This is a genomic window from Streptomyces sp. NPDC028305 (assembly GCF_055569495.1).
Genome location: NZ_JBVHTN010000005.1, coordinates 950,581 through 992,536, shown reverse-complemented (window position 1 = coordinate 992,536; position 41,956 = coordinate 950,581). Strand labels below are relative to the sequence as shown.

The following is a 41,956-nucleotide window of genomic DNA, read 5'->3' as shown; positions in this document are numbered from 1 at the left end:
GGGCGGGGAGGCGGGGCGGCGCGCGGGCCCGGCACTGGGGCCCCAGGGGCGCGTCGCCCCCGACCGGTGGCCCCGCGCCGCGGGCCGCGGCGCCGCCACCGCCATATCGTCCGCCCGCCGGGCGGATGGCCCGCTAGAGTCGGTCAGATCGAAGGGCAGGCGACAGCAGCCTCCGATCCGGCCGGCCAGGGAGCCAACCGTGCTGATCAACCACGACACCCGGTGCGCGCTCGACGCGGTCGTCGCTCTGGTGAACACCTCGCCCGAGGACGACGGCCCGGACGCCCTCGCGGATGTCGCCACGCTGCGCCGCTTTGTGGCGGACCACGCCATCAGCGACGTCGGCACGCTCGGGGAGCGGGATCTGGAGGCCGCACGCGCGGTGCGCGACCGATTCGCCGAGGTCTTCGCGGCGCCCGACTCCCGGCGCGCCTCCGAGCTGCTCAACACGATGATCGCCGCGGCCGGCACCACCCCCCGGCTCACCGACCACGACGGCTACGACTGGCATGTGCACTACTTCGCCCCAGGGGCGTCGCTGGCCGAGCACCTGGCCGCCGACGGCGGCATGGCGCTGGCGTTTCTCGTGGTGGCGGGCGAGCGGGAACGGCTGCGGCGCTGCGAGGCGCCGGACTGCGGACACGCCTTCGTCGACCTCTCGCGCAACCGCTCACGGCGCTACTGCGACAGCCGCACCTGCGGCAATCGCCTGCATGTGGCGGCCTACCGGGCCCGGCGCCGGGAGGCCGCGGGCTGAGGACGCCCGACCAGGGCCCAGGGCGGCCCTCACCACCGGTAGAGGTCGTGGACGGCGGTGACGAACAGCAGGGTGCCTATGAACGCGAGGAAGAGCATCAGCGGCGGCTGGGAGAGGGCGAAGAGACAGCCACGTGGCTCTTCGCTCGGCGGTGCAGGGGGTCTTTCGAGGGGGGATGGCTCCCCGGGTGTTTGCAGCATCTCGCGCATGATCATGGCGCAGGGGGACCCCACCTGCGACCCGAGAGCTGTATTGATCGTTTGAGCGTCAGATTCCGTGCTTTTTGAGGATGGCCTCGATATCCGAGAAGTCCTCCGTGCCCGAGCTGCCTCCGGACTTGGCCGCGCCCTTGATTCCCCTCGGCCGGCCGCCCGCGACCGGCGCGGGCGCCTGCGCCCCGCCCCGCTCCGCCGCCGCGCGCCGCTCCTTGCGGGTGCCGTCGCCCCGGTGCTCCACCGCCCGGACCACCAGGAACAGCAGCCAGGACAGGCCGAGCACCCCGAAGCCCAGCCAGACGCTCGGCTTGAAGACCAGGTCGGCGATCCAGCCCAGGATGCCCGTCAGCGCCAGGCCCACGGGGAGCAGCGCATAGGCGGCGATCCGGGTCGCGGCCAGGAACCGCTTGCGGTACGCCGTCACAAAGGCGACAGCGAGGCCCGCCGCGGACGCCGCGGCGCAGACCGTGTCAGTCAGCATCGGGGGCCTCCTGCCCGTCGGATACCGGTATTCCATCCTGCACCCTCGCGGCGCCATTCCGGCCATATCGGGGATGAGGATCAGGGACATCTCCGGGAAACGACTCCTCCCCCGGGCCGACGCCCCTCCCCGACCAGTCTCTCCGGCGCAGATTCGGAGGAGTCGGCTCCGGGCTGGAAGACTGACCCCATGAGCGACCCCCAGCCTGCCCGCCCCGCCTCCGGCGAAGCCGCCGAGCACCACAGCCCCGAGCCCGTCGTGCTCGACGTGTGGTGCGAGCTCCAGTGTCCCGACTGCCGCGGTTCGCTGGCGGACCTGAACACGCTGCGCGCCCGCTACGGCGAGGCCCTGGAGATCCGCATACGGCATTTCCCGCTGGAGAAGCACAAGCACGCCCACGCCGCGGCCCAGGCCCTCGAGGAGGCCATCGTGCAGGGCCGGGGCTGGCCGTACGCCGAGGCCGTGCTGGCCCGCGCCGAGGAGCTGGGCGCGCGCGGCGAGGTGGTGCTGGTCGACGTCGCGCGGGAGCTGGGTCTCGACGCCGAGGAGATGGACACCGCGCTGATCGACGGGCGGCACATCCTGATCGTGGACGCGGACCAGGCCGAGGGCAAGGCGATCGGGGTGGCCGGCACCCCCACCTATGTGATCGGCGGCGAGCGGCTGGACGGCGGAAAGAGCCAGGAGGGCCTACGCGAGCGCATCGAGGCGATCGCCGACCGGCTGCTCGCCCGGTGAGCGGGCGCCCGGGGCTCAGAGCAGTTGCTTGAAAAGGTGGTACTCGGTCGGCCGATAGCCGAGCGACTCGTACAGCCGCAGCGCCGCGGTGTTGCCGCCGAAGACATGCAGCCCGATCGTGCGGGCCCCCGCCGCCAAGCCGTCGCGCTCGGCGGCCAGCATGAGGGTGCGGCCGTGGCCGCGCCCGCGGTGCTCCTCGTCGACCTCGACGCCGAAGACATAGCCCTCGAGGGCGCCCTCTGCCTCCACCCCCTCCTCGGGGCGTATCGCCACCCACACGGTGCCCACGTCGGTGCCGTCGTGGGCGAGGACGCGCAGCAGAGTGCCGGGCGTCGCGGGGCCGTCCGGCAGCAGGGTCGCGTAGGCGGTGTCCGCCTTGGCCCGCGCCGCTTCCTCGGCCACCCCCCGCTCCGTCCAGCTGCGGATGTGCTCGGTCCGCTCGTGCTCGAACCAGGCCGGGTACTCCGCCTCCCCCATGGCCCGCACCTCGCTGCCCGGCGGCAGTTCGGGCGCCTCGGACAGCTCCTTGACCATGTTGCGGCTGCGCTCGCCGAAGCCGAGCGCGCCCGCGAGCCCGAGCCCGGTCGTGGCCTGCGCCGGAATGCTCACCTCGGCCTGCGTACAGCCCCAGCCGCGCAGCACCTCCTCGGCGGCCAGCGCGGCGACGGTGCCCCGGCCGCGATGCCGGTCCGGCTCGTCGATGTGCAGCCGCTCGATCCGCCCGACCTCCGGGCCCAGCCGGTCGCCGGTGGCGAGGCGGAGCGTGCCTACGGCGCGGCCGTTGACACAGACCTCGTACGCGCGGGCCCGGCCGCCCGCGTCGGTGTGCTGTTCCGGCCCGGTGGGCCGCAGGGTGGTGGTCACGATGGTGTTCTACCTACCCGACGCACGATCGTCACCAGATTTTCGCGGCGAACCGCCCTCAGGGATCGAGGTCGTCGGCCGCCCGCTCGGTGAAGATCCGCATCGCCTCCGCGGTCACCGGGCCCGGCGCGCCCGGCAGCGGCCGCTCGTCCAGCCGGTGCACGGCCTGGACGTCCCGGGTGGTGGAGGTGAGGAAGATCTCCTCCGCCCGCTCCAGGACGTCGAAGGGCAGATCGGTCTCCTTCGCCCCCACCCAGTCGATCACCAGCTGCCGGGTGATGCCCGCGAGGCAGCCGGAGGCCAGCGGCGGGGTGTGCAGCTCCCCGTCGAGAACCACGAAGACATTGGTGCCGGTGCCCTCGCACAGCCGCCCCACGGTGTTGCCGAACAGCGCCTCGCTCGCGCCGTGCTCCCGCGCCCGGGCGAGCGCCACCACGTTCTCGCCGTACGAGGTGGTCTTCAGGCCCGCCAGCGCCCCGCGTTCGTTGCGGGTCCACGGGACGGTGACCACCGCCGTCGTATCGGGCCGCCGCTCGGTCTCGACGACCGCAACGACCAGCGTGGGTCCCGCCGTGCCCCGGTCGGAGCCGAGCGGTGAGACCCCTCCCGTATAGGTGATCCGCAGCCGCCCCAGCGGCACCGCGTTGGCGTCCAGCACCGCCTCGCAGCCCCGCCGCACCTCGTCCAGGTCCGGGGCCGGCAGCCCCAGGCCGCGGGCCGAGCCGGCCAGCCGGTGCAGATGGCGGGTGAGCGCGAAGGCCCGCCCGTCCACCGCCTTGACCGTCTCGAAGACGCCGTCGCCGACCGTCAGCCCATGGTCGAAAACGGACACCCGCGCGCTGTCCGCCTCACGCAGCGAACCGTCGAGCCAGATGGCGACTGTCATCGTGCGGTGCCTCCCGTCGGCTGATGTGCCCCCGACGCTACCTCGAGCAGCCGGGCGGCCTTGAGTTCGGTTTCGTCCCATTCGCGCTCCGGGTCGGAGCCCCAGGTGATGCCCGCCCCGGTGCCGAAGCGCAGCGCGGGGCCGCCGACCGCCCCGCGGTCGATCCAGAAGGTGCGTATCCCCACCGCCAGCTCGCCGGTGCCGCGGTCGGCGTCGACCCATCCGACACCGCCGCAGTACGGGCCGCGGGGCGCGGTCTCCAGCTCCTCGATGATGCGCAGCGCACTGGACTTGGGCGCCCCGGTGACCGACCCGGGCGGAAACGCCGCCGCGAGCAGCTCCGGCCAGCCCACGCCCTCCGCCAGCTCCCCGCGCACCGTGGAGACGAGGTGCACCAGCCCGGGGTGCGGCTCGACCGAGCAGAGCGCGGGAACCGTCACCGACCCGGGGGCGCAGACCCGCCCCAGGTCGTTGCGGACCAGGTCCACGATCATCACGTTCTCGGCGTGGTCCTTCTCCAGCAGGTCCGTCGCCTCGCGCCCGGTGCCCTTGATCGGGCCGGACTCGACAACCCGCCCGTCCCGCCGTAGAAAGAGCTCGGGCGAGGCCGTGGCGACCTCCACGCCCCGAGCGGGCAGACGGACGGTGCCGGCGTACGGGGCGGGGTTGCCCAGCGCCAGCAGCGCACTCAGTGCGTCCACGTCGGCGCGGTCGGGCTCGGGCAGCGGCGCGGACAGCACCCGGCACAGATTCACCTGGTACACCTCGCCCGTCGCGATGCGCCGCCGGATCCGCCGTACGCCCTCGGTGTACGCCGCGCGGTCCAGCGACGAGGTCCAGTCCGCCGGAGCGGGACCGCGCCAGCGGCCGGGCACCGGGTCCGGCACCGGATCAGGCCTGACGTCCCCGAAGCGCGCGCACACCAGACCGCCCTCGAAGTCCGCGACCACCGCCCAGAAGCCCCTGGAGTCCAGGGCCGCGGGATCGCTCGTCACCTCGCGCAGATCGGTGGCGAGGAGGCCGCCGAAGCGGGCGAGAGGGGGCAGGTCGTACACGGTTGCGAGTGTATGGCGGCCGCCTCGGCGGTGCGGCGGGAGGTCGTTCACGGCGGCACGCTGCGGAAACGGAGGGAGCACGGTACGCAAACGGAATTTGAGCTGGCCCGGGAATCCGCTAGAGTTCAACACGTCGCCGGGACGCGGGAGCGCCCCGGAGAAACGACACCTGCGGACGTGGCTCAGTTGGTAGAGCATCACCTTGCCAAGGTGAGGGTCGCGAGTTCGAATCTCGTCGTCCGCTCGGAGTGGGGGTTTCGGCCCCTGCGTCTGGTGGAGTGGCCGAGAGGCGAGGCAACGGCCTGCAAAGCCGTCTACACGGGTTCAAATCCCGTCTCCACCTCGGACGATTAGCTCAGCGGGAGAGCGCTTCCCTGACACGGAAGAGGTCACTGGTTCAATCCCAGTATCGTCCACTCGGGTCCTCACGGGCCCACCCGCGCGATTAGCTCAGCGGGAGAGCGCTTCCCTGACACGGAAGAGGTCACTGGTTCAATCCCAGTATCGCGCACACCACGGCACCGCGATCTTCATCGCGGTGCCCGGGACGATTAGCTCAGCGGGAGAGCGCTTCCCTGACACGGAAGAGGTCACTGGTTCAATCCCAGTATCGTCCACATGATCGGCCGAGGGCCGGGGCATCGAGCCCCGGCCCTCAGTCGTATGCGCGCTCAGGAAGAGAAGAGCATGTGGCCGAAGCCACGCTTGTGATGACCGTGGTGGCCGTGGTGGCCATGCTGCGGGGCGCCCCAGGCGGGCGCGGCCGGGTACGCCTGAGGGGCGGGCGGGGCCGGCGGGGCCGGCGGAACCTGCCCGCCCCACTGCGACTCGAGCCGGGTCAGCGCCTCCAGCTCCCCGTAGTCCAGAAAGATCCCCCGGCAGCCGCTGCACTGCTCGATCTGGACGCCATTGCGGTTGTACGTGTGCATCGGCGCATGGCACTTGGGACACTGCATGGTCCGCTCAACTCCTCAGCATTCAGACAAAAAGCGCTGCCGGAACAGCCGCCCGGCGGCGTTGACTTCACCCTACGCCGCGGCAAGCCGGGCGATGCGGACACAGGACTCCACCATGGCCTCCTGGGCCTCGTCCAACGGACGCCCCTTGGCGAGCGCCAGCGCCGACATCTGCACGGTCAGGGCGCGTGCGGGCACATCGAGCCGCGCCCACGGGTCCTCTTGGCCGCCCCGCACGGCCGAACCACCCGCCGCGCGGTACGCCTCCAGGAAGCGCGCCCAGTCCTCCGGGGCGAGCAGCCCGGCGGCGTACCAGGCGGCGGGGCGCGCGAGGTCCCACGCGGGATCGCCGAGGCCGAGGTCGTCCACGTCGATCAGCAGCCACCCCGTGGCGCGCCTCACCAACTGGCCCAGGTGGAAATCGCCATGGCACAGCGCGCCCTCCGGGGCCGCACCCTCGCCCCGCGCCCAGCCCGGCAGCGCGGCCCAGGCCCGCAGCACGGCCTCGGCCGCCGCCCCGCCTCCGTCCATCGCGCACAGCCGGGCCACGGCACGGGCGGCCTTGGCAGGCCCGCGCATCGGCGGCAGCGGCCCAGGAGCCACGGCGTGCAGCCGCGCCAGCAGCGCGCCGGCCTCCGCCCACGGGGCGGCCTCCGGCTCCTCCGGTGACACCGGCTCCCCGTACGGCCACACCGTCACCATCCGCCCGCCGGGCAGGACCTCGGGCCCCCGCAGCGGCGGAAGCAGGACGCCCTCACACTGGGCAGCGACCCCCACCCTGACGGCCAGCTCCCCCGGATCCACGCCGGGGGCGTGCGCCTTGGCCACGACCGGACCGCGCCGCACGACGGTGCCGTCGTCCCGGTCCGCCAACACGACGGCCTCATGCCGCGCCTCCCCCCGGCCGACGAGGTCAACCAGCTGCGAGACGATTCCGCTCACGGCTCTCCATCCGGTACGGCGTGGTGACTCTCCCGGATCTTAGGACGGCGGGGGAGCCGCGAACGAGACGGGAGGGGGTGGGGGTGCAGGGGTGGTGCCCTGGACGCTTACGCATATTTGTGGCGCGAAGTTCCGGCCCAGTCAGCGTTTCCGGGCACCGGCGCCGTAAATATGCGGTCCAGGGTGACAGCCCCGGAGGCCCCGCCCCCGGCACCCACCACGCACACCAGGCGCACCACCCACGCACCCGCACGCAAAAATCAGCCCAAACGGCGCGATGCCCGGACAGCTCCCCAGCTGTCCGGGCACTCGTGCCGTCCGCCGCACCCCCGTCCCCACGGGGTTGATGACGGGATGTCCCCGCCCGGGCCGCTCTCCCGGGCCTGGGGCGCTCAGCGCCCCAGCATTCCCGCCACGGACGACGCCTGTGTGACGACGGCTTCCCAGCCGCCGAACGCGATGGCCAGGAGAGTGGCCAGCGGCAGCACCATGGCCGCCGCGACCAGGGGGTGACGCGTGCCGGTCCGCTGTTCGCCGAACACATCCGCCGCGCGGTGCCCGCGCGCCCGGGTGGTCCTCCGTCCAGCGGGATCCACCATCGTCCCTCTCCTGTCACATCTGGGGCGGCGAGCGTCTGACCTCGGGGGACGAGTGCTGCGCCCGCCGCTTGACCACCACATTAGGCGCGGGGAGGGGAGACGGCGTCATGCCTTCGTACCGATGCCGGGCCTCCCGGAGGATGACGTCCTGCGCGGGCGACTACTCCCCTGGGTGGAGACCCGGAGTCAGGACTTGGGGTCTTCCCTGAGAGGGCTCTCCTGGCGCTCTCCGTCGTCGATGCGGGGCACCGGCTGCTCGACCAGCGCCAGCACTCGGTTGGCCATGAAGCGGGCGGTGCGCACCGCCGTGCCGCTCCGGGTGACTTCGCTCACTTCCACCACGCCTCGCCGCACCGCGGTCTCCACCCTGCGGCCCGCCCGAGTCGCCACCACTTCATACGTCCGGGTCGTGTCACCCGCGTCCACGACTATCTCCACACGATCACCCTTCACGGGCTCAATCCCCCTTCTGCGACGGTTCCTTGAGAACTCGCACCGTGGTCCGGAGCGCGGATTGCCGCGTTTCCGCCCCACTTCTCCAAGGATTCCACCTGCCACTGACAATCCATCTGCCGACGCATGCGCGGCCTCGCAGCGCGTCGGGCCGTCAATCCGTAAGCTGTGCACGTCAGACGGCGGCAGCGGATGGGGCCTCCCCTCCAGGGGTACTGGGAAGGGGCCTACCCACCGGAGGTAGGGGACGGACATGGCGATGATGCGGCTCCGGCGCGAGGACCCGCGTGTCGTCGGCTCCTTCCGCCTTCACCGGCGGCTCGGCGCGGGCGGCATGGGGGTCGTCTACCTCGGCTCCGACCGGCGCGGGCAGCGCGTGGCGCTGAAGGTGATCCGGCCGGACCTGGCCGAGGACCGCGAGTTCCGGTCCCGGTTCGCCCGCGAGGTCTCGGCCGCGCGGCGGATCCGCGGCGGCTGCACGGCGCGGCTGGTGGCCGCCGACCTGGAGGCCGACCGGCCGTGGTTCGCCACCCAGTACGTGCCCGGGCCGTCCCTGCACGACAAGGTGAACGAGGACGGCCCGCTGCCCGCCGCCCAGGTCGCCGCCATCGGGTCGGCCCTGGCCGAGGGCCTGTTGGCGGTACACGAGGCGGGTGTGGTGCACCGGGACCTCAAGCCCTCGAACATCCTGCTCTCGCCCAAGGGCCCGCGCATCATCGACTTCGGCATCGCCTGGGCGACGGGGGCCAGCACGCTGACCCACGTCGGCACGGCGGTCGGCTCCCCCGGCTTCCTCGCGCCCGAGCAGGTGCGCGGGGCGACGGTGACCCCCGCGACCGACGTCTTCGCGCTGGGCGCGACGCTCGCGTACTCCTCGATGGCGGACTCCCCCTTCGGGCAGGGGAGTTCCGAGGTGATGCTGTACCGCGTGGTGCACGAGGAGCCGCAGCTGGCCGGGGTGCCGGACGCGCTGGCGCCGCTGCTCCACGCGTGTCTCGCGAAGGATCCCGAGGACCGGCCGAGCACGCTTCAGCTCTCCCTGCGCCTGAAGGAGATCGCAGCGCGGGAGGCCCACGGGCACGGGGGCCCTGGGCACGGGGGGCACGGGCACGGCGGGCAGGGGCACGGGGGGCACGGGCACGGCGGCCTGGGGGCCGGCGCCTCCGACGGGCACCACCCGGGCGGTCACCACGGGGCCCGGCAGCCGTCGGAGCGGCCGAGCGGCCGGCGCCCCGAGGAGTACGCGCGGCAGCGCACGGAGCGGCGCCCGGGTGGCACGCCCGCCCCCACGCCCCGCGCCCAGGCTCCGCGCGCCTCCGCGCCGCGCCCGGGGCCCGGCACGGGGGGCCGTTCCACCGGGTCCACCGGTCGTAACTCCGGCGCCCGCCCGACGCCGGCGCGCCCCTCGGGGCGCAACGGTGCGCGGCCGCCCGTCCGTACGGTCCGTACGCCGCCGAACGGGCGGCGGCCCGCGGGGCCGGACCGGCGGCTGCTGCGGCAGCGGCTGATCGTCTTCGTGGTGGTGACGCTGCTGGTCGCGCTGGGCATCGCCGCCGCGCAGGGGTGCCAGGGGCCGCCCTACGGGCTGGGGGCGCCGACGCCCGCGTCGTCGTTCACGCCGACGTCCACGACGTCGTTCGGCTGACCGTGGGTGGTGCGTGCGCCTGGTGTGCGTGGGTGGTGCGGGGGCGGGGCCTTAAGGGGCTGTCACCCTGGACCGCATATTTACGGCGCCGGTGCCCGGAAGCGTGGGGCGGGGCGGAAATTGGCGCCACACATATGCGTAAGCGTCCAGGGCACCACCCCTGCACCCCCACCCCCTCCCGTCTCGTTCGCGGCTGCCCGCCTCAGCCCTGCGGGCGGCCCGCCGTGACCGCGTAGAAGGCCACCGCCGCCGCGGCGCCCACGTTGAGGGAGTCGACGCCGTGCGCCATGGGGATGCGCACCCATTCGTCCGCGGCCATGAGGGCCTGCGCGGAGAGCCCGTCCCCCTCGGCGCCCAGCATCAGGGCGACGCGCTCGATGCGGTGGGGTGCGGCGTCATCGATGGAGGTGGCCTTCTCGTCGGGCGTGAGGGCAAGGATCTTGAAGCCCGTGTGCCGGACCGCCTCCAGGCCGCGGGGCCAGGTCTCGAGACGGGCGTACGGCACGGAGAAGACGGCGCCCATGGAGACCTTGACCGAGCGGCGGTACAGCGGGTCGGCGCAGTCCGGGGAGAGCAGCACGGCGTCCATGCCGAGCGCCGCGGCGCTGCGGAAGATCGCGCCGATGTTGGTGTGGTCGTTGACGGACTCCATGATCACCACGCGCCGGGCGCCCTGGAGAAGTTGCTCGGCCTCGGGCAGCGGCTTGCGCTGCATGGAGGCGAGGGCGCCGCGGTGGACGTGGTAGCCGGTCACGCGTTCGGCGAGGTCGGGGCTGACGGCGTAGACCGGCGCCGGGACGTCTTCTATGACGTCCCGCATGACGTCGACCCACTTGGCCGACAACAGCATGGAACGCATCTCGTAACCGGCCTGTCTGGCCCGCCGGATGACCTTCTCGCCTTCGGCGATGAACAGGCCCTCGGCGGGCTCGCGCCTGCGCCGTAGCTCCACATCGGTCAGACCCGTGTAGTCGCGCAGCCGCGGGTCGTCGGGGTCATCGACGGTGATGAGATCAGCCACAGGGTGATACTGCCTTGTCCTGGAGGTCGTGCCAATGACGCGGACGTGATGCGTTACCCATGGTTACCCGAGGCGAGGGACACGACATCGCCGATCACGACGACCGCGGGGGGTCGTACTCCCTCGGCCGTGACCCGTTCCGCCACGGTGGCCAGGGTCGCGTCGACGCGCCGCTGGGTGGCGGTGGTGCCCTCCTGGACGACGGCGACCGGGGTGTCCGCGTCGCGGCCGTGCCGGATGAGCGCGGCGGAGATGGGGCCTATCTTTTCGACGGCCATGAGGAGGACGAGGGTGCCGCGGAGCTTCGCCAGCGCGGCCCAGTCCACGAGCGAGCTGGGGTCGTCAGGTGCGACATGCCCGCTGACCACCGTGAACTCATGAGCGACGCCCCGGTGGGTCACCGGGATCCCGGCCGCGGCCGGCACACTGATCGCGCTGGTGACGCCCGGTACGACGGTGCAGGGGATGCCCGCCTCGGCGAGCGCGTGCGCCTCCTCCATGCCGCGCCCGAAGACGAAGGGGTCGCCGCCCTTGAGCCGGACGACCGACTTGCCCGCCTTGGCGTGCTCGATCAGCGCGTTGTTGATCGCCTCCTGGGCCATATAGCGGCCGTACGGGATCTTCGCCGCGTCGATCACCTCGACGTGGGGCGGAAGCTCGTCGAGGAGATCGCGGGGGCCGAGGCGGTCGGCCACGACCACGTCCGCCTCGGCGAGCAGCCGACGGCCGCGCACGGTGATCAGGTCCGGGTCGCCGGGGCCGCCGCCCACCAGCGCGACATGGGGCCCGCGGGCGCGGTGCCGGGGCGCGGCGAGGGTGCCGTCGCGCAGCCCCTCGACGACGGCGTCGCGCACGGCGGCGGAGCGGCGCGGATCGCGGCCGGTGAGCACGGCGACGGTGACACCCTCGCTGCGCCCGGTGGCCGGGGTCCAGGCGGTGGACGCCTCGGCGTCGTCGCTGCGTACGCACCAGATCCGGCGGGCCTCGGCCTCCGCGGAGGCGGCGGCGTTGGCCTCGGGGTCGTCGGTGGTGATCAGGGCGTACCAGGCGCCTTCGAAGTCGCCGTCCCGGTACCCGCGGCGCTCCCAGCGCACCTCGCCGGCCTCGGCCATCGCCTCGACGGAGGCCGTGGCGGACGGGGAGATCAGCACGATGTCCGCGCCCGCCGCGATCAGCGCCGGCAGCCGGCGCTGGGCGACCTGACCGGCCCCGAGGACGACCACCCGGCGCCCGGACAGGCGCAGTCCCACGGGGTATGCAAAGTTCTCGGACATGGCGATGCGGCTCTCCTCGTGCGAATGCGCGGCCGCTGCGGCGCTGGAGCGGCTGATCGACGGTGGGACAGGCCCCCGCGCACACCCTACGTGGCGGGGGCGGACGTCAGCCCTTCTCCGTGACTCCGGCGGAATCGAAGGTCGCCACCTCGTGCATGGCCCGGGCGGCGCTCTGCACCACGGGGAGGGCGAGCAGCGCGCCCGTCCCCTCGCCGAGGCGCAGATCGAGGTCGACCAGCGGCCGCAGTCCCAGTTTGTTCAGCGCGGCCACATGACCGGGCTCGGCGCTGCGGTGCCCGGCGATGCACGCGGCCAGCACCTCGGGGGCGATGGCGCGGGCGATCAGGGCGGCGGCGCCGGCGCTCACCCCGTCCAGGATGACGGGGGTGCGCAGGGACGCGCCGCCCAGGAGCAGTCCGGCCATCGCGGCATGTTCCAGGCCACCGAAGGCCGTCAGGACGCCGATGGGGTCGGCCGGGTCGGGCTGGTGCAGCTCCAGACCGCGCCGTACGACGTCGACCTTGCGGGCGTGCATCTCGTCGTTGATGCCGGTGCCGCGCCCGGTGACCTCGGCCGCGTCCACGCCGGTGTAGACGGAGATCAGGGCGGCCGACACGGTGGTGTTGGCGATGCCCATCTCGCCGGTGAGCAGCACCTTGTTGCCGGCGGCCACGAGGTCGCGCGCCGTCTCGATGCCCACCTCGATGGCGCGCAGCGCCTCCTCGCGGGTCAGCGCGGGGCCGACGGTGAAGTCGCCCGTCCCCGCCCGCACCTTGCGCGGCAGCAGCCCCGGGGTGCTGGGCAGCTCGCCGGCCACGCCCACGTCCACGACGCAGACCTCGGCGCCGACCTGGCTCGCGAAGGCGTTGCAGACCGCCCCGCCGCCCAGGAAGTTGGCGACCATCTGGCCGGTGACCTCCTGCGGCCAGGCGGTGACGCCCTGGGCGTGCACCCCGTGGTCCCCCGCGAAGATCGCAACGGTGGCGGGCTCGGGGATCGGGGGCGGGCACTTCCGGGACAGCCCGCTGAGCTGCGCCGAGATGATCTCGAGCATGCCGAGCGCGCCGGACGGCTTGGTCATGCGCTTCTGCCGCTCCCACGCCTCGCCGAGCGCCTTGGCGTCCAGCGGACGGATGCCCCTGAGGGTCTCCTGGAGCAGATTGGCGGGGTCCTCGCCGGGCAGCGCGCGCCGCCCGTACGTCTCCTCGTGGACGACCCAGGACAGCGGGCGGCGCTTGGACCACCCGGTCTTCATCAGCTCCGGCTCGTCCGGGAACTCGTCCACGTACCCGACGCACAGATACGCCACGATCTCCAAGTGCTCGGGCAGCCCCAGCGCGCGCACCATCTCGCGCTCGTCGAAGAAGCTGACCCAGCCGACGCCGAGCCCCTCGGCGCGCGCGGCCAACCACAGGTTCTCGACGGCGAGCGCGGAGGAATACGGCGCCATCTGCGGCTGGGTGTGCCGGCCGAGGGTGTGGCGGCCGCCGCGGGTCGGGTCGGCGGTCACCACGATGTTCACCGGGGTCTCGAGGATCGCCTCGACCTTGAGCTGCTTGAACTGCTTGGCCCGGCCCTTGGGGAGCGACTTGGCGTATGCGTCGCGCTGGCGCATGGCCAGCTCGTGCATGGTGCGGCGGGTCTCCTCGGACCGGATGACGACAAAGTCCCACGGCTGCGAGTGCCCGACGCTGGGCGCGGTGTGCGCGGCCTCGAGCACGCGCAGCAGCACCTCGTGCGGGATGGGGTCGGAGCGGAAGCCGTTGCGGATGTCGCGGCGGTCGCGGATGACCCGGTGGACGGCGGCCCGCTCGGCCTCGGCGTAGCCCTCGGCCGGGGGGACGGTGGGGGCGTCGGGTGAGGCTGTTTCTGGGGAGGTGGTCTCAGGGTCGGGAGCGACCGCCTCGGGAGCGACGGCTTGGGGGTGTGCGGGTTCGGGGTCGGTTGTTTCGGCGTCGGTAGTTTCGGGGGCAGTGGCCTCGGCGGCGGTGGTTTCGGGCCCGGCTGCGGCGGCTGGTTCGGGCGCGGGCGCCTCGGCAGGCGCCTCGTCGGCGGAAGTCTCGGCGGCGGCCGGGGCGGCGGGCGCGTTGTCGGTGCCGCCTTCGACGGCCGCGGCCTGCGCGGCCTCGGCGGGAGCCGGTGCCGCGGCGGAGGCATCCTCCTGCGGCACGGCGCCCGCGGCCGCTTCGGCTTCGGGTGTTTCATCGACGGCCGAGGTCTCGACGGACGCGTCGGCGACTGCTTGGGCAGCCGGGGCTGCCTCCTGGGACCCGGCCTCCGGCTCCTGCGGTTCGGCCGCGGCGGAGGAGGCGTCGTCAGTCGTCGCCTCGGCGGCATGACCTGCGTCCGGCTCGGCGCCCTCCGACGCGGCAGCGGCCTCGTCAGCGGCAGGCGAGGCGGCATCGTCCCCGCCAGGCGCGGCGACGGCGGCCACGGGTACGGCAGCCGTCGGCGCGCCGTTCGCGTCGTCACCAACGGGCGCGGCGACGGCCGCGTCTTCGGCATCGCCGCCAGGCGCGGCAGCAGCGCCGTCCCCGACCGGCGCATCGACAATCGCGCCCTCGGCCGCGTCACCAGCCGGCGCAGCGGCTGCGGCCGCGGGCTCATCAGCCGACGGCGCGGCAGTCGCGTCCTCCCCAACGGGTGCGGCGACAGCCGCGTCTTCAGCGTCGCCGCCAGGCGCGGCAGCAGCGCCGTCCCCGACCGGCGCATCGACAATCGCGCCCTCGGCCGCGCCACCAGCCGGCGCGGCAGCAGCGGCCGCGGGCTCATCAGCCGACGGCGCGGCAGTCGCGTCCTCCCCAACGGGTGCGGCGACAGCCGCGTCCTCGGCATCGCCGCCAGGCGCGGCAGTCGCGCCGTTCTCAACGGGCGCGTCGGCAACCGCGCCTTCACCTTCGGCGTCCCCGCCGGGCGCGTCGGCCGCAGGCTCATCGGCCGGCAGCGCGGCGTTCGTGACGTCCCCGACCGGCGCGTCGACGACCGCATCCTCGGCCGCGTCACCAGCCGGCGCGGCAGCAGCGACCGCAGACGCAACAGCCGACCGCTCGGCGGCGGGCCCCGCATCAGGTGCGGCTGCCGCGCCATCCCCGACCGGCGCGTCGACGACCGCGCCCTCGGCCGCGTCACCAGCCGGCGCGGCAGCAGCGGCCGCGGGCTCATCAGCCGACGGCGCGGCAGTCGCGTCCTCCCCAACTGGCTCGGCGGCGGGCTCGGCAGCCGATGGCGCGGCAGGAACCCCGTCGTTGTCCTGCGCTTCCGCACCCGGCACGGCAACAGCCTCGGGTTGCTGAGCCGTCGGCGCGGCATCGGCGGACGCGGGCACGTCGGCCGCCGCGGCCACATCAGCCGTTGGCGCGTCAGCCGTTGGCGCGTCAGCCGTCGGCGCGTCAGCCGTCGGCGCGTCAGTGGGCGCCTCGCCCTCAGCCGAGGTCGGCGTGGCTGCGACCGTGCCCTCGGCCGCAGCCGAGTCGCCGGCGGTTGTGTCGTCGGCCGAGGCGCCAGGCGCAGCGCCGGAGGTGTCGGCCTCAGGTACCGCGGTCTCGCCTTCCGCGACCGGGGCATCGGCGACCGCAGCCGCCGTAGCGGCTGCCTGCGCCTCGGCAACGTCACCAGTCGACGGCGGGGCGGCGGGCTCGGCCCCGGCTGGGTCAGCGGCCGGGGCCGTCGGTGCGTCCGTGGCCGCGCTCCCGTTCGACGGGGCGCCAACTGGCGCGGCGGGCGCGCCCTCGGTCGGCGCGGCCACCGCCTCGACGGCCACCGGCGCGGCGCCGGGCACCTCGGGCGCCGCAGCCACCGGCGCGTCGGCGAGTGGCGGCGCGGGCGCTTCGGGGGGCGTCTCCTGAGCCTGTGTCTGCTGGCCCTGCTGGCCCTGGCCCCGGGCCGCTCGACGGCGGCGGCCCTGGGGGGCCTGTGCCGCGGCGGCCCGCGGGGCGTCGGTGGGGGCCGCGGTGGGCTCGGCCGGGGCCTCGTCCTGGGTGGCGGCCCGGCCCCGGGCGGCGCGGCGGCGGGCGGCGCGCCCCTGGGGGGGCTGTGCCGCGGCGGCCTCGTCCGGCGCGGGCGCCGCGCTCGCTTCCTGGGGCTGTGCCGCGGCGGCCTCGTCCGGCGCGGGCGCCGCGCTCGCTTCCTGGGGCTGCTCCGGTTGGCCCTGCGCGGGGTCCTCGGGCGAGGGGGCCTCAGCGACTATGGCGTGGCCCGGGTCCACGGGTACGGGCTGCGGGGCGGGTTCGGCCGGGAGCGCGGTGCCGTCCGCCTGGGCCGGGATGGCGATGGCCGGCCCGGACTGCTCGGCCTGAGGGTGGTTCTGGGCCGGGGTCCCCGCCATGGGGCCCGCGAAGGCCTCGGCGGCGTCGTCCGGGGCGGTGTCCGCGCCGGGGGCGTGCGCCAGGTCCTGCTGGTCCGGGACCGCGTCGGGGTGGACCTGCGCGGGGATGTCGACGGCCGGGTCCATGCCCTGGAACTCGGCCGCCTCGGGGGCGGCGGGCTTGGCGTACTGCCGCGGGTCGAACGGGTCCAGCTCCTCGAGTTCCTCGGCGGGGGCGGCCGCTTCCGTCGTCGGGGCCGCGGCCTGCGGGGGCTGGGCGTCCCAGGGGGCACCGGGGAGCGGTGCGGCGTCGTCGTGGGGCTGCTCGATGTACTGGGGTCCGGCGGCGGGCGGTTCGGCCTGGTGGACGGGCACGGACTGGGTGGGGGTACCGGCCGGGCCGCGGTCGGCGAGGGAGCGCACGATGCCGTTGGACGGGTCGGGCACGGGCGGGCCCATGTGCAGCGGGCGTCGCGGCGTGGTGGGGGCGGCGTGGGCGAGCGGCCTGGGCGACGGGGCGGCCTGGGCGTGGGCCTGGTGGATGGGCGCCGGCTGGGGTTCGGGCGGTACGTCCTCGTACTCGGCCGGGGCCTGGTCATAGCCCTGGGCCGGTCCCGCGTCGTAGCCGCCGCCCGGGACCTGGTCGTAGGCCGCGGCCGGAACCTGGTCGTAGACCAGGCCCGCGTCATAGCCCTCGGCCGGGGCCGGCGCGTAGCCCGCGGTCTCGTACGGGCCGGGCGCGCCGGGCAGATGGGTCATGGGCTGCTGGTACGGGTCCTGGTACTGCGGCTGGTGCTCGCTCCACGCGCCCTGCGCGCCGGGCATGAGGAGGAGGTCGTCCTCCTCGCCGACGGCGTCGTGCGGGTTGAGGAAGGTGTACGCGGACTGCGGCTGTTCGATGAATCCGGCGTCGGCGGGGGGGATGGGGACATCCGCGGGATGCGGCTGCCCGAGTCGTCCGCCCGCGTTCTCCGGCAGCCCCTCGCCCGGGACCTGGCCGGTGTCGGTCATGCGTACCCCTCGCCCATCGCTAGTGCTCCTTCCTACCGCCTACCACCGAGAGCAAGCCTCAGAGGCAAGAACGAGCGCACGCGGTGCGCGGCACGTAGCACGCCCGAGGCATTGCCTACCGCGGCCCATCAAGAGGGGGACGCATTCCGGCCATTGGCCGATAAAGCGCCGAACGCCGGGCAGCGGCACAGGCAGTACAACGATCTGCCAGCCTACCTCGGACGCCGCCCGGAGGCGGTCATAGGGGCGAGGGTCGGGGGAACGTCACAGAGCGAAAATCACAGGTGCAGGCGGTGACCGCAGACCAGGAACGCGACGGCGCGCTCACGTTCGGCCCAGACCCTGGTGTCCAGCTCCACCGACTGGAGAAGGGCGCACTCGACCGCGTAGCCGCCGTCCTCCAGAGCCCGGCAGACGGCTTCCGCCTCGTCCCGTGTCGCGGCATGTGTGACGATCCGCTCGGGGCGGCGGGCGGCGCACGCGGCGATCACGTCGGGGCCTCCGCCGCCGACCCGCACCACGTCGGGCTCGGGGAGGTCTTCGAGCACCTGGGGGGCGGTGCCGTGGACGACCTGGAGCTGGACGCCGTAGCGGCGGGCGAGGGCGGTGGTACGCGCGCAGGCGTCCGGGTCGCGGTCCACGGCGATGACGGCGGCGCCGAATCCGGCCGTCTCGACGGCGGCGGCGCCGCTGCCCGCGCCGATGTCCCAGACCAGGTCGCCGACGCGGGGGCCGAGGCGGGCGAGTTGGGCGGCGCGCAGCTGGGGCGACTCGCTGTCGCCGAGGACGGTCGCGTAGGCGGCGGCGGGCAGCGCCCAGCCGCGTACGGCGCCCGGGTAGCCCGGGTCGCGGCCGGCGAGCCACCCTCCGCCCTGGAGTGCGCCGCGCGCGCCGCCCGGGGCCGGGGCCCCGCGTACAGGGGCCGCGCCGGAGCCGCCGATGACGATGACGACATTGGGGTCGCGCCAGGTGTGGTCGGCGGCCTTGTCGGAGGTGAGCACGGTGACCCGCTCGCGCTGGGTGCCGAGGGCCTCGCAGATGACGAAGGTGCGGTGCACCGGGCCGAGGAGCAGTGCGAGTTCGGCGGGCCCGGCGCCGGGCGAGGTGAGCACGGCGACCTTGGGGTGGGCGCGGCAGACGTTGACGGCGCGGCGCAGATCGCGGCTGTGGGCGACGACGACCTGGGCGTCGTCCCAGGGCATCCCGGCGCGGGCGAAGGCGGCGGCGACGGAGGAGACCGCGGGGACGACCTCGACCTCCAGGCCGTGCTCGGGGGCGCGCAGGGCGCGGACGACGCCGAAGTATCCGGGGTCGCCGTCGGCCAGGACCACGGCGGAACCGCGGTGCTGGGCGATGCGGCGGGCGGCGAGGTCCACGCTGCCGAGCCTGATCCGCTCGGCGCCCGGCGGGACTTCGGGCAGCGCCAGGTGGTGGGCGGCGCCGGCCACGAGGGTGGCCGCGCCGAGGGCGGAGCGGGCCGCGTCCGTGAGCGGGGATCCGTCCCAACCGATCACCGTGACGCGGTCGGCCATCGTCGTGTCTCTCCCAGGTTGTCGCGGGTGGGCGGCGGGTCGCCGCGGAGATCGGGTGTGCCGGTGCGCTCGGCGCGGCGCGGGGGCGCGCTCCACACGGGCCTGGAGAGATTATCCCGCCTGGTCCGTACCTCCTGACGCAGGGCGGGAGGCGCGGGGCGTGGGTGCGGGGCGCGCCGAGGGCCGGGCGCGCCGGGCGTGGTCAGTTCCAGTCGGTGTACGTGGAGTAGTCGCTGAAGCTCTCCACGTCGGTCGGCCCGCCGTGTACGCCCTGGAGGTCTTCGGGCAGCAGGCTCCAGACGATGACGTCGGTGCGCAGGTCGGTCCAACCGCCGTCCTCCGTCTGGGTGCGCGCTATCCAGGCGTTGCGCAGGACGCCCTCGCTGATGCAGCCGATCTTCTGGGCGACCTGCTGGGAGGCGGTGTTGTCGGCGGCGGTGCGCAGTTCGAGCCGCTCGAACTTCTGGTCCTGGAAGAGCCAGCGGGCGACGGCCAGCGCGGATTCGGAGGCGTAGCCCTCGCCGCGCGCCCAGTGGGCGGTGACGTAGGAGATCTCGGTGGCCAGCACGCGCCAGTCGGTGTTGCTCAGGTGCACGATGCCCACGAGGCGCTGGGTGAGGAACTCGGCGACGGCGAAGACGATGCCGCGGCCCGAGGTGCGCTCGGCGGGCGCGATGCGCAGCGCCCATTCGCGGGCGTCGCGGGTGGTGTAGGGGTGGGGCACCGAGGTCCAGGCGGTGACGAGTTCGTCGTTCATCATCTCCGTGAGCGCGGGCACGTCCGCTTCCTCGAAGGGGCGCAGCACCAGCCGTTCCGTACTGATGGAGATGTCCGGGAAGGTGGATGTCATGCGCCGCTCCGTAACCGGGGGTCCAAGGATTCAGGAAGAGCCCAGCATGCAGCATCGCCCGAGAGAAATGCAGCACGGGGTGGCCGAACGGAAGGCTCCGTATCCGATGGTGGCGTTCGGATACGGAGCCTTCACGCGGGCGTCGGCTATCCGCCGGTGACCGGCAGCACCGACCCCTTGTACTTCTCCTGGATGAATTTCCGCACTTCGGGCGAGGTGAGGAGCTTGGCCAGCTTCTTCACCCGCGGGTCGTCCTCATTGCCCTTCTTGGCGGCGAGGACGTTGGCGTATTCGTTTCCCTTCACCGACTCCAGCAGCACCGAGTCCTTCGCCGGGTCGAGTCCGGCGTCGAGCGCGTAATTGCTGTTGATGACCGCCAGGTCGACATCGTCGAGAGAGCGCGGCAACTGGGCCGGTTCCAGCTCCTTGAAGGTGAGCTTCTTCGGGTTGGCGGTGATATCGGCGGGGCTCGCGGTGACCCCCGCGTCCTTCTTCAGCTCGATGAGCCCCTTGGCGGCGAGCAGTTTGAGGGCGCGTCCCTCGTTGGTGGTCTCGTTGGGCACGGCGACGGTCGCCCCGGTCTTGAGGCCGGAGACGTCCTTGACGTGCTTGGAGTAGGCGCCCATGGGTGGCAGATAGATATCCGCCACGGACACCAGGTCGGTGCCCTTGGTTTTGTTGAAGTTCTCCAGGAATGGGACGTTCTGGTACAGGTTGGCGTCCAGCGAGCCTTCCTGGAGGGCGGTGTTCGGCAGGACGTAGTCGGTGAACTCCTTGACCTCGAGCTTGAGGCCTTCCTTGTCCGCCAGGTTCTTCTTGATGTAGTCGAGCACCTCGCCCGCCGGGACGGCGGTGGCCCCGACGACGAGCGTGTCGTCGTCCGAGCCGCCGCCGGAGCCCGCGCCGCACGCGGTCAGCCCGAGGGCGAGTGCGGCGGCGGCGAGAGGGACCGCGAGCTTGCGCATGATGTGGCTTCCTCCGGGGTCACGCAGTCCGGGTCCGTGGTCAGAACGAGGCGATGACGGAGCCGTCGTACTTGTCCTTGATGAACTTCTTCACCTCAGGGGAGGTGAGGAGCTTGGCGAGCTTCTTGACGCGCGGGTCGTCCTCGTTGCCCTTCTTCACGGCGAGGAAGTTGCCGTACGGGTTGTCCTTGGGCGACTCCAGGACGAGGGCGTCCTTGGCGGGCTTGAGGTCGGCCTCGATGGCGTAGTTGCCGTTGATGACCGCGGCGTCCACGTCGTCCAGGGAGCGCGGCAGCTGGGCGGCCTCCAGTTCCTTGAACTTCAGGCCCTTGGGGTTGTCGGCGATGTCCTTGGGGGTGGCCTCGTTGCCGACGCCGCTCTTGAGCTTGATGATGCCGTTCGCGTCCAGGAGCTTGAGCGCGCGGGCCTCGTTGACGGTGTCGTTGGGGATCGCCACGGTCCCGCCGCTCTTGAGGTCGTCGGCCTTCTTCACGCTGTGCGAGTACAGGCCGAGCGGCTCCAGGTGGACCGTGACGACGGGCACGATGTGGGTGCCCTTCTTCTTGTTGAAGTCGTCCAGGAACGGCTGGTTCTGGAAGTAGTTGGCGTCCACCGAGCCGTCTTCGGTCGCCGTGTTCGGCGTGTTGTAGTCGGTGAACTCCTTGACCTCGAGCTTGAGGCCGGCCTTCTCGGCCAGGTTGTCCTTGATGTAGTTCAGGATCTCGGCGTGCGGGACGGGGCTCGCGGCGACGACGAGCGCGCCGTTCTTGTCCGAGCCCGAGTCCGCGCCGCAGGCGGTGAGGCCGAGAGTGAGGGCGCCGGCGGTGAGGGCGATAGCGAGGGTCTTGGTCGTGTTACGCACGAAAAGTGCCTTTCTTTTTGGGCGTACGAAGCCGCTGTGGGTGCGGGACGCTCTGCGGAGAAGGAGTTCGACGAGGGGGATGGGTAAGGAGGGACGGGAGTCGGGGCTCAGGGCGCCTCGGGGGCTTCGGCGACCTTGGCCACCGGGCCGGGCTCCTCCGCCCTCTTCGGGGCGCGCGCCGGCCGCAGCCACGAGGTGGCCGAGGAGCGGCCGCGATGCGACAGTGCGCGGGCCGCGAAGTCACCGGCGAACTGGATGATGGAGATCACCACCGCGAGGATCGCCACGGTGATCCACATCAGCTCGGTCTCGAAGCGCTGGTAGCCGTAGCGGATGGCGAGGTCGCCCAGGCCACCGGCGCCGACCGTGCCGGCCATCGCCGAGTAGCCGATGAGCGCGACGACCGTGGTGGTGGCGCTGGAGATCAGCGAGGGCAGCGCCTCGGGCAGCAGGACCTTGCGTACGACGGTCCAGGTGGAGCCGCCCATGGACTGCACCGCCTCGACCAGCCCGCCGTCCACCTCACGCACCGCGGTCTCCACGAGCCGGGCGAAGAAGGGGATGGCGCCGACGGCCAGCGGCACGATCGCGGCCTCGGGGCCGATGGTGGTGCCCACGACCCAGCGGGTGAAGGAGATCAGCGCGACCATGAGGATGATGAACGGCATGGATCGGGCGATGTTCACGATCTGGCCGACGACCTTGTTCACCACGAGGTTCTGAAGCACCCCGCCGCGGTCGGTGAGCACCAGCAGCACCCCGAGCGGCAGTCCGCCGACGACCGCGATCAGGGCCGACCAGCCGACCATGTAGAGCGTGTCCCAACAGGCCTGCTCCAGCAGGGGCTGCATTTCGGACCAGGTCACTTGGCACCTTCCTTGGTCAGCACGGCGTCGCCCGTCCCCCGGTGCGCCGCCTCTTCCGCTCCGTCGGCCACCTCGACCTGGAGCCCCTGCTCGCGCAGGAACCCGATCGGCACGACGTTCTCCTCGAACGGTCCGGGCAGCTCGATCCGCATCCGGCCGACCTGGCGGCCGCCGACGGTGTCCATGGCGGCGCCGAGGATCGAGATGTCGATGTTGTAGGTGCGCGCCAGCTGGGAGATGACGGGCTGGGTCGCGGCCTCACCGTGGAAGGTGACGTCCACCACGGTCCGGTCGATGCCGGGCAGTTCCCCGCCGACCGGGAAGAGCTGCCGCGCCAGTTCGGAGCCGGGCGTGGCGAGCAGGTCGGCGACCGTGCCGGATTCGACGATCCGCCCGCCGCGCATCAGCGCGGCCGAGTCGCAGATCGTCTTGACGACGTCCATCTCGTGGGTGATGAGCAGCACGGTCAGGCCGAGCTGCCGGTTCAGGTCGCGCAGCAGTTGGAGGATGGAGCGGGTGGTCTCCGGGTCGAGGGCGGACGTGGCCTCGTCCGAGAGCAGCACCTTGGGGTCGCCGGCCAGCGCCCGGGCGATGCCGACGCGCTGCTTCTGGCCGCCGGACAGCTGCGCCGGGTACGCCTTCGCCTTGTCGCTGAGGCCGACCAGGTCCAGCAGTTCGAGGGCCTTGCGGGTGCGCTCCTTGCCGGAGACGCCGAGGATCTCCAGCGGCAGCTCGACGTTGTCCCGGACGGTGCGCGAGGAGAGCAGGTTGAAGTGCTGGAAGACCATCCCGATCCCGGTGCGGGCCTTGCGCAGCGCCGATCCGGCCCCCGGCCCGCGCCCGGCGAGCGCGGTGAGGTCCTGGCCGGCCACGCTGACCGTGCCGGAGGTGGGGCGCTCCAGGAGGTTCACGCAGCGGATGAGGGTGGACTTGCCGGCGCCGCTCTGTCCGACGACGCCGTACACCTCGCCCTCCCGGACATGGAGGTCGACGCCGTCGAGGGCGGTGACCTCGCGGCCGCGTGAGCGGTAGACCTTGGTCAGGCCTGTCGTGGTGATCACAGGGGTTTCCGTCACTGTTGAGTGCACGGCGGATGGTGCCGCCGGGCACGGTTCGTTCATTGCGGAACGCGGCGTGGAGCGCCGGAGGCGCGCGCGAGCGCGGGCGCGGCTTCGGGGTCCGGTGACGCGGGGCGGCGCGGTCCGGTGCACGGCCAGGTAGGGGGCGGCACGGACGCGGCTCGGCTCAGCGGGTCTCGCTTCGGGGCGCGAGGCTCAGGCAGGGGCCCTCAGCGGTCACACATTCGACACATACAACGAGCACCGGGCGTCTGGATCGCCTCGGTCGCGTGGGCGCGGCTGCTCGTCGTGGTCATGGGCGCAAGTAAAGCAGACATACGTACGGGCCAATCAAACGTGTCCGAATAGCGGACCCGGTTGACCAGCCCGTGGACGGCGGCGGTGCGGGTCACTCTCCGGCCGTGATCTCCAGCCCGCCCTCGGTGGCCTGGACGGACACGGCCGACAGGTCCTTGACGACGACATCGGCGAGCAGTTGGTCCGGGTCGGTGGTTGTGGTCAACGCCACGGTCCGCATGCCGGCGGCCCGGCCCGCCGCGAGCCCCGCCGGGGCGTCCTCGAAGACCACACAGCGGGCCGGGTCGAAGCCGAGCTTGTCGGCGGCGAGCAGAAAGGGCTCGGGGTCCGGCTTGCCGCGCGTGATGTCGTCGGCGCTGATCAGCAGGGTCGGGGTGATACCGACCGCGGCCAGCCGGGCCTCCGCCAGCGGGCGTATCGCGGAGGTCACCACGGCCCAGCGGTCCTGGGGAATCCGGCCCAGCAGCTCGAGGGTGCCGGGCAGCGCCACCACCCCGCCGCCGGGCACGTCCTCCAGCTCCAGCTCGTCGATGCGGGCGCGGGCCTCGGGGACGCGGTGCGCGGGAAGCAGATCGCCGATGATGTCGGAGGCGGTGCGGCCGTGCAGCTCGACCCGCGAGAACTCCTCCGCCGGGATTCCGTACTCCCGCGCCCAGCGGCTCCAGCAACGGTGGACCGACTCCAGGGACGAGATGAGGGTTCCGTCGTTGTCGAACAGCAGAGCGTCAGCGGAGATCTTCATATCGGGTCAGCGTACGGGCCCGCACAGGGGCGGGCACAGGGCGCACCCCGCGGCCGATTACCCTCGTCCCATGCTTGCCACCCCCTGTGTGCGCCGCCGCACCGCGCGGAGGTCCCGTTGATCGACGCGCTGACGGTCGCGCTCGGTGTGACCGCCCTCGCACTCGCCGCGTGGTGCGGGTTCGCCACCTACCGCGACCAGCCCACCAAGGACTGGCACTTCATCGGTATGGCCGTGGTGACCCTGCTGGGCCTCGCCCAGCTGGTCATAGGGATCGTGCTGCTGGCGCGCGGGCAGCGTCCCGACGAGTCCGTGGCGATCTTCGTGGCGTATCTGATCGGCTCGGGGCTCGCCGTGCCGATCGCGGCGTTCATGTCGCTGGCGGAGCGGACCCGGTGGGGATCGGCGACGGTGACGGCGGCCGCGGTGGTGCTGGCCGTGCTCGAGGTGCGGCTGTACGACATCTGGGGAGGTACCGGTGGCTGAGTCGACGCCCGATTCCACATCCACCGAGCCCGCCGGGAACCGGCGGACCGAGCTGGGCCAGGGGCCGGGGCGGCTGCTGGTCCTGCTGTACGGGGTGTTCACCGTCGCGGCCGCGTCCCGCTCGATCTACCAGCTGATCGCCCAGTACCACGAGGCCCCGCTCGCGTACGTCCTCTCCGCGGTCTCGGCCGTGGTGTACGCGTTCATCACCGTCTCGCTGGTGCGCGGCGGGGAAGGGGCGCGGAAGGCGGCGATCGTCTGCTGCGCCGCCGAGTTGCTGGGGGTGCTGACCATCGGCACCTGGACGCTCGTGGACCCCTCCGCCTTCCCCGACCAGACGGTGTGGTCGGACTACGGCATGGGCTATCTCTTCATCCCGATCTTTCTGCCGGTCACCGGGCTGTTCTGGCTGCGCAGGGCCCGCCAGGACTGATCCCGGCGGGCCCTGGCCACTCCCTCGGACAACCGGCGTCAGGCGCTGGCCGCGTACGCGGAGGGCGTGGCCTCCTTCTCCAGGGTGACCAGGCTCAGCCGGCGGTTGACCTCCTCGGTGCCCACCTGCGCATAGCCGTACCGCCGGTACAGCCGCAGATTGCCCTCGCTGCGGTGGCCGGTGAACAGCCGGTACCGCTTGGCGGCCCGCTCCTCGGCCAGCCGCTCCTCGATCGCCGCGAGCAGCCTTCCGCCCAGGCCGTGCCGCTGCATCCGCGGGTGCACGATGAGCTTGCCGATGGCGGCGGTGCCCTTGTCGTCGACCATCCCGCGGACCGACCCGACGACCTCCGCGCCGAGCCGGGCCACGAGCACACAGCCCTCGCCCAGTTCGGCGCGGAGGTCGTCGAGGGACTGGGTCAGCGGTTCGATGGAGTAGTCCCCGTAGAGCTCGGCTTCCCGCTGGTAGCACAGGTACTGCAACTTGAGGATCTGCTCGGCGTCATCCGCGGTCGCCGCAGAGATGGTCACGCTCATGCCCATGTGCGCATGCCTCCCCTTGTATCGGTCCGCCGGCCGCGCTGAGGGTAGGGATGCGACCGGGGGTGTTGGCCTGACTGGAGCCGTCGTGAGGATGCACGTCCGCCTCCGAGGCGCCGATTGTCCTAGACCGTCCGATAGTAGGGCCCGCGGCGTCGCGGCCCGATGGCTCTCGCCTGGACGCACCGCGCTCGTCGCACGCAGCGCCGCTGCGCTCTCCTCACGCGGCACGCCCAGACTCGGCCCTCGACCCGCTCCTTCACCCGCGCTCCCTACTACCGGACGGTCTACCGCTCCTTTCCCCAGAGTTCAGGAGCCGCAATCTCCGCCGTGAGCATTCTGCGCAGGCAACCGAGACATCGGGAACGTACCGGGCCAAGGCTGCCCTGTGACATTCCCAACTCCCCCGCGATCTCGCGATACGTCAGGTCGGAGCGGGACAGCAGCGCGCCCAGTAAGAGGGGACAGCGGCCGGGCAGCCGACGCACCGCGGCGCGCAGCGCCCGGCCCGCCTCCGCCCTGAGCACCGCGTGCTCGGCCGACCGGGCGTCGGGGGCGCCGGGCGGGCCGTCGCCCACCGGGTCGTACGGCACCTCCCGCCGGGCCCGGCGCCTGGCCCCGCGCACCTCGGCCCGGACCGCGCCGCGCAGCCAGGCGGCGGGCTCGGGCGGCGGGCCGGCCTCGCGGGTGCGCTCCAGCAGCCGCAGCCACACCGCCTGTTCGAGCTCGGCGGGTTCGATGCCCGCGCCGTAGGCCTCGGCCGCCGCCTCGGCGGCGAGCAGCGGGCGGAGTTTCTCCACAAGGTCCATAACCGGCGGGACGTGGGCGGGTCGGGGCCGGTTTCCGGTGCGCCGCTCTCTCACCCGACCGGGCGGCCGCAGCACGGAAGGTTGACGGCGTCACGGCGGTACCGAGAGGGGTCGCCGGACATGCCACGGCGCGCGGCGGGCCCGCGTGGGCACCGCCGCGCGCCGGGGCGTGCGTTCACCGGCTCTTGCGGAAGTCCTCCGCGGCGAGCAGCGCGGTGTCCGGGTTGTCGGAGAAGATTCCGTCGATGCCCGTCTCGAAGTACTTCTTGAAGGCGCCGAAGGCGTCCCCGTACGCGTTCGGGTCGGTGCCGCGCCGGAAGTCGGCGGGCAGGAAGGAGTTCTCGTTGCGCATGGTGTAGGGGTGCAGCACGAGACCGGCCGCGTGCGCGTCCTTGACCACGCTGGTCGGGGTTCCCAGCTTGCCGTCGGCGGTGCGCGGGATGATCACGGACAGGTCGGGGCCGATGCCCTGGGCGTAGCTCGCGATCCACTTCAGGCCCTCGGGCTTGACCAGGTCCGCGACCGTGCGCGGGTCGTTCGCCTCGATGAAGTCCCAGGGGCGGCTGTTGATGGTGGACAGCAGCACGACCGCCGGGGTGTCGACCAGCTTGCGCAGCCGCTGGATGCTGCTCGGCTCGAAGGACTGGAGGAACAGCGCCGCGTCCTTCTTGTGGCGGCCGTACTTGCGCAGCAGCTTGGCCAGCGGCTCTTCCAGGCCGAGCCCGAGCTTGCGGAAGTAGGTGGGGTGCTTGGTCTCCACGTACAGCCAGATGCGGCGGCCCCGCTTGCGGCCCTCGCGCTCGGCCCACTGGAGCACCTCGTCGAAGGTGGGCACCTCCCAGCGGCCGTCGTAGAGCGTGTTGCGCTGGCGGGTGCCGGGGATGCGCTCCTTGGCGCGCAGGGTCTTCAGCTCGGCGAGCGTGAAGTCCTCGGTGAACCAGCCGGTGAGCGCGGTGCCGTCGACCGTCTTGGTGGTCTTGCGGTCGGCGAACTCCGGATGCGCGGAGACGTCCGTGGTGGCCGTGATGTCGTTCTCGTGGCGGCAGACCAGGTGGCCGTCCTTGGTGGGGACCAGGTCCTGCTCGATGATGTCGGCGCCCATGTCGAGGGCGAGCTGGTACGAGCCCAGGGTGTGCTCGGGCCGGTATCCGCTGGCCCCGCGGTGCCCGATGACGGTGGGCACCGGCAGCCCGTGGCCCTTCCCGGACGCCTCGGCGGCGGTGGCGGTGCCCGCACCGCTCAGCGCCATCGCTCCCGCCCCGAGGGCCGCGGCCCCCAGAATGGCGCGCCGTCCAGGCTGTTGCTCCCGCTCCATGACCACTCCTCGCTGAGGCGTCCGGTACCCGCCAAAACCTGATCAAATGACGGGCCGATCGTAGGGTGATGCGGCTTTCCTACGGGAGACGTTGGACGGAACGCGTGGGAAACGTGGGTCAACAGTGCGTATCAGGTGGGTGAACCCGGTGTGCGCGGGGGTGTGACCGGCGAGTATCGTCTCACCGGCGTAAGACCGTCCGGTAGTAGGGAGCGCGGGAGAAGGAGCGGGTCGAGGGGCAAGCATGGGCGTGCCCCGCGAGGAGAGCGCAGCGGCGCTGCGTGCGACGAGCGGGGTGCGGCCAGGCGCCGCCCATCGGCCCGCGACGCCGCGGGCCCTACTGCCGGACGGTCTGAGTGTGCGGTATCGGGTTGACTCACCCCAGCCCGGTCTCCCGCACCCGAGCGCTTCAGACCATGACCCCGACCGGAGGGCCCGTTGTCCCGATTCACGTTCCTGAAGGCAGTACTCGGTCCGCTGATGCGCCTGATGTTCCGCCCGCAGGTCGAGGGGGCGGAGCGGATCCCCGGATCCGGCCCGGTCATCCTGGCCGGAAACCATCTCACCTTCATCGACTCGATGATCCTGCCGCTCGTCTGTGACCGCCAGGTCGTCTTCATCGGCAAGGACGAGTACGTCACGGGCAAGGGGCTCAAGGGCCGGCTGATGGCCTGGTTCTTCACCGGCGTCGGCATGATCCCGGTGGACCGGGACGGCGGGCACGGTGGCGTGGCCGCGCTGATGACCGGCCGCCGGGTGCTGGAGGAGGGCCGGATGTTCGGCATCTACCCCGAGGGCACCCGCTCCCCCGACGGCCGCCTCTACCGCGGCCGCACCGGCATCGCCCGGCTCACCCTGATGACGGGCGCCCCCGTGGTGCCGTTCGCGATGATCGGTACGGACCGGCTCCAGCCGGGCGGCAAGGGGCTGCCCCGGCCGGGCCGGGTGACGGTCCGCTTCGGCGAGCCGCTGGAGTTCACCCGCTACGAGGGCATGGACCGGGACCGCTTTGTGCTGCGGGCGGTGACCGACGAGGTCATGAGCGAGGTCATGCGGCTGTCCGGCCAGGAGTACGTGGACATGTACGCCACCAAGGCGAAGGCTGCCTGACAGACCTTCTCGGCGAGAGGCCGCCTGGCGATGGCTCAGGCGGCCTCTTCGCGTTCGCCGCGGTGGGTGACGCGGATCTTCGACTGCCGGTGGGGCAGTTCCTCCCAGTCGTCCATGAACCGCGCGGCGAGACCGTGGTCCGCGGCGAGCCGCACCAGGGTGGCCGTGCGGTAGTAGAAGTCCTCGCGCAGCACATGGTGCTCGGGACCCTCGGTGCGGTTGAAGGTGAAGTCGAAGTATCCGCCCGGGGCGAGCACCCGCCCCACATGGGCCAGGCACTCCTCGATGACCTCCCGGGGCGAGTGGGAGAAGACGCTGTGCGCGTGCACCACCGTGAAGTACGCCTCGGGCAGGGCCGCCAGCCGCAGATCGCGCACCAGGCCCAGATGGGGCAGCTTGGCCTGGAGGCCACGGCCCGCCACGACCTCCTGGGCCGCGAGGAGGATGTCGGGCGAGATGTCGATGCCGTGGTAGTGGCCCGCGTCGAGATAGTCGACAAAGCGCCATCCGCCGCGCAGATTGCCGCATCCGATGTCCAGCATCCGGTCCTCGGGCCGCAGCCCGTGCCGCAGGAGGTAGTCGTGCTGCATCTGCCCCAGGGCGAGCCAGCGCTCGTGCGACGCGCTGCCGACGGCCGCCTCGGGGCTGCGGGCGGTGTCGTCCCGCATCACCGCCCGGTAGTAGGCGATGTGGTCGCGGGTGGAGACGCGCAGCCGCAGATCCCGGGCCATCCGCCGGACATAGCGCGGCACCCGCTCGGGATGGCGTACGGCGTACCGGACCTTGTGCAGGGCGCTCGCGCGGTTCTTGGTGCCGGGTGTGGTGGTGCGTACGGGCATCGGGACCTCGCTGTCACGGTTTGCCCCATCCTCTCCGCCGCGGTGTGCCCTCGCCAGCCGCGTGTGGCGTCCGGGCCCCTGCCGCGAAATCGGGTGGTCGCCCCGGTCGGCGCGGCACTAGCCTTCGGCGGATGGCTGCTCCCGCGGATGGCTCCACCGCCCCCGTTCCCGAATTCCTCGCCGTGCGCGGCCGCCGCGTCGCCTGTCTGGACTTCGGCGGTCCTGGCGCCCCGGTGCTGGCCCTCCACGGCCACTTCGGGCGCGGCCGGCTGTACGGGCCGCTGGCCGCGGCCCTCGCGCCCGGCCATCGGGTGATCGCCCCCGATCTGCGGGGGCACGGGCTGACCGGGGGCGGCGGGCCGTTCTCGCTGGACGAGTACGTGGCCGACGCCGCCGCCCTGCTGGGCGCGCTGGGGCTGGGTCCGGTCCCGGTCGTCGCCCACTCCACGGGCGGAGTGATCGCGTACACCCTGGCCGCCCGCCACCCGGAACTGGTGAGCGCGCTCGTCATCGAGGACATCGGCGCCGTGACCGACCGCCCGGTGGTCGGCCATCCCGTGCTCGACGTCTCCGGCTGGCCCACGCGCGCCGCGGACCGGGAGGCGCTGCGCCGGGAGATCGAGTCGCGCGGGATCCCCGAAGCCACGTACTTCCTGGACAGCGCGGAGCCGGACGCCGAGGGCGGCGGCTGGCGGCTGCTGTTCTCGCCGCGCGAGCTGATGGAGTCGCAGCGGGCCATGTGCGGCGACTTCTGGGATCAGTGGCTGGGCTCCTCCTGCCCCGCGCTGCTGCTGCGCGGTGAGCACAGCTCCATGCTCCCGGCCGCCCACGCCCGCGAGATGACGGCCCGTCGGGCGGGGACGGCGCTGCGGGAGTTCGCGGGCTGCGGGCACTGGATCCACGACGACGCGCCGGAGGCGTACGCGGGGGCGGTGCGGGAGTTTCTGGCGGGGCGGTAGGCGAAGCCGCCTCAGGCCCAGGGCAGCTCCGCGCGGTGGTGCCAGTACGTTTCCGGCGACTCGGCCAGAGCCGCCAGAGCCTCCCGCTGTCCCTCGTCCAGCCGCAGGGTCGCGGCCGTCAGGTTGGAGTCGAGCTGGGCGGTCGTCGCCGCGCCCGACAGGACGACGTCCACCCACGGCTGGTGCAGCACCGCCGCGAGGGCGACCGCGTCGGGGCCCGCGCCCGTCTCCCGCGCGACGCGGCGCAGCGCCTCCGGGAGCTGTTCGGGCGCCGCGAGGCGGCCGTTGGCGACGGCCTCCTTGACGATCACCGCGCATCCCGCCTCGTGCGCCTCGGCCAGGGCCGCCCCGGCCGAGGGCTCGAGCAGGTTGTACGTGGACTGGACCGTACGGAACAGCGGCTTCCCGTCCACGGTGACCTCGAGCGCCGCGCGGATCGCCTCGGCCTGGGCGGGTCCGCTGGTCGACAGCCCGATCGTGACGCCCTCGGCCGCGAGCCGGGCCAGCCGGCCGTGCAGCTCGGGGTCGGTGAGGGCGGGGCTGCCGGGGGTGACGGAGTGCACCTGGTAGAGGTCGAGCCGGTCGCCGAGCAGGGCCCGGCTCTCCGCGCTCTGGCGCTCGTACGTCGCGACGCTGTGGTCCTTGACCTCGTGCGTCTCGGCGTCCGTGCGCCAGTCGGCGACGTAGGTGTAGCCCCACTTGCTGCCGATGACCACGTCCCGTACGTCGGGGCGGAGATCCAGCCAGGAGGCGAGGAACTCCTCGGCCCGCCCGTACGAGCGCGCGGCGTCCAGATAGCGCACGCCCCGCGCGTACGCGGCGTCCAGCACCTGGTGGGTGCGGTCGCGCATCGCCTCGACGCTGCGCTCGGCCGGCAGGTCCCGCCGCCGGCCGAGGTTGATGTAGCCGGGACGGCCCACGGCGGCGAGGCCGAGGCCGATCCGGGCCGTGGGGGTGGTGACTTGCGCGAGGCGCGCGAACGCCATGGTCTGTCCGCTCCTTGTGTCGGGTGGCCGAGCCGTCCGGTCAGTGTGCCGTGCGGCGGCGCGCGCCGTCAGGGCCGGGCGTCAGCGCTTGGCGTCGGCCCAGTCGCGCTGCACCGCCAGGTCCGCCTTCACCTCGGCGAGCTGCGCGGCCACCGCGGAGGGGGCCGTGCCGCCGCGGCCGCTGCGGGAGGCGAGCGCGCCGGGCACATTGAGGACGGTGCGGACCTCGGGCGTCAGATGCGGCGAGATCTTCGCGAACTGCTCGTCGGTGAGCTGGTCCAGCTCGATGCCCGCCAGCTCGCACTCCTTGACGCACTCCCCCGCCGTCTCGTGCGCCACCCGGAACGGCACGCCCTGCTTGACCAGCCATTCGGCGATGTCGGTGGCCAGCGAGAACCCGGCCGGGGCCAGCTCCTCCATGCGCTCGCGGTTGACGGTGAGCGTCGCCATCATGCCGGTGAAGGCGGGGAGCAGGACCTCCAGCTGGTCGCAGGAGTCGAAGACCGGCTCCTTGTCCTCCTGGAGATCGCGGTTGTACGCGAGGGGCAGGGCCTTGAGGGTGGCGAGCAGGCCGGTGAGGTTGCCGATCAGCCGGCCGGACTTGCCGCGGGCGAGCTCGGCGATGTCCGGGTTCTTCTTCTGCGGCATGATCGACGAGCCGGTGGAGAAGGCGTCGTGGAGGGTGACGAAGGAGAACTCCTTCGTGTTCCAGATGATGACCTCCTCCGCGATCCGCGAGAGGTCGATGCCGATCATCGCGGTGATGAAGGCGAACTCGGCGACGAAGTCGCGGGAGGCCGTACCGTCGATGGAGTTTGCCGAGGAGCCGCCCTCGAAGCCCAGGTCGGCGGCGACCGCCTGCGGGTCGAGGCCCAGCGAGGAGCCGGCCAGGGCTCCCGATCCATACGGCGAGACGGCCGTGCGCCGGTCCCACTGGCGCAGCCGCTCCGCGTCCCGGGACAGCGCCTGGACATGGGCCAGGACGTGGTGGGCGAAGAGGACGGGCTGGGCGTGCTGGAGGTGGGTGCGGCCGGGCATGGCGACGTCCGGGTGGGCCTCGGCCAGCCCGACCAGCGCGCCCTGGAGGTCGGCGATCAGGCCGCCGATGATCCGGGCGTGGTCGCGCAGATACATCCGGAAGAGCGTGGCCACCTGGTCGTTGCGGGAGCGCCCGGCCCGCAGCTTGCCTCCGAGGTCGGGGCCGAGCCGCTCCAGCAGGCCGCGCTCGAGGGCGGTGTGCACGTCCTCGTCGGCAATCGTGCCGGTGAACTCGCCGGACGCGACATCGGCCTCGAGCTGGTCGAGCCCGGCCAGCATCCGCTCAAGCTCGTCCTCGGTGAGCAGCCCGGCCCGGCGCAGCACCCGGGCGTGGGCGCGGGAGCCGGCGATGTCGTACGGTGCCAGGCGCCAGTCGAAGTGCACGGAGGCGCTGAGCTTCTCCAGTGCCTCGGACGGCCCGTCGGCGAAGCGCCCGCCCCACAGGCGTACGTCACCGTTGTTGCCGTTGCTCACGCTGTTGCTCCTTGAAGGGTGTGGGTGTGCGACCGCCTCCGCGCCGGGGCGAGGAGGCGGCTATGACATGCAGGCTACTGGTGCGCCGGCGTCAGCTCTGCCCGAGATCCCGCCCGGCCGCGATCTTGCTGGACAGGCCGAAGATCTCGATGAAGCCCTTCGACAGCGACTGGTCGAAGGTGTCGCCGGTGTCGTAGGTCGCCAGGTTGAAGTCGTAGAGCGACTGGTCGGACCTGCGGCCGGTGACCACCGCGCGGCCGCCGTGCAGGGTCATCCGGATGTCTCCGGAGACCTGCTCGTTGGCCTCGGCGATGAAGCCGTCCAGGGCCCGCTTGAGCGGGGAGAACCACAGCCCGTCGTAGACGAGCTCGCTCCACCGCTGCTCGACCTGGCGCTTGTAGCGGGCCAGCTCGCGCTCGACGGTGACGTTCTCCAGCTCCTGGTGGGCGGTGATCAGCGCGATGGCGCCGGGGGCCTCGTAGATCTCCCGGGACTTGATGCCGACGAGCCGGTCCTCGACCATGTCGATCCGCCCGACGCCCTGGGCCCCGGCCCGCTCGTTGAGCTGCTGGACGGCCTGGAGGACGGTGACCGGCCGCCCGTCGATGGCGACGGGGACGCCCTTGTCGAAGGTGATGACGATCTCGTCGGCCTCGCGCGGGGTGGCCGGGTTCGAGGTGTACTCGTAGACGTCCTCGATCGGCGCGTTCCAGATGTCCTCCAGGAAGCCGGTCTCCACGGCGCGGCCGAAGACGTTCTGGTCGATGGAGTACGGGGACTTCTTGGTGGTCGCGATCGGCAGCTTCTTCGCCTCGCAGAAGGCGATGGCCTTGTCCCGGGTCATCGCGTAGTCCCGGACCGGGGCGATGCACTTCAGCCCGGGGGCGAGCGAGGAGATCCCGGCCTCGAAGCGGACCTGGTCGTTGCCCTTGCCGGTGCAGCCGTGGGCCACGGTCGTGGCGCCGTGCTTCTTGGCGGCGGCGACCAGGTGCTTCACGATCACGGGCCGGGAGAGCGCCGAGACCAGCGGGTAGCGGTCCATGTACAGCGCGTTGGCCTTGATCGCCGGGAGGCAGTAGCCCTCGGCGAACTCGTCCCTGGCGTCCGCGACCTCCGCCTCGACCGCCCCGCAGGCGAGCGCCCGCTTGCGGATGACGTCCAGGTCCTCGCCGCCCTGGCCGACGTCCACGGCGACGGCGATGACCTCGGCGCCCGTCTCCTCGGCGATCCAGCCGATGGCGACGGAGGTGTCAAGGCCGCCCGAATAGGCGAGTACGACGCGCTCGGTCACGGGGGTCTCCTTTGGATCCATGCACTAGCTAGCATAAGTATGCACTCCTCTGTATGGTCCGTCAACGCGGCAGGCTGTCGGCATGCGGCGCTACGGTGCGGCTATCAGGTGCTCAACAGGGGGGTAGCCGACATGAGCGTGCAAGACGACATCCTCTGGCAGACAGCCGAGCGTGCTGCGGCGCAGTTCGAGGGCTTCAAGATCGAAGCAGTGGGGGGCCAGATCGTCATGACACTGCGAAGCAACATCCAGAGCTGGACCATCCTCCGGGTGCAGAACGCAGCCGAGGCCGCCGGCATCGCCGAGGAGCGGCTCCTGTCCGATGTGCTGATTCAATTGCCAGACGAGCCTCCCCGCGTCCCGGATGTGACGATCCTCGAGGACGGAGCCGAGGAGCCGTACTCTTACGACGATGTACTGGCCGCGGTGGAAATCGTCTCCACAGAGGATGACGACAACGACTACGTGATCAAGCTGAAGCAATACGCCCGATGCGGCATCCCGATCTACTTGATCATCGACCCGTTCCGAGGCCAGTGCACCCTGCTGACCCGCCCCAAGGGCGACACCTACGGCGAGACCGTCACCCTCCATCTGGCGGACGGCAACAAGGTCGACATCCCCACGGACAAGTTCAAGCGCAAGAGCTGACGCCTGATCCAAGCCAGGTGGAGCGACAAGGGCACCGCCGGTTTGACCTGGTCGCGTATCAGCAGCGGCTGGCCGCCAGGCCGCAGCGACGCCCCCCGTACGATCCCGCTCCTCGTGGACCACGGCCACATCGACGACGGCACACGGCAGGTCCATCGCCCGAGCCAGGTCGAGGAGCAGGCCATCGGGGGCTGGCTCAACGAGGATCCCCGGCGCTTCTTCGCGACCTGGAATCCCGGACGGCGGAGATGGATTTGTGGTGAGTATGAGACGGCGACACGCCGTCATTTCGGCGTGTCGCCGTCTCATACTCACCACAAATCAGCGGCATTGGGGCTCGCTCCTTGACGCTCAGGTGTCGATTTCCGCCCAGACCGTCTTACCGGGCCCCCTCGGTCGGTGACTCCCCAGCGGGCGGCGATGGCCGCGACCAGCAGGAGGCCACGGCCGGTTTCCGAGTCGGGCGGGGGTGCGACCGGCGCGGGATCGGTAGACGGTCCGGCCTCGTTGAGGGTGTCGGCGACCTCGATGCGGATCGTGTGCGCGGTGCGGATGAGGCGGACCTCGAAGTCCCTGCCGGGTACGCGGCCGTGCGTGGCGGCATTGGCGGCCAGCTCCGCGACGATCGCGGCGACCGTGTCGGATTCCGCGCTCCGGTAGAGGAAGCCCCACTCGTCGAGCTGGCGGAGGGCGAGAAGCCGGGCAAGGCGGGCGCCCTTGCGGGTGGAGCTGAACCGTTGGGTGAACACGGCGCCGGGGGTCTGAGTCTGCGCCTGAGCTGACATGCGGCTCAAGGTGGCCGTTCCGCGAGGGATGTGACCAGCTCGACCACCCGTACGCTGAGTCAGCGTACGGGCACCCAGAGTGGACAGTACGGGTAACAGGCCGTGACCATGGAGGCATTGGCCAGATAGTCAGGCTCAGAGCGGGTGCACCGGAGGTGGCCGGAGATGGCGGGCAGCGCGGGAACCACAGGCAATAACGAACCGGAGTCTTCGGACAGCCTCAAGGCATTCGGGGCCATCGTCAAGGTCTTCCGAGAACGGGCGGGACTCACCCAGGAGGAACTGGCGCCGCTGCTTCAGTACTCGGTCCAGACACTCGCATCGATCGACCAGGGACGCCGGTTTCCGCAAACGGAGTTCGTCGAGAGGGCGGAAGAGGTGCTGGACGCCTTCGGGGTGCTGCGGGCAGCGGCGCGGCACTTGGCCCGGCGGCCGGGGCTGGCAGCGTGGTTTCGGCAGTGGGCGGGGCTGGAGGAGCAGGCGGTCAGCCTGAACACGTACGAATGCCGGGTGGTCCCTGGACTGTTGCAGACAGAGGCGTATGCGCGGGCCGTCTTTCAGAGCAGGGTGCCACTCCTGGCCGACCAACAGATCGAAGCCCAGCTCACCGCCCGCCAAGAGCGCCAACGTCTGCTCCGGGACAGGCCCAACACTGCGTTCAGCTTCATCGTCGAAGAGGCGCTTTTCCTGCGGCGTACCGGTGGTGCGGAAGTCACCCGGCAGCTCGTCGAACACCTCCTGGAGTGTGCGGAGCTCCGAAATGTCGAAATCCAGATCATGCCGCTGAGGCAGGAAAACCACGCCGGGCTGGAAGGACCCATGCGACTGCTGGAAACCCCGGACCACCAGTGGTTCGGCTACACCGAAGGTCAGCGCAGCGGCCACCTGATCTGTGACCGGAAAGACGTCAGTGTGCTCCAGATGCGGTATGCGAAACTGCGCTCACAGGCTCCCACCCCCGAGGACTCCGTGAGCCTGCTGAAGCAGATCCGAGGAGCGCTATGAACACCAGTGAGCCGGCCTGGTTCAAGAGCAGCTACAGCGGAGGTGATGGTGACGACTGCGTCGAAGTTGCTACCTGCCCTGACACCGTCCACATCCGGGACTCCAAGGACCAGCAAGGCCCCCAGCTCGCCGTCTCCCCCGCCGCCTGGTCCGCCTTCGTCACATACGCCGCGCGCAGCTGACCGTACGACCACAACCCCGCACCTCACACCCATGCTCGGCTGCAGTCCCCCAATGGAACATGGCCGACGGCGCTACGCTGCCGTGCCATGCAGGAGACACGCCTCGACACTGCTCGGATCCGGGCGGCTCGCCGGGTGATCGACCCGATTTTTCTCGACACTCCGCTGTACCCCTGCGAGCCGCTGGAGCCCGCCCTCGGGTGCGCGGTGAGCATCAAGCTCGAAACGGCGAACCCGGTCCGCAGCTTCAAGGGCCGCGGCACCGAGGTAGTCGCGAGCCTGCTCGCCGACAATGACTCGCGAGCCGTGGTGTGCGCCAGCGCGGGCAACCTCGGCCAAGCCCTCGCCTGGTCCGCTCGCGGCCGGGGGCTCGACGTCACCGTTGTGGCATCCCGCTTCGCGACTGCGGCCAAGCTTGACCGCATCCGCGCACTGGACGCCGGGCTGGAACTGGTGGACGGCGACCACGAGATGGCACGCGAGCGGGCCGCGGCCATCGCGCGCCACGACGGCATCCGGCTGCTCGAAGACAGCCTGGACATCGAGACCTGCGAGGGTGCAGCGACCATCGGCCTGGAGCTGGTCGATACGGCGCCATCGTTCGACACCGTCCTGATTGCTCTCGGCGGCGGGGCGCTGGCCACCGGTGTGGGGCATGTGGTGAAGGCCTTGGCGCCCGGCGTCGAGGTGATCTGCGTCCAGCCGCTGGGCGCACCGGCGATGACACACTCGTGGCGCCGGCGGCGCGTCGCCACCACCGACTCGACCAACACCATCGCCGACGGCGTCGCCGGCCGGTGTCCCATCCCGGCCGTCCTGGACGACCTCCTGCTGGTCGCCGACGACGCCGTCCTGGTCCAGGAGGCGTCGATCATCGCCGGTATGCGAATGCTCCTCGACCACGCCGGCCTCGTCGTCGAACCGTCGGCCGCGCTCGGGGTCGCGGCGATCCTCGAAGACCGCGACCGCTTCGCCGGCCGACACGTAGTCACCATCGTGTGCGGCAGCAACGTCGACGTAGACGCCTATCACCGCTGGGTCGGTGCGGCTCCCGTCCACAGGTCTTGACAATTACTCGGCCGTAAGCCACCTGCGGGAAGCGGGTATTCGGCCTCGGGGAACATCGGTACACCGGTTATCGGTGAGAACGATCATGGTGGACCAGCACAGTGATCCACTTTGCCGCTGGGGTTCGGTGAAATGCCTCCAGGGCTGCTCTGGGGCTGGTTACGGTCCGGCTCGTGCCGGTGGAATTTCTGAGTGATGAACAGGCCGAGGCGTACGGGGCGTTCGCCGAGGAGCCGACGGGGCCCGAGCTGGAGCGGTTCTTCTTCCTGGACGACGTGGACCGGGATCCGATCGCCCTGCGGCGGACGAAGCACCATCAGCTCGGGTTCGCGCTCCAGATGTGCACGGTGCGGTACGTCGGTCTGCTCCTGGAGGACCCGCTCGCGGTGCCGTGGCCGGTGGTCGAGCACCTGGCCGTGCACCTTGGCATCGAGGACCCGTCCGCGGTCAAGCAGTACAGCGAACGGCGTCAGACGCTGTACGACCACGCGTGGGAGATCCGGGAGGCCTACGGATACCACCCCTATGGGGACGCTGAGTGGGGCCGGCGCTTCCGTACGTTCCTGCACGGGCGGGCGTGGATGCACGCCGAGGGCCCGAAGGCATTGTTCGACCACGCGGTGGGCTGGCTGCGCCGTCACCGGGTGCTGCTGCCCGGGGTGTCGGTGCTGGCCCGGCAGGTATCGGAGGCGCGGAAGGTCGCGGAGAAGCGGCTGCACGCCACGGTCGCGGGGTCCGCCCGGCGGGCGGACCCCGCGTTACCCGGCGACCTGGTGGCGACGTTGATGACGCCGGAAGGCTCTCGGTTCTCGGAGCTGGAGCGGCTGCGCCGGCCGCCGACGCGGGACGAGGACATCGCCCGGTCCTCCCCGCTCAAGCACCGCAACCTGAACCTGCTCGGCCGCTACAGCTTCACAGCCTCCACCCCGGCCGCCGGCGCCCTGCGCCCGTTGCGCGACCCGGACGCGCCGGAGCTGGACGAGGACGACGACGGGGCCGCACAGAACTGAGGAAGCTGTGCGAGCACCTGGACGTCGAATCGGATCCGTGGGGCGAGTCCAGCGTGGCGCCGGGGGCGCCCGTGGCCGACGAGCGGATGCCGCCCGGTGGGCGGCCTCTGCGGGCATTTAGCGCTGTTTTTGAGCCGGCCATGGCATGACAGCCCGTGGAGTTTCGGTGTTCGCCCAGCCAGGAGCTTCCCCGACGCCCGCGTCGTGGAGCCCACTATCGGCCAACCCGACACAATGTGTAAATGATCTGTCGCTTACTGTAGTCAATCTGGGAGCATGGTGCGGCGCGGCCCGCGTCCGGTGAGGGTCGGCTTCTACCTGTGGGAGTGGCGATGTCTTCACCTGTCGACAACGGGACCTTCACCCGGACTGAGCGGCTGGAGCGGCTGCGCGGCCTGCTGTCGGGGGCGCGGGAGGAGGAGTGCGCGGGGCGCGCTTCGGGCCCGGAGTCGTACGGGCATCTGCTGATGGGGGCGATGCTGCACGGCGCGGACCGCCTGCGGCAGGGTCAGGAGCCGACCGATCTGGAGAGGCTGCTGCTGGACGCGGTGGGCTCGGTGCTCTCCGAGGAGGAGACGAAGGCGTGGGGCGCGGTGTACCGGGAGGTGGCCTCCGGGAGCCGGATGGCGCTGCTGCCGCAGGCGTTCGCCGACCGGCCGGTGGAGTCGGGCTATGCGCTGGAGGATCTGCAGCGGGACCTCCCTGAGATCGTCGCGGAGGCGATGGCGGCGGGGAACACCCAGATCATCGACCCGCGGACGCCGGCCCGGGAGGCCAACGATCCCGCCTTCCTCGCCGCGATGCGGGCGGCGAAACTCGGCATCACCGCCTTCGCCACCCCCAGCGAGCGCCTCCTGCCCGACACGGACGACCTGGCGGGCACGGAGCAGGCGCCCCAGGAGGGCGGAGAAGACCCGGAGGGCCGCTCGGGCCCGCCGTTCCGCGTGCGGATCTTCACGGAGAGCTTCTACGTCCACAAAGCGGTCGGCGACCAGTGGGGCGGAAGGGACGAGATCTTCTGGACGGCGGCCGGCAGCGTCGGCGGCGGCACCAAGCACTCCTTCACCTCGGAGGAGTTCGGAGCCGTCGAAAAGGGCCAAACGCGGGCGTTCTCCGTGAACAACAAGACCCTCTTCGACGGGTACTCCTCCGGCGACTACCTGGGGATCAACGTCACCTGCTGGGAGAAGGACGAAACTCCCAACGAGTGGTGGAGGGCGCTGAACAAGGCGCTGCTCGACGCGATGGAAGCCCTCAACAAAAACCTGGCCTTCGACGACTTCGTCACCGGCCAGCTGCCGGTGTGGCTGGGCATCGCCGTCCAGGTCGCGAACATGTTCATCGACGTCATGATGGAGCTCATCAACATGAGCGACATCTCCTGCCAGCGCGTCATCGGCATGGGCCGCTACGAACTCGCCATGCTCTCCCGCGGCGGCGGCTCCATCTGGAAATTCGACGGCGACGGCCACCACGACCTGCGCCTGGCGTGGGGCGGCAGCCTCATCCCCTTCCACCAGGCCTACCTGAAGTCCTCCATCCGCACGGGCAGCACCTGGAGCGAGCCCGGACACGTTCCCTTCAAGACCATCACCACCCCCGCGCTCGCCGTCCACGACGGCAAGCTCTACATCGCCTACCTGCGCCCCAGCGACCAGGCGGTGATGTGGGCCGCCATGGACAGCGGCGGCAACTGGAGCACGCCCCAGCAGATCGGCGGCGACCAGAGCTGGTACGCACCGGCCATGACCTCGGCCCACGGCAAGCTGTACTACACCCACACCGGCAAGGACTACAAAATCTATGCCCGGACCTTCACCCCCGCCGCCGGGTGGAGCGCGGCGAAGCCCCTCGAGGGAGGGTGGCTGTACGCGCCGGCTCTGACCACGCACAACAGCGATGTCTGGCTGGTCGCCTACGGCCGCGACGAGAACCTGTGGACCTCCGGCAACAACACCGGCGCCGACACCGGCTGGAGGAAGCCGGTCTCGGACAACCTCGGCTGGGAGCTGAACACCTACGTGACCCTGGCCTCCTACCGCGGCTACATGTGGCGGATCGCCACCGGCAAGGCCCGCGAGATCCGTACCAGTAACAGCACGGGCGGCTATTGGAACAGCAAGGGCAACATCCCCGGGTGGGGCTCCACCCACGCCCCCGCCCTGGCCGCCGACGCCAACAACATGACGCTCCTCAGGCGCGGTGACGACGCCGCGCTGTTCTCAGGCGAGTACAACGGCACCTCCTGGCACAGCTCCAGCAAAATCCCCGGAGCCACCGCGAAGGAGACACCCGGCGCCGCCTACTACAACGGCAAGCTCTACGTGATGTACCTGCCCCCCGCCACCTGACAGGGCGGCGGGCGGCCTTCCGCGCTGGTCTTCTTCCCGCCGTCCGGCACCTCTCGTCCTGTTGGATGACGACTTCGAGGACACGGGCTGGGGCTCCCCTGTCGAATTCACGCTGTGGGGCCCGCCCAGGGTGTAGCGCGGCCCCAGCACACCTTGCGAACCCCATCAACTGGGCTTCATCCACGGAGGACCGAAATGTCTAATACTGAACCCGCGGCGGAGAACTCCGGCC

General features: G+C 72.0%; 39 protein-coding genes, 5 tRNA genes and 2 pseudogenes (1 of these 46 cut by a window edge). 19 read left to right on the top strand and 27 right to left on the bottom strand.

Features of this window, described 5'->3' with window-relative positions:
* Positions 1-199 precede the first annotated feature (199 nt).
* Positions 200-757, top strand: coding sequence for a CGNR zinc finger domain-containing protein (locus ACZ4WQ_RS25295; protein WP_311725772.1), 558 nt, complete (start codon positions 200-202; stop codon positions 755-757).
* A gap of 29 nt (positions 758-786) precedes the next feature.
* Here ACZ4WQ_RS25295 and ACZ4WQ_RS25290 read toward each other — a convergent pair whose 3' ends face one another.
* A complete protein-coding gene (locus ACZ4WQ_RS25290; RefSeq protein WP_311725771.1) occupies positions 787-957 on the bottom strand; it encodes a hypothetical protein in 171 nt (56 codons plus the stop codon).
* A 67-nt stretch (positions 958-1,024) separates the two neighbouring features.
* Positions 1,025-1,453, bottom strand: coding sequence for a hypothetical protein (locus ACZ4WQ_RS25285; protein WP_311725770.1), 429 nt, complete (start codon positions 1,451-1,453; stop codon positions 1,025-1,027).
* A gap of 189 nt (positions 1,454-1,642) precedes the next feature.
* Here ACZ4WQ_RS25285 and ACZ4WQ_RS25280 point away from each other — a divergent pair, with 189 nt between their 5' ends.
* Positions 1,643-2,191, top strand: a complete 549-nt coding sequence (locus tag ACZ4WQ_RS25280; protein WP_398375434.1) for a DsbA family protein — start codon at positions 1,643-1,645, stop codon at positions 2,189-2,191.
* 15 nt (positions 2,192-2,206) lie between these two features.
* Here ACZ4WQ_RS25280 and ACZ4WQ_RS25275 read toward each other — a convergent pair whose 3' ends face one another.
* From ACZ4WQ_RS25275 to ACZ4WQ_RS25265, 3 genes are read right to left on the bottom strand one after another with little or no spacing between them, the layout of a single operon-like run.
* The gene (locus ACZ4WQ_RS25275; protein ID WP_398375432.1) at positions 2,207-3,055 is read right to left on the bottom strand and encodes a GNAT family N-acetyltransferase; all 849 of its coding nucleotides are present in this window, start codon (positions 3,053-3,055) and stop codon (positions 2,207-2,209) included.
* Between the two features lie 58 nt (positions 3,056-3,113).
* The gene (locus tag ACZ4WQ_RS25270; protein WP_398375430.1) at positions 3,114-3,941 is read right to left on the bottom strand and encodes an aminotransferase class IV; all 828 of its coding nucleotides are present in this window, start codon (positions 3,939-3,941) and stop codon (positions 3,114-3,116) included.
* Positions 3,938-4,996: a chorismate-binding protein gene (locus ACZ4WQ_RS25265; protein ID WP_398375429.1), complete on the bottom strand. Its 1,059-nt coding sequence runs from the start codon at positions 4,994-4,996 to the stop codon at positions 3,938-3,940. Before ACZ4WQ_RS25265 ends, ACZ4WQ_RS25270 begins: the two co-directional genes overlap by 4 nt.
* A gap of 171 nt (positions 4,997-5,167) precedes the next feature.
* On the opposite strand from ACZ4WQ_RS25265, the gene ACZ4WQ_RS25260 reads away from it, so the two are divergent.
* From ACZ4WQ_RS25260 to ACZ4WQ_RS25240, 5 genes are all read left to right on the top strand, one after another.
* Positions 5,168-5,240: transfer RNA gene (locus tag ACZ4WQ_RS25260), tRNA-Gly, on the top strand.
* A gap of 28 nt (positions 5,241-5,268) precedes the next feature.
* Positions 5,269-5,339, top strand: a tRNA-Cys gene (locus ACZ4WQ_RS25255).
* Between the two features lies 1 nt (position 5,340).
* Positions 5,341-5,412, top strand: a tRNA-Val gene (locus ACZ4WQ_RS25250).
* 23 nt (positions 5,413-5,435) lie between these two features.
* Positions 5,436-5,507 (top strand) — tRNA-Val (locus ACZ4WQ_RS25245).
* 34 nt (positions 5,508-5,541) lie between these two features.
* Positions 5,542-5,613, top strand: a tRNA-Val gene (locus ACZ4WQ_RS25240).
* Positions 5,614-5,667: 54 nt separating this feature from the next.
* Here ACZ4WQ_RS25240 and ACZ4WQ_RS25235 read toward each other — a convergent pair.
* From ACZ4WQ_RS25235 to ACZ4WQ_RS25220, 4 genes are all read right to left on the bottom strand, one after another.
* Positions 5,668-5,952, bottom strand: a complete 285-nt coding sequence (locus ACZ4WQ_RS25235) for a TFIIB-type zinc ribbon-containing protein (protein WP_385345584.1) — start codon at positions 5,950-5,952, stop codon at positions 5,668-5,670.
* A gap of 72 nt (positions 5,953-6,024) precedes the next feature.
* Positions 6,025-6,885: a phosphotransferase gene (locus ACZ4WQ_RS25230; RefSeq protein ID WP_398375629.1), complete on the bottom strand. Its 861-nt coding sequence runs from the start codon at positions 6,883-6,885 to the stop codon at positions 6,025-6,027.
* Positions 6,886-7,286: 401 nt separating this feature from the next.
* Positions 7,287-7,493, bottom strand: a complete 207-nt coding sequence (locus ACZ4WQ_RS25225; RefSeq protein WP_311725761.1) for a hypothetical protein — start codon at positions 7,491-7,493, stop codon at positions 7,287-7,289.
* A gap of 186 nt (positions 7,494-7,679) precedes the next feature.
* Positions 7,680-7,946 (bottom strand): hypothetical protein, encoded by a 267-nt coding sequence (locus tag ACZ4WQ_RS25220; RefSeq protein ID WP_361192928.1) that lies wholly within the window; start codon positions 7,944-7,946, stop codon positions 7,680-7,682.
* 253 nt (positions 7,947-8,199) lie between these two features.
* Here ACZ4WQ_RS25220 and ACZ4WQ_RS25215 point away from each other — a divergent pair, with 253 nt between their 5' ends.
* On the top strand, positions 8,200-9,591 hold the full coding sequence (locus ACZ4WQ_RS25215) for a serine/threonine-protein kinase (protein ID WP_398377607.1): 1,392 nt from the start codon (positions 8,200-8,202) through the stop codon (positions 9,589-9,591).
* A gap of 202 nt (positions 9,592-9,793) precedes the next feature.
* On the opposite strand, the gene ACZ4WQ_RS25210 is transcribed toward ACZ4WQ_RS25215, so the two are convergent.
* From ACZ4WQ_RS25210 to ACZ4WQ_RS25165, 10 genes are all read right to left on the bottom strand, one after another.
* On the bottom strand, positions 9,794-10,612 hold the full coding sequence (locus tag ACZ4WQ_RS25210; RefSeq protein ID WP_311725758.1) for a TrmH family RNA methyltransferase: 819 nt from the start codon (positions 10,610-10,612) through the stop codon (positions 9,794-9,796).
* A gap of 53 nt (positions 10,613-10,665) precedes the next feature.
* Positions 10,666-11,886, bottom strand: a complete 1,221-nt coding sequence (gene cobA, locus ACZ4WQ_RS25205) for a uroporphyrinogen-III C-methyltransferase (RefSeq protein WP_311725757.1) — start codon at positions 11,884-11,886, stop codon at positions 10,666-10,668.
* A 106-nt stretch (positions 11,887-11,992) separates the two neighbouring features.
* A complete protein-coding gene (cobT, locus tag ACZ4WQ_RS25200; RefSeq protein ID WP_398377604.1) occupies positions 11,993-17,200 on the bottom strand; it encodes a nicotinate-nucleotide--dimethylbenzimidazole phosphoribosyltransferase in 5,208 nt (1,735 codons plus the stop codon).
* A 278-nt stretch (positions 17,201-17,478) separates the two neighbouring features.
* Positions 17,479-18,732, bottom strand: a complete 1,254-nt coding sequence (gene cbiE, locus ACZ4WQ_RS25195; protein ID WP_398377602.1) for a precorrin-6y C5,15-methyltransferase (decarboxylating) subunit CbiE — start codon at positions 18,730-18,732, stop codon at positions 17,479-17,481.
* Between the two features lie 202 nt (positions 18,733-18,934).
* Positions 18,935-19,582, bottom strand: coding sequence for a GNAT family N-acetyltransferase (locus tag ACZ4WQ_RS25190; protein ID WP_311725751.1), 648 nt, complete (start codon positions 19,580-19,582; stop codon positions 18,935-18,937).
* 146 nt (positions 19,583-19,728) lie between these two features.
* Positions 19,729-20,547 carry a MetQ/NlpA family ABC transporter substrate-binding protein gene (locus ACZ4WQ_RS25185; RefSeq protein ID WP_311725750.1) on the bottom strand — a complete coding sequence of 273 codons (819 nt, stop codon included), beginning with the start codon at positions 20,545-20,547 and terminating at the stop codon, positions 19,729-19,731.
* Between the two features lie 40 nt (positions 20,548-20,587).
* On the bottom strand, positions 20,588-21,409 hold the full coding sequence (locus ACZ4WQ_RS25180) for a MetQ/NlpA family ABC transporter substrate-binding protein (protein WP_311725749.1): 822 nt from the start codon (positions 21,407-21,409) through the stop codon (positions 20,588-20,590).
* Between the two features lie 107 nt (positions 21,410-21,516).
* Positions 21,517-22,275 carry a methionine ABC transporter permease gene (locus tag ACZ4WQ_RS25175; RefSeq protein WP_311725747.1) on the bottom strand — a complete coding sequence of 253 codons (759 nt, stop codon included), beginning with the start codon at positions 22,273-22,275 and terminating at the stop codon, positions 21,517-21,519.
* Positions 22,272-23,396, bottom strand: coding sequence for a methionine ABC transporter ATP-binding protein (locus ACZ4WQ_RS25170; RefSeq protein WP_398377599.1), 1,125 nt, complete (start codon positions 23,394-23,396; stop codon positions 22,272-22,274). Before ACZ4WQ_RS25170 ends, ACZ4WQ_RS25175 begins: the two co-directional genes overlap by 4 nt.
* 346 nt (positions 23,397-23,742) lie before the next feature.
* Positions 23,743-24,393, bottom strand: a complete 651-nt coding sequence (locus tag ACZ4WQ_RS25165; protein ID WP_398377597.1) for an HAD-IA family hydrolase — start codon at positions 24,391-24,393, stop codon at positions 23,743-23,745.
* A 117-nt stretch (positions 24,394-24,510) separates the two neighbouring features.
* Here ACZ4WQ_RS25165 and ACZ4WQ_RS25160 point away from each other — a divergent pair, with 117 nt between their 5' ends.
* Together ACZ4WQ_RS25160 and ACZ4WQ_RS25155 are read left to right on the top strand one after the other, a co-directional pair.
* Positions 24,511-24,879: a hypothetical protein gene (locus tag ACZ4WQ_RS25160; RefSeq protein ID WP_311725744.1), complete on the top strand. Its 369-nt coding sequence runs from the start codon at positions 24,511-24,513 to the stop codon at positions 24,877-24,879.
* On the top strand, positions 24,872-25,312 hold the full coding sequence (locus ACZ4WQ_RS25155) for a hypothetical protein (protein WP_311725743.1): 441 nt from the start codon (positions 24,872-24,874) through the stop codon (positions 25,310-25,312). The genes ACZ4WQ_RS25160 and ACZ4WQ_RS25155 overlap by 8 nt, the downstream gene beginning before the upstream one ends.
* A 38-nt stretch (positions 25,313-25,350) precedes the next feature.
* On the opposite strand, the gene ACZ4WQ_RS25150 is transcribed toward ACZ4WQ_RS25155, so the two are convergent.
* From ACZ4WQ_RS25150 to ACZ4WQ_RS25140, 3 genes are all read right to left on the bottom strand, one after another.
* Complete coding sequence (locus ACZ4WQ_RS25150) at positions 25,351-25,854, bottom strand: GNAT family N-acetyltransferase (protein WP_311725741.1); 504 nt, start codon at positions 25,852-25,854, stop codon at positions 25,351-25,353.
* A gap of 284 nt (positions 25,855-26,138) precedes the next feature.
* Positions 26,139-26,660, bottom strand: coding sequence for an RNA polymerase sigma factor (locus ACZ4WQ_RS25145; protein WP_311725740.1), 522 nt, complete (start codon positions 26,658-26,660; stop codon positions 26,139-26,141).
* 175 nt (positions 26,661-26,835) lie between these two features.
* The gene (locus tag ACZ4WQ_RS25140) at positions 26,836-27,975 is read right to left on the bottom strand and encodes a glycerophosphodiester phosphodiesterase (RefSeq protein ID WP_311725739.1); all 1,140 of its coding nucleotides are present in this window, start codon (positions 27,973-27,975) and stop codon (positions 26,836-26,838) included.
* A 438-nt stretch (positions 27,976-28,413) separates the two neighbouring features.
* Here ACZ4WQ_RS25140 and ACZ4WQ_RS25135 point away from each other — a divergent pair, with 438 nt between their 5' ends.
* Positions 28,414-29,085 carry a lysophospholipid acyltransferase family protein gene (locus ACZ4WQ_RS25135; RefSeq protein ID WP_311725738.1) on the top strand — a complete coding sequence of 224 codons (672 nt, stop codon included), beginning with the start codon at positions 28,414-28,416 and terminating at the stop codon, positions 29,083-29,085.
* A 35-nt stretch (positions 29,086-29,120) separates the two neighbouring features.
* Here ACZ4WQ_RS25135 and ACZ4WQ_RS25130 read toward each other — a convergent pair whose 3' ends face one another.
* Positions 29,121-29,924: a class I SAM-dependent DNA methyltransferase gene (locus tag ACZ4WQ_RS25130; RefSeq protein WP_398377593.1), complete on the bottom strand. Its 804-nt coding sequence runs from the start codon at positions 29,922-29,924 to the stop codon at positions 29,121-29,123.
* A 131-nt stretch (positions 29,925-30,055) separates the two neighbouring features.
* Between ACZ4WQ_RS25130 and ACZ4WQ_RS25125 the strand changes: the two genes are divergently transcribed.
* On the top strand, positions 30,056-30,883 hold the full coding sequence (locus ACZ4WQ_RS25125; RefSeq protein WP_398377591.1) for an alpha/beta fold hydrolase: 828 nt from the start codon (positions 30,056-30,058) through the stop codon (positions 30,881-30,883).
* An 11-nt stretch (positions 30,884-30,894) separates the two neighbouring features.
* Here the strand turns inward: ACZ4WQ_RS25125 and ACZ4WQ_RS25120 are convergent, their stop codons facing one another.
* From ACZ4WQ_RS25120 to ACZ4WQ_RS25110, 3 genes are all read right to left on the bottom strand, one after another.
* A complete protein-coding gene (locus ACZ4WQ_RS25120) occupies positions 30,895-31,869 on the bottom strand; it encodes an aldo/keto reductase (protein WP_398377589.1) in 975 nt (324 codons plus the stop codon).
* 81 nt (positions 31,870-31,950) lie between these two features.
* Positions 31,951-33,381, bottom strand: a complete 1,431-nt coding sequence (gene argH / locus ACZ4WQ_RS25115) for an argininosuccinate lyase (RefSeq protein WP_398377587.1) — start codon at positions 33,379-33,381, stop codon at positions 31,951-31,953.
* Positions 33,382-33,472: 91 nt separating this feature from the next.
* Positions 33,473-34,672, bottom strand: coding sequence for an argininosuccinate synthase (locus ACZ4WQ_RS25110; protein WP_385345557.1), 1,200 nt, complete (start codon positions 34,670-34,672; stop codon positions 33,473-33,475).
* A gap of 132 nt (positions 34,673-34,804) precedes the next feature.
* On the opposite strand from ACZ4WQ_RS25110, the gene ACZ4WQ_RS25105 reads away from it, so the two are divergent.
* Positions 34,805-35,323: a Uma2 family endonuclease gene (locus ACZ4WQ_RS25105; RefSeq protein ID WP_398377584.1), complete on the top strand. Its 519-nt coding sequence runs from the start codon at positions 34,805-34,807 to the stop codon at positions 35,321-35,323.
* Between the two features lie 351 nt (positions 35,324-35,674).
* Here the strand turns inward: ACZ4WQ_RS25105 and ACZ4WQ_RS25100 are convergent.
* A pseudogene (locus ACZ4WQ_RS25100) lies at positions 35,675-36,108 on the bottom strand (ATP-binding protein).
* 165 nt (positions 36,109-36,273) lie between these two features.
* Here ACZ4WQ_RS25100 and ACZ4WQ_RS25095 point away from each other — a divergent pair.
* The 6 genes and pseudogenes from ACZ4WQ_RS25095 to ACZ4WQ_RS25070 form a co-directional block, all read left to right on the top strand.
* Positions 36,274-37,113 (top strand): helix-turn-helix domain-containing protein, encoded by an 840-nt coding sequence (locus ACZ4WQ_RS25095; protein WP_398377583.1) that lies wholly within the window; start codon positions 36,274-36,276, stop codon positions 37,111-37,113.
* Positions 37,110-37,295: a DUF397 domain-containing protein gene (locus ACZ4WQ_RS25090; protein WP_398377581.1), complete on the top strand. Its 186-nt coding sequence runs from the start codon at positions 37,110-37,112 to the stop codon at positions 37,293-37,295. The genes ACZ4WQ_RS25095 and ACZ4WQ_RS25090 overlap by 4 nt, the downstream gene beginning before the upstream one ends.
* An 87-nt stretch (positions 37,296-37,382) precedes the next feature.
* Positions 37,383-38,363 carry a threonine/serine dehydratase gene (locus ACZ4WQ_RS25085; protein ID WP_398377579.1) on the top strand — a complete coding sequence of 327 codons (981 nt, stop codon included), beginning with the start codon at positions 37,383-37,385 and terminating at the stop codon, positions 38,361-38,363.
* 173 nt (positions 38,364-38,536) lie between these two features.
* Positions 38,537-39,371 (top strand): annotated as a pseudogene (locus ACZ4WQ_RS25080) (DUF4158 domain-containing protein); the annotation flags it as partial.
* A gap of 334 nt (positions 39,372-39,705) precedes the next feature.
* Entirely contained in the window at positions 39,706-41,724 is a 2,019-nt protein-coding gene (locus ACZ4WQ_RS25075; RefSeq protein WP_398377577.1) for a hypothetical protein, read from the top strand.
* A 195-nt stretch (positions 41,725-41,919) separates the two neighbouring features.
* Positions 41,920-41,956, top strand: partial view of a hypothetical protein gene (locus ACZ4WQ_RS25070; RefSeq protein WP_398377576.1) — the beginning only. It continues 284 nt past the right edge of the window; 37 of the gene's 321 nt are visible here — the first part of the coding sequence; its start codon is at positions 41,920-41,922; its stop codon lies beyond the right edge, outside the window.

What these genes read in the sequence shown, in the direction of transcription:
- ACZ4WQ_RS25120 (WP_398377589.1), bottom strand. Translation starts at nt 31,869, where the DNA reads ATGGCGTTCGCGCGCCTCGCGCAAGTCACCACCCCCACGGCCCGGATC.
- ACZ4WQ_RS25105 (WP_398377584.1), top strand. Translation starts at nt 34,805, where the DNA reads ATGAGCGTGCAAGACGACATCCTCTGGCAGACAGCCGAGCGTGCTGCG.
- ACZ4WQ_RS25130 (WP_398377593.1), bottom strand. Translation starts at nt 29,924, where the DNA reads ATGCCCGTACGCACCACCACACCCGGCACCAAGAACCGCGCGAGCGCC.
- ACZ4WQ_RS25140 (WP_311725739.1), bottom strand. Translation starts at nt 27,975, where the DNA reads ATGGAGCGGGAGCAACAGCCTGGACGGCGCGCCATTCTGGGGGCCGCG.
- ACZ4WQ_RS25165 (WP_398377597.1), bottom strand. Translation starts at nt 24,393, where the DNA reads ATGAAGATCTCCGCTGACGCTCTGCTGTTCGACAACGACGGAACCCTC.
- ACZ4WQ_RS25085 (WP_398377579.1), top strand. Translation starts at nt 37,383, where the DNA reads ATGCAGGAGACACGCCTCGACACTGCTCGGATCCGGGCGGCTCGCCGG.
- ACZ4WQ_RS25185 (WP_311725750.1), bottom strand. Translation starts at nt 20,547, where the DNA reads ATGCGCAAGCTCGCGGTCCCTCTCGCCGCCGCCGCACTCGCCCTCGGG.
- cobT (WP_398377604.1), bottom strand. Translation starts at nt 17,200, where the DNA reads ATGACCGACACCGGCCAGGTCCCGGGCGAGGGGCTGCCGGAGAACGCG.
- ACZ4WQ_RS25235 (WP_385345584.1), bottom strand. Translation starts at nt 5,952, where the DNA reads ATGCAGTGTCCCAAGTGCCATGCGCCGATGCACACGTACAACCGCAAT.
- ACZ4WQ_RS25075 (WP_398377577.1), top strand. Translation starts at nt 39,706, where the DNA reads ATGTCTTCACCTGTCGACAACGGGACCTTCACCCGGACTGAGCGGCTG.
- cbiE (WP_398377602.1), bottom strand. Translation starts at nt 18,732, where the DNA reads ATGGCCGACCGCGTCACGGTGATCGGTTGGGACGGATCCCCGCTCACG.
- ACZ4WQ_RS25095 (WP_398377583.1), top strand. Translation starts at nt 36,274, where the DNA reads ATGGCGGGCAGCGCGGGAACCACAGGCAATAACGAACCGGAGTCTTCG.
- ACZ4WQ_RS25125 (WP_398377591.1), top strand. Translation starts at nt 30,056, where the DNA reads ATGGCTGCTCCCGCGGATGGCTCCACCGCCCCCGTTCCCGAATTCCTC.
- cobA (WP_311725757.1), bottom strand. Translation starts at nt 11,886, where the DNA reads ATGTCCGAGAACTTTGCATACCCCGTGGGACTGCGCCTGTCCGGGCGC.
- ACZ4WQ_RS25090 (WP_398377581.1), top strand. Translation starts at nt 37,110, where the DNA reads ATGAACACCAGTGAGCCGGCCTGGTTCAAGAGCAGCTACAGCGGAGGT.
- ACZ4WQ_RS25280 (WP_398375434.1), top strand. Translation starts at nt 1,643, where the DNA reads ATGAGCGACCCCCAGCCTGCCCGCCCCGCCTCCGGCGAAGCCGCCGAG.
- ACZ4WQ_RS25190 (WP_311725751.1), bottom strand. Translation starts at nt 19,582, where the DNA reads ATGACATCCACCTTCCCGGACATCTCCATCAGTACGGAACGGCTGGTG.
- ACZ4WQ_RS25170 (WP_398377599.1), bottom strand. Translation starts at nt 23,396, where the DNA reads ATGAACGAACCGTGCCCGGCGGCACCATCCGCCGTGCACTCAACAGTG.
- ACZ4WQ_RS25215 (WP_398377607.1), top strand. Translation starts at nt 8,200, where the DNA reads ATGGCGATGATGCGGCTCCGGCGCGAGGACCCGCGTGTCGTCGGCTCC.
- ACZ4WQ_RS25290 (WP_311725771.1), bottom strand. Translation starts at nt 957, where the DNA reads ATGCTGCAAACACCCGGGGAGCCATCCCCCCTCGAAAGACCCCCTGCA.
- ACZ4WQ_RS25145 (WP_311725740.1), bottom strand. Translation starts at nt 26,660, where the DNA reads ATGGACCTTGTGGAGAAACTCCGCCCGCTGCTCGCCGCCGAGGCGGCG.
- ACZ4WQ_RS25225 (WP_311725761.1), bottom strand. Translation starts at nt 7,493, where the DNA reads ATGGTGGATCCCGCTGGACGGAGGACCACCCGGGCGCGCGGGCACCGC.
- ACZ4WQ_RS25270 (WP_398375430.1), bottom strand. Translation starts at nt 3,941, where the DNA reads ATGACAGTCGCCATCTGGCTCGACGGTTCGCTGCGTGAGGCGGACAGC.
- ACZ4WQ_RS25150 (WP_311725741.1), bottom strand. Translation starts at nt 25,854, where the DNA reads ATGGGCATGAGCGTGACCATCTCTGCGGCGACCGCGGATGACGCCGAG.
- ACZ4WQ_RS25285 (WP_311725770.1), bottom strand. Translation starts at nt 1,453, where the DNA reads ATGCTGACTGACACGGTCTGCGCCGCGGCGTCCGCGGCGGGCCTCGCT.